Annotated in this window: 54 protein-coding genes and 5 pseudogenes (1 of these 59 only partly in view); 29 read left to right on the top strand and 30 right to left on the bottom strand. The window is 56.8% G+C overall.

Features of this window, described 5'->3' with window-relative positions; all coding sequences use genetic code 11:
- A protein-coding gene (locus tag ALO80_RS28060) for a glycine betaine ABC transporter substrate-binding protein (RefSeq protein ID WP_055011330.1) crosses the window boundary here: on the bottom strand, positions 1 to 462 show its 5' portion. 393 nt of this gene lie to the left of the window's left edge; only the first 462 of its 855 coding nucleotides appear in the window; it begins with the start codon at positions 460 to 462; its stop codon lies beyond the left edge, outside the window.
- Between the two features lie 1,177 nt (positions 463 to 1,639).
- Here ALO80_RS28060 and ALO80_RS28055 point away from each other — a divergent pair.
- From ALO80_RS28055 to ALO80_RS28045, 3 genes are all read left to right on the top strand, one after another.
- A complete protein-coding gene (locus ALO80_RS28055) occupies positions 1,640 to 2,938 on the top strand; it encodes an alpha/beta fold hydrolase family protein (RefSeq protein WP_054987643.1) in 1,299 nt (432 codons plus the stop codon).
- Entirely contained in the window at positions 2,931 to 3,743 is an 813-nt protein-coding gene (locus ALO80_RS28050) for an MlaA family lipoprotein (RefSeq protein ID WP_055011329.1), read from the top strand. The genes ALO80_RS28055 and ALO80_RS28050 overlap by 8 nt, the downstream gene beginning before the upstream one ends.
- A 133-nt stretch (positions 3,744 to 3,876) precedes the next feature.
- Positions 3,877 to 4,467 (top strand): DcrB/PsbP domain-containing protein, encoded by a 591-nt coding sequence (locus tag ALO80_RS28045; protein WP_055011328.1) that lies wholly within the window; start codon positions 3,877 to 3,879, stop codon positions 4,465 to 4,467.
- Between the two features lie 31 nt (positions 4,468 to 4,498).
- On the opposite strand, the gene ALO80_RS28040 is transcribed toward ALO80_RS28045, so the two are convergent.
- A complete protein-coding gene (locus ALO80_RS28040) occupies positions 4,499 to 5,407 on the bottom strand; it encodes a LysR family transcriptional regulator (protein WP_055011327.1) in 909 nt (302 codons plus the stop codon).
- A gap of 111 nt (positions 5,408 to 5,518) precedes the next feature.
- Between ALO80_RS28040 and ALO80_RS28035 the strand changes: the two genes are divergently transcribed.
- Together ALO80_RS28035 and ALO80_RS28030 are read left to right on the top strand one after the other, a co-directional pair.
- Positions 5,519 to 6,736 carry an MFS transporter gene (locus ALO80_RS28035; RefSeq protein WP_054987650.1) on the top strand — a complete coding sequence of 406 codons (1,218 nt, stop codon included), beginning with the start codon at positions 5,519 to 5,521 and terminating at the stop codon, positions 6,734 to 6,736.
- A gap of 284 nt (positions 6,737 to 7,020) precedes the next feature.
- Complete coding sequence (locus ALO80_RS28030; protein ID WP_055011326.1) at positions 7,021 to 8,097, top strand: diguanylate cyclase; 1,077 nt, start codon at positions 7,021 to 7,023, stop codon at positions 8,095 to 8,097.
- Positions 8,098 to 8,363: 266 nt separating this feature from the next.
- Here ALO80_RS28030 and ALO80_RS28025 read toward each other — a convergent pair whose 3' ends face one another.
- From ALO80_RS28025 to ALO80_RS28015, 4 genes are all read right to left on the bottom strand, one after another.
- Entirely contained in the window at positions 8,364 to 9,083 is a 720-nt protein-coding gene (locus tag ALO80_RS28025) for a hypothetical protein (RefSeq protein ID WP_055011325.1), read from the bottom strand.
- Between the two features lie 184 nt (positions 9,084 to 9,267).
- On the bottom strand, positions 9,268 to 9,537 hold the full coding sequence (locus tag ALO80_RS30250; protein ID WP_083493441.1) for a helix-turn-helix domain-containing protein: 270 nt from the start codon (positions 9,535 to 9,537) through the stop codon (positions 9,268 to 9,270).
- Between the two features lie 470 nt (positions 9,538 to 10,007).
- Entirely contained in the window at positions 10,008 to 11,324 is a 1,317-nt protein-coding gene (locus ALO80_RS28020; protein ID WP_055011324.1) for an MFS transporter, read from the bottom strand.
- 160 nt (positions 11,325 to 11,484) lie between these two features.
- Positions 11,485 to 13,659, bottom strand: a complete 2,175-nt coding sequence (locus ALO80_RS28015; RefSeq protein ID WP_055011323.1) for a TonB-dependent siderophore receptor — start codon at positions 13,657 to 13,659, stop codon at positions 11,485 to 11,487.
- Between the two features lie 298 nt (positions 13,660 to 13,957).
- On the opposite strand from ALO80_RS28015, the gene ALO80_RS28010 reads away from it, so the two are divergent.
- Positions 13,958 to 14,266 (top strand): PepSY domain-containing protein, encoded by a 309-nt coding sequence (locus tag ALO80_RS28010; protein ID WP_055011322.1) that lies wholly within the window; start codon positions 13,958 to 13,960, stop codon positions 14,264 to 14,266.
- A 91-nt stretch (positions 14,267 to 14,357) separates the two neighbouring features.
- Here the strand turns inward: ALO80_RS28010 and ALO80_RS28005 are convergent, their stop codons facing one another.
- From ALO80_RS28005 to ALO80_RS27970, 8 genes are all read right to left on the bottom strand, one after another.
- Positions 14,358 to 15,524: a PQQ-dependent sugar dehydrogenase gene (locus tag ALO80_RS28005; protein WP_055011321.1), complete on the bottom strand. Its 1,167-nt coding sequence runs from the start codon at positions 15,522 to 15,524 to the stop codon at positions 14,358 to 14,360.
- 61 nt (positions 15,525 to 15,585) lie between these two features.
- Positions 15,586 to 15,906 carry a hypothetical protein gene (locus tag ALO80_RS28000; protein WP_055011320.1) on the bottom strand — a complete coding sequence of 107 codons (321 nt, stop codon included), beginning with the start codon at positions 15,904 to 15,906 and terminating at the stop codon, positions 15,586 to 15,588.
- 255 nt (positions 15,907 to 16,161) lie between these two features.
- Positions 16,162 to 17,346, bottom strand: a complete 1,185-nt coding sequence (locus tag ALO80_RS27995; protein ID WP_055011319.1) for a GAF domain-containing sensor histidine kinase — start codon at positions 17,344 to 17,346, stop codon at positions 16,162 to 16,164.
- A 110-nt stretch (positions 17,347 to 17,456) separates the two neighbouring features.
- A complete protein-coding gene (locus tag ALO80_RS27990) occupies positions 17,457 to 18,632 on the bottom strand; it encodes a PAS domain-containing sensor histidine kinase (RefSeq protein WP_055011318.1) in 1,176 nt (391 codons plus the stop codon).
- Positions 18,622 to 19,443 (bottom strand): alpha/beta fold hydrolase, encoded by an 822-nt coding sequence (locus tag ALO80_RS27985; protein ID WP_055011317.1) that lies wholly within the window; start codon positions 19,441 to 19,443, stop codon positions 18,622 to 18,624. Before ALO80_RS27985 ends, ALO80_RS27990 begins: the two co-directional genes overlap by 11 nt.
- Before the next feature lie 271 nt (positions 19,444 to 19,714).
- Positions 19,715 to 20,152, bottom strand: a complete 438-nt coding sequence (locus ALO80_RS27980) for a nucleoside deaminase (RefSeq protein ID WP_055011316.1) — start codon at positions 20,150 to 20,152, stop codon at positions 19,715 to 19,717.
- A gap of 28 nt (positions 20,153 to 20,180) precedes the next feature.
- Positions 20,181 to 20,681 (bottom strand): hypothetical protein, encoded by a 501-nt coding sequence (locus ALO80_RS27975; RefSeq protein ID WP_055011315.1) that lies wholly within the window; start codon positions 20,679 to 20,681, stop codon positions 20,181 to 20,183.
- 134 nt (positions 20,682 to 20,815) lie between these two features.
- Positions 20,816 to 21,829: an ABC transporter substrate-binding protein gene (locus tag ALO80_RS27970; RefSeq protein WP_055011314.1), complete on the bottom strand. Its 1,014-nt coding sequence runs from the start codon at positions 21,827 to 21,829 to the stop codon at positions 20,816 to 20,818.
- Positions 21,830 to 21,949: 120 nt separating this feature from the next.
- Between ALO80_RS27970 and ALO80_RS27965 the strand changes: the two genes are divergently transcribed.
- Positions 21,950 to 22,360, top strand: coding sequence for a GNAT family N-acetyltransferase (locus tag ALO80_RS27965; protein WP_055011313.1), 411 nt, complete (start codon positions 21,950 to 21,952; stop codon positions 22,358 to 22,360).
- 23 nt (positions 22,361 to 22,383) lie between these two features.
- On the opposite strand, the gene def is transcribed toward ALO80_RS27965, so the two are convergent.
- The 3 genes from def to ALO80_RS27950 all read right to left on the bottom strand — a co-directional run bounded on the left by def (position 22,384) and on the right by ALO80_RS27950 (position 24,355).
- On the bottom strand, positions 22,384 to 22,923 hold the full coding sequence (def, locus tag ALO80_RS27960; RefSeq protein ID WP_055011312.1) for a peptide deformylase: 540 nt from the start codon (positions 22,921 to 22,923) through the stop codon (positions 22,384 to 22,386).
- 46 nt (positions 22,924 to 22,969) lie between these two features.
- Complete coding sequence (locus ALO80_RS27955) at positions 22,970 to 23,938, bottom strand: YihY/virulence factor BrkB family protein (RefSeq protein ID WP_055011311.1); 969 nt, start codon at positions 23,936 to 23,938, stop codon at positions 22,970 to 22,972.
- A gap of 225 nt (positions 23,939 to 24,163) precedes the next feature.
- Positions 24,164 to 24,355 (bottom strand): CsbD family protein, encoded by a 192-nt coding sequence (locus tag ALO80_RS27950; RefSeq protein WP_055005928.1) that lies wholly within the window; start codon positions 24,353 to 24,355, stop codon positions 24,164 to 24,166.
- Positions 24,356 to 24,596: 241 nt separating this feature from the next.
- Here ALO80_RS27950 and ALO80_RS27945 point away from each other — a divergent pair, with 241 nt between their 5' ends.
- Complete coding sequence (locus tag ALO80_RS27945; RefSeq protein ID WP_055011310.1) at positions 24,597 to 24,977, top strand: hypothetical protein; 381 nt, start codon at positions 24,597 to 24,599, stop codon at positions 24,975 to 24,977.
- 91 nt (positions 24,978 to 25,068) lie between these two features.
- Here the strand turns inward: ALO80_RS27945 and ALO80_RS27940 are convergent, their stop codons facing one another.
- A complete protein-coding gene (locus ALO80_RS27940) occupies positions 25,069 to 25,470 on the bottom strand; it encodes a DUF2177 family protein (RefSeq protein WP_055011309.1) in 402 nt (133 codons plus the stop codon).
- Between the two features lie 144 nt (positions 25,471 to 25,614).
- On the opposite strand from ALO80_RS27940, the gene ALO80_RS27935 reads away from it, so the two are divergent.
- Positions 25,615 to 26,247 (top strand): DsbA family protein, encoded by a 633-nt coding sequence (locus ALO80_RS27935; protein ID WP_055011308.1) that lies wholly within the window; start codon positions 25,615 to 25,617, stop codon positions 26,245 to 26,247.
- A gap of 45 nt (positions 26,248 to 26,292) precedes the next feature.
- Here the strand turns inward: ALO80_RS27935 and ALO80_RS27930 are convergent, their stop codons facing one another.
- Complete coding sequence (locus ALO80_RS27930) at positions 26,293 to 27,129, bottom strand: CvfB family protein (protein WP_055011307.1); 837 nt, start codon at positions 27,127 to 27,129, stop codon at positions 26,293 to 26,295.
- 305 nt (positions 27,130 to 27,434) lie between these two features.
- Here ALO80_RS27930 and ALO80_RS27925 point away from each other — a divergent pair, with 305 nt between their 5' ends.
- The 4 genes from ALO80_RS27925 (at position 27,435) to ALO80_RS27910 (ending at position 30,109) form a co-directional block, all read left to right on the top strand.
- Positions 27,435 to 27,623: a hypothetical protein gene (locus tag ALO80_RS27925; protein WP_002554403.1), complete on the top strand. Its 189-nt coding sequence runs from the start codon at positions 27,435 to 27,437 to the stop codon at positions 27,621 to 27,623.
- Positions 27,624 to 27,790: 167 nt separating this feature from the next.
- The gene (locus ALO80_RS27920; protein WP_055011306.1) at positions 27,791 to 28,303 is read left to right on the top strand and encodes a hypothetical protein; all 513 of its coding nucleotides are present in this window, start codon (positions 27,791 to 27,793) and stop codon (positions 28,301 to 28,303) included.
- Between the two features lie 144 nt (positions 28,304 to 28,447).
- Positions 28,448 to 29,176, top strand: a complete 729-nt coding sequence (locus ALO80_RS27915) for a TorF family putative porin (protein ID WP_054987617.1) — start codon at positions 28,448 to 28,450, stop codon at positions 29,174 to 29,176.
- Positions 29,177 to 29,245: 69 nt separating this feature from the next.
- Positions 29,246 to 30,109, top strand: a complete 864-nt coding sequence (locus tag ALO80_RS27910; protein WP_054987616.1) for a DUF6279 family lipoprotein — start codon at positions 29,246 to 29,248, stop codon at positions 30,107 to 30,109.
- 427 nt (positions 30,110 to 30,536) lie between these two features.
- Here the strand turns inward: ALO80_RS27910 and ALO80_RS27900 are convergent, their stop codons facing one another.
- The 4 genes and pseudogenes from ALO80_RS27900 to ALO80_RS27885 form a co-directional block, all read right to left on the bottom strand.
- The gene (locus ALO80_RS27900; protein ID WP_055011304.1) at positions 30,537 to 30,839 is read right to left on the bottom strand and encodes a hypothetical protein; all 303 of its coding nucleotides are present in this window, start codon (positions 30,837 to 30,839) and stop codon (positions 30,537 to 30,539) included.
- A gap of 209 nt (positions 30,840 to 31,048) precedes the next feature.
- Positions 31,049 to 32,386, bottom strand: coding sequence for a DEAD/DEAH box helicase (locus tag ALO80_RS27895; protein ID WP_054987649.1), 1,338 nt, complete (start codon positions 32,384 to 32,386; stop codon positions 31,049 to 31,051).
- 168 nt (positions 32,387 to 32,554) lie between these two features.
- Positions 32,555 to 33,790, bottom strand: coding sequence for a HAMP domain-containing sensor histidine kinase (locus ALO80_RS27890; protein WP_055011303.1), 1,236 nt, complete (start codon positions 33,788 to 33,790; stop codon positions 32,555 to 32,557).
- 11 nt (positions 33,791 to 33,801) lie between these two features.
- Positions 33,802 to 34,491: pseudogene (locus ALO80_RS27885) on the bottom strand (response regulator).
- 214 nt (positions 34,492 to 34,705) lie between these two features.
- Here ALO80_RS27885 and bamA point away from each other — a divergent pair.
- The 4 genes from bamA (at position 34,706) to ALO80_RS27865 (ending at position 39,332) form a co-directional block, all read left to right on the top strand.
- A complete protein-coding gene (bamA, locus tag ALO80_RS27880; protein ID WP_055011302.1) occupies positions 34,706 to 37,078 on the top strand; it encodes an outer membrane protein assembly factor BamA in 2,373 nt (790 codons plus the stop codon).
- Positions 37,079 to 37,191: 113 nt separating this feature from the next.
- Positions 37,192 to 37,605, top strand: coding sequence for a hypothetical protein (locus ALO80_RS27875; protein WP_055011301.1), 414 nt, complete (start codon positions 37,192 to 37,194; stop codon positions 37,603 to 37,605).
- An 87-nt stretch (positions 37,606 to 37,692) separates the two neighbouring features.
- Positions 37,693 to 38,625 (top strand): NAD(P)-dependent alcohol dehydrogenase, encoded by a 933-nt coding sequence (locus ALO80_RS27870; protein ID WP_055011300.1) that lies wholly within the window; start codon positions 37,693 to 37,695, stop codon positions 38,623 to 38,625.
- A 2-nt stretch (positions 38,626 to 38,627) separates the two neighbouring features.
- Positions 38,628 to 39,332 carry a helix-turn-helix transcriptional regulator gene (locus ALO80_RS27865; RefSeq protein ID WP_055011299.1) on the top strand — a complete coding sequence of 235 codons (705 nt, stop codon included), beginning with the start codon at positions 38,628 to 38,630 and terminating at the stop codon, positions 39,330 to 39,332.
- 104 nt (positions 39,333 to 39,436) lie between these two features.
- Here ALO80_RS27865 and ALO80_RS27860 read toward each other — a convergent pair whose 3' ends face one another.
- From ALO80_RS27860 to ALO80_RS27840, 5 genes are all read right to left on the bottom strand, one after another.
- Positions 39,437 to 40,198 (bottom strand): SDR family oxidoreductase, encoded by a 762-nt coding sequence (locus ALO80_RS27860; RefSeq protein WP_055011298.1) that lies wholly within the window; start codon positions 40,196 to 40,198, stop codon positions 39,437 to 39,439.
- Between the two features lie 162 nt (positions 40,199 to 40,360).
- Positions 40,361 to 41,266 (bottom strand): NADP-dependent oxidoreductase, encoded by a 906-nt coding sequence (locus tag ALO80_RS27855; protein WP_055011297.1) that lies wholly within the window; start codon positions 41,264 to 41,266, stop codon positions 40,361 to 40,363.
- A 50-nt stretch (positions 41,267 to 41,316) separates the two neighbouring features.
- Positions 41,317 to 41,685: an antibiotic biosynthesis monooxygenase family protein gene (locus tag ALO80_RS27850; protein WP_055011296.1), complete on the bottom strand. Its 369-nt coding sequence runs from the start codon at positions 41,683 to 41,685 to the stop codon at positions 41,317 to 41,319.
- Positions 41,686 to 41,911: 226 nt separating this feature from the next.
- Positions 41,912 to 42,940 (bottom strand): alpha/beta hydrolase, encoded by a 1,029-nt coding sequence (locus ALO80_RS27845; protein ID WP_055011295.1) that lies wholly within the window; start codon positions 42,938 to 42,940, stop codon positions 41,912 to 41,914.
- Positions 42,941 to 42,997: 57 nt separating this feature from the next.
- Positions 42,998 to 44,197, bottom strand: coding sequence for an MFS transporter (locus ALO80_RS27840; protein WP_055011294.1), 1,200 nt, complete (start codon positions 44,195 to 44,197; stop codon positions 42,998 to 43,000).
- A gap of 105 nt (positions 44,198 to 44,302) precedes the next feature.
- Between ALO80_RS27840 and ALO80_RS27835 the strand changes: the two genes are divergently transcribed.
- The gene (locus tag ALO80_RS27835; RefSeq protein ID WP_055011293.1) at positions 44,303 to 45,196 is read left to right on the top strand and encodes a LysR family transcriptional regulator; all 894 of its coding nucleotides are present in this window, start codon (positions 44,303 to 44,305) and stop codon (positions 45,194 to 45,196) included.
- A 74-nt stretch (positions 45,197 to 45,270) separates the two neighbouring features.
- Here ALO80_RS27835 and ALO80_RS31150 read toward each other — a convergent pair whose 3' ends face one another.
- Positions 45,271 to 46,209, bottom strand: coding sequence for a hypothetical protein (locus ALO80_RS31150; protein WP_144434259.1), 939 nt, complete (start codon positions 46,207 to 46,209; stop codon positions 45,271 to 45,273).
- 253 nt (positions 46,210 to 46,462) lie between these two features.
- On the opposite strand from ALO80_RS31150, the gene ALO80_RS27825 reads away from it, so the two are divergent.
- Complete coding sequence (locus tag ALO80_RS27825; protein ID WP_055011291.1) at positions 46,463 to 47,755, top strand: mechanosensitive ion channel family protein; 1,293 nt, start codon at positions 46,463 to 46,465, stop codon at positions 47,753 to 47,755.
- Positions 47,756 to 48,098: 343 nt separating this feature from the next.
- A complete protein-coding gene (xopAF, locus tag ALO80_RS32155) occupies positions 48,099 to 48,953 on the top strand; it encodes a XopAF/AvrXv3 family type III secretion system effector (RefSeq protein WP_083493436.1) in 855 nt (284 codons plus the stop codon).
- Positions 48,954 to 49,082: 129 nt separating this feature from the next.
- Here the strand turns inward: xopAF and ALO80_RS27815 are convergent.
- Positions 49,083 to 49,346: pseudogene (locus ALO80_RS27815) on the bottom strand (transposase); the annotation flags it as partial.
- Between the two features lie 64 nt (positions 49,347 to 49,410).
- Here ALO80_RS27815 and ALO80_RS30230 point away from each other — a divergent pair.
- The 9 genes and pseudogenes from ALO80_RS30230 to ALO80_RS32750 form a co-directional block, all read left to right on the top strand.
- Positions 49,411 to 49,533, top strand: a pseudogene (locus ALO80_RS30230) (transposase domain-containing protein); the annotation flags it as partial.
- A 219-nt stretch (positions 49,534 to 49,752) separates the two neighbouring features.
- Positions 49,753 to 50,262, top strand: a complete 510-nt coding sequence (locus ALO80_RS27810; protein WP_055011290.1) for a GNAT family N-acetyltransferase — start codon at positions 49,753 to 49,755, stop codon at positions 50,260 to 50,262.
- Between the two features lie 186 nt (positions 50,263 to 50,448).
- A complete protein-coding gene (locus ALO80_RS27805; protein WP_055011359.1) occupies positions 50,449 to 52,569 on the top strand; it encodes an alpha/beta hydrolase domain-containing protein in 2,121 nt (706 codons plus the stop codon).
- A 165-nt stretch (positions 52,570 to 52,734) separates the two neighbouring features.
- On the top strand, positions 52,735 to 52,926 hold the full coding sequence (locus ALO80_RS30225) for a DUF4062 domain-containing protein (RefSeq protein WP_223813491.1): 192 nt from the start codon (positions 52,735 to 52,737) through the stop codon (positions 52,924 to 52,926).
- A gap of 49 nt (positions 52,927 to 52,975) precedes the next feature.
- Entirely contained in the window at positions 52,976 to 53,590 is a 615-nt protein-coding gene (locus tag ALO80_RS27795; RefSeq protein ID WP_055011358.1) for a hypothetical protein, read from the top strand.
- A 124-nt stretch (positions 53,591 to 53,714) separates the two neighbouring features.
- Entirely contained in the window at positions 53,715 to 54,368 is a 654-nt protein-coding gene (locus ALO80_RS27790; protein ID WP_055011288.1) for an HNH endonuclease, read from the top strand.
- 181 nt (positions 54,369 to 54,549) lie between these two features.
- Positions 54,550 to 54,819, top strand: a pseudogene (locus ALO80_RS32150) (hypothetical protein); the annotation flags it as partial.
- A gap of 380 nt (positions 54,820 to 55,199) precedes the next feature.
- The gene (locus tag ALO80_RS27775) at positions 55,200 to 55,637 is read left to right on the top strand and encodes a DUF3757 domain-containing protein (protein ID WP_055011285.1); all 438 of its coding nucleotides are present in this window, start codon (positions 55,200 to 55,202) and stop codon (positions 55,635 to 55,637) included.
- Between the two features lie 533 nt (positions 55,638 to 56,170).
- Positions 56,171 to 56,304 (top strand): annotated as a pseudogene (locus ALO80_RS32750) (DUF3757 domain-containing protein); the annotation flags it as partial.

Raw genomic sequence — 56,304 nt, 5'->3', positions numbered from 1 at the left:
CTGATCAGTCTTGATCATTACACCCGAGCCAGCATCGATCCCGGTGATCTTCTTATTGAAGGAGTCATCGGTCTTGAGGTCTTCAATGGTCTTGGCTTTCACGTACTCAGGCACGATCAGGCCGATCTTGGCGTCCTTGAAGTTGGGGCCGTAGTTGACGACCTGATCCTTGTACTTGGCGTAGTACTCGCCGTGCGTGCCTGGAAGCCAGGCAGACAACATCAGGTCCAGCTTGTCGGTGGCCACGGCCTGCCACATGATCCCCGCTGCAACGGACTGCAACTTGACGTCGTATCCGAGCTTCTGCTTGATCACTTCGGAGGCCACGAAGGTGGTGGCGACACTGTCGGACCAGCCTTCCACATAGCCGATGGTCAGGGTTTTGGTTTCAGCAATCGCCAGCGTGGAGCTGACAGCAAGTACCAGAGCGGCACCCGCCCCCAGTATTTTTCGCATCATCATTGTCGCTTCCCCGGAAGTCTGCACAGACGGTTGTCAGCGCATCGTTAACGTTGTTTTCAAGACCGCACCCACGCCCGGCTTTGGGGCACGCTGCGCCCTGCACGCTTTGATCGCAGCCACGCGCAGTGACACACGCACTGCACGCCACCTTGATCATCGACTTGCTGCGCGGACAGGCATGCTCTGTCTGCGACACCGGGACAACGGGAAACGACAACAACGATCCATCCACGACACTGCTTAACGAAACACGCCTGAATGCAGCCACCCCCCTACGCAACAGAACCGTGTAACCGTCGGTTGAAAGCGGAACCGATACGATCGTCGTATAGACGCCGAACATCTGCAGCGCACCACTCTGGGTCATTCTGCAAAGGAAACAGGATGTGTTACCGCGACCTGTTGAGCAACGCCCCGAACGGGTAACACGGAAACGTTTTTTGCGTCGTTACGCCCGCACGACACCTGCCAATAACCGTAACCTTATGATTTATATGATTTTTAAAAAGATGGCATGGGACCTGCTATATCTCCTGTACAACAAAAACAAAAAATGAAGCGGTAAACCAATAAAAACAAGACGTAACGGCTCTGACACAACAAGAACAAAACGGACAGAGGCGCAGCTAACAGATTTTTTTGGAGTGGATCAGCTTTACAGGGACCTTTCGATGAAAGGCCTCGCGACCGGACAGAGAACAATAAAACTACCTTCAGGTAGCTCCCGAACCGGTGGGATCACGATGTTGTGCAGACAGGTGATTAAAGCGAGTCAGCGCTCAAAAAAATACGTTTGCTCTTGATCCCGACTGGGGGTCGCCCAACAACGCTGTAAAGGGACTGGCCGCCAACAACAATAACAGGCCGCCCTAGAACAATAAAAAGAGCAGGTAAAACACATTGGAGGAGAGCTTAGGCTCTCCTTTGTGTTTTGCGCCGCTCAAGAATCCGCCCCCTCGGCGGATATAGTCGTACTCAGCGCCGCGCCTGCGTGATCGAAGCGGTCAATCCAAGCCGCGCGCAAAAAATAAACCGTATATCTGCATTGCAAAATCCAAAGAACGTGTATTGTTCCGTCATAATTTACACGGTTAACCGGTGGATGCGGCACTTTGGCACTACACCTTGGTCATAGCCTGCGTATCTCATCAGCACTTCTTTCCCAAGGGATTTAGTCATGCTCCGTTTTCTGCGCTTCGCTACCGTTATAGGTGGCTTGTGTTTAAGTGCGTCCGCTCTGGCGACCAACGTCGACTCCGCCACCTATGGCTATCCGCTGACTAATCCGTTCGAAGCGACCATTGCGACCACCCCTCCCGATTTACGCCCCGATCTGCCTGACGATGAAGATATCGATCAGGACGTCTACACCCTGAACCTGCACCCGGAGCGTGAGTTCACCCTGCCCGACAACTTCTGGGCCGTGAAAAAACTGCACTATCGCCTGGCCAAGCAGGACCACGCGGCACCGCTGATCTTCCTGATTGCGGGCACCGGCGCGCCTTATAACAGCACCATCAATGAATTCCTGAAGAAGCTCTACTACGGCGCGGGCTATCACGTCGTGCAGCTGTCATCGCCGACCAGCTACGACTTCATGAGTTCGGCCTCGCGTTTTGCGACCCCGGGGATCTCCTCGGACGACGCGGAGGATATCTACCGGGTCATGCAAGCCATTCGTGCCCAGCAGGCGCAGTTGCCGGTGACCGACTATTACCTGACCGGTTACAGCCTTGGGGCCTTGAATGCTGCCTTCGTCAGCCAGCTGGACGAAAAGCGCCGCAGCTTCAACTTCAAGAAAGTGTTGCTGCTCAACCCGCCGGTCAACCTTTACACCTCGATCAGCAACCTCGACAAACTGGTGCAGACCAACGTCAAGGGCATCAACAACACCACCACGTTCTATGAACTGGTGCTGGCCAAGCTGACCCGTTACTTCCGCCAAAAGGGTTACATCGACCTTAACGATGCACTGCTGTTCGATTTCCAGCAGTCCAAGCAGCACCTGACCAATGAACAGATGGCAATGCTGATCGGCACCTCGTTCCGCTTCTCGTCGGCCGACATCGCGTTCACTTCCGACCTGATCAACCGCCGCGGCCTGATCACCCCGCCGAAATTCCCGATCACCGAAGGCACCAGCCTGACGCCGTTTCTCAAGCGCGCCCTGCAATGCGACTTCGATTGCTACCTGACCGAACAGGTCATCCCGATGTGGCGCGCACGCACGGACGGCGGTAGCCTGCTGCAGTTGGTCGACCAGGTCAGCCTTTACGCACTCAAGGATTACCTGCACAACAGCCCCAAAATTTCCGTCATGCACAACGCCGACGATGTGATTCTGGGCTCGGGTGATCTGGGTTTCCTGCGCAAGACCTTCGGCGATCGTCTGACCGTTTATCCTTACGGCGGGCATTGCGGCAACCTTAATTACCGCGTCAACACCGACGCCATGCTGGAGTTTTTCCGTGGCTAAACGTCTTTTACTTCTTGCCGCTCTGCTCTGTGCCGGCACAGTCCAGGCCGCTGACGCGGATACCAGCAACAAGGCTCAGCACCCTGCCACCGTGGCCCGTCAGACCGATGCCGACGGTTTCACTCAGCCGCTGAAGTCGCTGCAATTCAACCCGGGGCTGGATCAACGCGAGTTCGAACGCGCCTCCATCAATGCGCTGGAAGTCTACGACCCGCTGGAGTCCTGGAACCGCCGGGTGTACCACTTCAATTACCGTTTCGACGAATGGGTGTTCCTGCCGGTCGTGGACGGCTATCGCTACATTACGCCGGGCTTCGTACGCAGCGGCGTGAGCAACTTTTTCAGCAACCTGGGCGACGTTTCCAATCTGCTGAACAGTCTGTTGCAGTTCAAGGGTGAGCGCTCGCTGGACACCACCGGTCGTCTGCTGCTCAACACTACCATTGGCATCGCCGGTCTCTGGGATCCGGCGTCCATGATGGGGCTGCCGCGCCAGAGTGAAGACTTCGGCCAGACGCTGGGCTTCTACGGCGTGCCTGCCGGACCTTATCTGGTGTTGCCATTGTTCGGCCCATCCAACCTGCGTGACACGGGCGGCATGCTGTTCGACTACACCGCTGAAAACCAGATCAACTTCCTGAACGTTGCGGAAGTCAGCAGCGACCATCCGGAAATCACCGTGTTGCGTGCCATCGACCGTCGTTACGTCACCAGCTTCCGGTACGGCCAATTGAACTCACCCTTCGAGTACGAGAAAGTGCGTTACGTCTACACCGAGTCGCGCAAACTGCAGATCGCCGAATAAGCCTGACGCAGCAACAGAACGGCCAGCCGGAGTGATCTTGCTGGCCGTTTTTTATGGGCACTTTTACCTGCCCGGCCACTCGTATCCCTCGGGCACAAACGACTCGATCCACTCACAGACAAAAGGAATTTTCATGCGGTCTTTCGGTTTCAAGGCAATTGTTTTGGGCATCGCACTGGCAGCTTGCCAGAGCGTGGTCAGCGTTCAGGCGGCCACCAAGGCACAGGCCGCCGCGCCCGCCTCTGCTGCGCTACAAAAGGCCTCGCTGCTGGGCGGCAAACTGGCGTTTACCATCCCGGCAGGCTACGTGAAGGGCGAGATGCCCGAAATCGACGAGAAGGCCAAGGCGCAGGGAGTAACCGGGGCGCTGTACACCAATGCGGCTGAAAAGCGCGTGCTGATCGTTACCGAAACGCCGATGCCAATGGGCGTCCAGGCCAGCGATAACGACGGTGCAGTACTGGATGGGCTGGTCACCGGGATACTTGCCCAGCAGAGTGCTGGCTACAAGGATTTCAAAAAGCTCGGCGACAAGAAGATCGTCAAGAACAATGGCCTGGGTGTACGTCAGCTGGATACCTCGGCGACCATGAGCGACGCTCAGGTGTTGAGCACATCGATCATTGCCGCGTCGGGTGCCCGCGCAGCCGTGCTGAACGTAGTCTCCAACGCCAAAAGCCCGAAAGAACACGCCGCGCTGGTAAAGGCTGTCATAGGCCAGTGAACCGAGAATCGGGTGGCTGGATCAGATTGGCTCAGTCCACCCGCAACGCCGCCGACAACCGCTCCACCAGCGCCTGCACCTTGGGTAGCGATTCGCGATTGCGCGGCCAGGCCAGATGCAAGGCCAGGCCGTCGGTGGCCAACTGTGGCAGGATTTCCACCAGCTCGCCGCGCTGCAACTGTTCCTTGATCAGCCAGGTCGCCAACTGGGCAATGCCCCACGCCGATGTCACCGCGGCCACCTGCGCTTCGCCATTGCCGATAACCAGCCGCGCTTCGACAGCGCGCGCCTCCTGCTGCCCCTGATCGTCGACAAATAGCCAGGGGCTGGTGCTGCCATCGCCACGGCCAAACAGAATGCAGGCATGACTGGCCAGGTCTTCGAATGTTTCCGGCCTACCGTGGCGCTGCAGATAAGCCGGTGCCGCGCAGAAGATCACCCGTTCGGTGCCCAGATACCGGTGCGCCACACCCGCTGGCCAGACAGGCGGACCGCCAATGCGCACGGCCAGGTCGATCCCCTCCTCGATGATATCGACGAAGCGATCGGTAAAGGTTATCCGCGGGCGCAGCTTGTGATGCTCTCCGGTAAAAGCCAGGATTAACGGCAGCGCATGCAAGCGGCCAAAGGTCGCAGGCAGATCGATGCGTAATTGCCCGGCCGGCTCTGTGCGTTGTGCAGCAAGCGCGGTCTCGGCAGCCTCGAGGTCGGCAAGCATTCGTGTGCATACGACGTGATAGGCCGCGCCTTCTTCCGTTAGCGCCAGACTTCGGGTGGTCCGCTCGAACAAGCGCAGGCCCAGGCGATTCTCCAGGCGTGCAACGCTTTTGCTGACCGCAGAGTTGGTCAGGTTCAAGCGTTCGGCAGCTGCCGTAAAACTCCCTGCATTGGCAACGGCGACGAAGGTTTCGATGCCCTTGAGACGGTCGGTGGACAGCACACTAACTCCCGATTGAAGAAATTAATTCCATAATGCGCGGAATATATACCAAAGATAGGAATGCTTTTCTGCAATAAGCTGGCGAACTTATTTTTCTATGGGTTTTGTACCATGCCTTCTCTGGAAACTGCCGCTTCCGGCACCACGAGCAAAAGCTCGACAGGTGCCGGCTTATCTATCGCGATTCTGGCACTGGCCGGCTTCGTGATCGTCACCACCGAATTTCTCATCATCGGACTGCTGCCTTCACTGGCCCGCGATCTGGGAATATCCATCTCGACTGCCGGTCTGCTGGTGACGCTTTTTGCGTTCACGGTAATGCTGTTTGGCCCGCCGCTGACGGCCATGCTTTCACACCTGGACCGCAAGCGTACGTTCATCGTCATCCTGCTGATCTTCGCGGCCTCCAACGCTCTGGCTGCGGTATCCAGCAATATCTGGGTGCTGGCGCTGGCGCGCTTCATTCCGGCTCTGGCCTTGCCCGTGTTCTGGGGCACTGCGAGTGAAACCGCAAGCTTGCTGGCCGGGCCGAAACGCGCTGGCAAGGCTGTGGCGCAGGTGTACCTCGGTATCTCCGCCGCCATGCTGTTTGGCATCCCGCTGGGTACCGTATTTGCAGACGCCGTGGGCTGGCGTGGCGCGTTCTGGGCACTGACGCTGTTGTCTGCGCTGATGGCGGTGCTACTGGCGCTGTCCATGCCACGCCTTGAACCTACTGCAAAGGTGGGCCTCGCCGAGCAGGCAAAAATTCTGCGTGATCCGCTGTTCCTCGCCAACTTGCTGCTGTCCATCTTGCTGTTCACGGCCATGTTCGGTGCCTATACCTACCTGGCGGACACGCTGGAACGCATCGCAGGCATCGAATCGGCTCAAGTGGGCTGGTGGTTGATGGGCTTCGGCGCGGTCGGCCTGATCGGCAATGCGCTGGGTGGCCGTTATGTGGACCGCAGCCCGCTCGGCTCGACCATGGCGTTTGCGCTACTGCTGGCATTGGGTATGACGGCAAGCGTACCCGCCGCAGGCTCCATGCCGCTGCTGGCTGTGGTACTGGTGATCTGGGGCATTGCTCACACAGCGCTGTTTCCGATATGCCAGATCAGGGTCATGAAAGCTGCGCCTCAGGCGCAGGCACTGGCAGGCACCCTGAATGTTTCGGCTGCCAACGCCGGTATCGGCCTGGGATCGATCATTGGAGGCTTGACCATTGAACACTTGGGTCTGAATGCAGTGGGGTATGTGGCAGCCGTTGTTGCAGTGCTGGCCATCGCCGTTGCATGGATGACCGGGATTCAGAAAAACAAGGCAGGGGCGCAACCCGACCTGAGCTGATTTACAGAAGTCACCGGGCAGTGCCCCTGCAAGGATGCAACTACACTGCCCGGCTATTTCAACCTGCAGATGCCTGCCTGTTTCGTCATATTTTTGAACCTGTTTTAACCCTGTACTTGTCAGTTAATTGACTCCATGACAGGCATCCTGCCCCAATGTGCAGCAAATTGACACATCACAGCAAAATGCTCTTCCCATGGCTCCGGCGAACGCTCAAACTCCAGCCTTTCGGTCCAGGGTAATTGTTTCTGACCGATTCAAGAAGTTATGTTCGGTAAGGACCTATGAGCTCATATCACCGCAAGGGACTGGCATTCGCCAAGCGGATCTACGCGCCGAGAGCACTCGGTGTCAGCGTTGGCTTTATCACTGTCGCTGTGTCTTTGTATTACGTGAATGCTGCACACTGGCTTTGGTCGTTAGCCCTGCTCAATGCATTGATCTGGCCACATGTCGCTTACCGAATTGCGAAAAAATCGCACGAGCCCTATCAGGCTGAATGGCGCAATCTGCTTTTCGATTCGCTCATGGGTGGGTTCTGGATCGGTGCGATGGGCTTCAGTGCCGTCCCCAGCGTCACGGTCATCGCAATGATGGCCATGCATAACATGGCCGCCGCCGGCCCGCGTCTGATGCTGCAAGGCTTGTGCGCTCAGGCACTGGGTGTGCTGATCTCGCTGGCCATGCTCAACCCCGCCGTCAATCTGCATGGCAACATGGCGCAGATCTACGCCTGCCTCCCGGTTCTGGTCATCTACCCTATCTTCATCGGCTGGCTGAGCCATCAGGTCACACTGAAGCTCTGGGAGCATCGCAACATCCTGCGCAAAATAAGCCGCACCGACAGCCTGACAGGTCTGCTGAATCATGGCGCGTGGAAGGACCTGCTTGATCTGGAGTACGCAAAGAGTCGCAAGCAGAGCCAGGAAGGCGTCATCGCATTGATCGACATTGATCACTTCAAGGTTATCAACGATACCTACGGCCACCTCATGGGCGACACGGTGCTGCAGAGCATCAGTGACGCACTGATAGAAAACCTGCGTGATTCCGATCTTATCGGACGTTGTGGCGGCGATGAGTTCTGCGTCATTCTGCCCGACACCAGCCTGTCTCAAGCGAGGGAAATCCTTGAGCGTATGCGCCTGGCGATAGATGAAATGACCTACTCTCTGCAGCGCGATCTCAAGGTCAGCCTCAGTATTGGCATCGCCGCTTACACTCCAGAACTGCCCGATGCATCGTCATGGCTGCACGAGGCTGACAAGGCGCTGTACCTCGCCAAAAGCACCGGTCGCAACCGCGTGGCCAGCGCTCAGGATGCACCGCCAGAGCTTCAGCCGCTGATTGCCGATGCCTGACCGGTCAACGCCTGTCCTTGAACAGTACGTCGAACGGGGATGAGAAGTTCTTGATGCCCATCGCCTTCATGAACGAGTTGCGCATGTTTTCTCGCAGGCTTTCCAGAGTAAGTTCTTTTTAGTGCTGTACTTTTTTGCCCCTGGGCGTCCTGACGTTAACGCCTGATAAATCGGGAGAACAGCCCTTGATTAACCATTTTAAATTTTCGCAACCTGCGTCAAGTGCGAATACCTGACCGACCTTTCTACCGCCTCTGAATACGCGCTCAGTCAATAGAAAACTCAAAAGAGGACAGATTTTCCAACAGCCACTCAGGCGTATGTACTTCAAGCAGCGCGGCGACAGGCTGCTCCATGATCAACTTGCCGTAGAGGGTTTCTTCCTGCTCCAGATGAGCAAGCTGGACGGCGCGGTAATTGAGCGGATAGATGCTCTTTTCGATCGGCAGCAACCGGTCGAAGTGTTCGAGCAAGCCGTGGAAGACGATTCGCCGCTCGACAGTGTTGCGTGTCGTGGCAATGAGTTTGACGAAGTACTCGCTGTCCTGACGCCGCAGCGCTTCGCCAGCAGCGTAACGCTCGACCAGTGTGTGCAGCGATGCATCATCGAACACGATGCAGCACAGGTTTTCGCGCAACAGGCCTTTGAACGGGTTTTCGACCGCTGGCCTGCGGCCGTGCAAGCCCAGTATGAACTGCACAGCCCGCTCGGCCAGCCACTTGCGTTTGCGCCCTTCGAGCCGCTCGACATCTTCGAGCAACGGTGCCTGACGTGCATGCGAGCGAACCTGTCGGCAGAGTTTGGCAAACAGGCCAACGGGCCCGGACAGTTTTTTCTGCTGCTCGGCAAGTTGCGCCACTGACAGTGCCGACTGACGGCTTGCCAGACGATGGAAGTCCGTTGTGAGATTCAAACCGGGCCGATGCGGATCCAGCCGCAATGACTGATCGGACTCAGACCGGCCCCGAACAAAACAAACAGTCATGATTGCTCCTTTTTTATTCTTTACGGTTTGTCGCAAGGACGAACGTTGGAAGTCCCCTGTTCCGGACAGCCAGATAGCCGACCACCGGAAAGCAACCGTAGTGCACTGTTGAGGTTATTGAACTTGGGGCACTATCCCGATAATGCTGATCGCCCTGATGAGATATAGGCTGTGACAAGACACATTATGGATGTACTGACTCGTTGCGCAATCCGACAGATGTAGGGGGTCGGTTACACTTCCCCGGAAGCAATAAAGAAACACAACGCGCCATGAGCTCGGCACGTGTCTTTACGCGGTTTTTTCTGAGTAACGAAGACACGTGATCGCGAACCGTATAGTCACTGATACGGAGCTGCCTGGCGATTTCCTTGTTCGTATAGCCCTGCAGCAACAGGCCAAGAACCTCTTGCTCTCTCATTGTCACCCCCATGCCACTTCCCCTTGCCATCATCTTGCCCTAAAGCAAATTTGTAGGATGTTTCTTACATTCGTCTTCCATGACCTAAAAAGTAAATCGGCACAGAAACCATTTTATTTAGTCTGGCTTTTCACTAAAACCGAATAGCAACCCATGCTTTACCAAAAGCAAGCCTGTAAGAAGAATCATCGACTATTAAAATACCGAAGAAATATCCTACATCAAACACAGAACAATTACGCTTATCAACTTATCGAAAGCATACTTGATCCGCCAGCCGAAACACCTCTGAATCGGGGCAGGCAAGAGCAAACCAGATCAACAAACAAAGTAATAAAGAGGGACGCAAGATAGACTTGAGCAAACAGAATTACAATCACTTGTTACAATTGATAGCGCCTGACCGGAGGAACTTTCTTGATATGTTTCATTTTCGCAAACCGCCCACACAGGTAAGCGGCTGGTTGCGAGAACGACGTGCGCCAGCAGAAACAGGCTTGATGCTATCCGCTTCGACCGGTTGCAAGGTCATCCACCACCACACCCCGGCGCAGGCCGAATACCGCAGCGGTCGTCAGCCCCACGCCCCCCATGATCAGGCTGTACAGCACGCAAACCCAGATATTCCAAGGCATCAACGCGATCAGCAACAATGGCGTGGTACTCGCCCAAAAGGCGTAGGCGATGTTGTAAGTGAACGAGATGCCTGACACGCGAATGTTCGCCGGGAACAGTCCGACCATCACCGAAGGCACCACGCCGACAATCCCGCACGCCAGCCCGGCCATGGCATAGGCGAAGCCCAATGGCATCCACTGCAGGATCAGGCTGGCGTAAAGCACGCCTATACCCAGCGGCAGCAGCAGGCTGTAGATCATGACACCGCGCCAGGCACCGATGCGGTCAACCAGCATGCCTGCCAGCACGCAACCGATATTGAGAAAGACGATACCGACAGCACTCAAGGCGAAAGTAGTGCTGGCGCTGATCCCGAAGCGCTGCTGCATGACGGTCGGGGTAATGACCACCAGCACGACCACGGCAGAGGTCAGCACGAACGTCAGCAGCGCAGCAGGCAGCAGGGATTGGCGGTGATCGCGCAGGACCTGACCAAGCGGCAACGTCGGCAGGTTTTCGCGCTGGGCGTGCATGGCAATGAACACAGGCGTTTCATTCAGCCAGCGACGCAGCCATACACCCACTACGCCGAATGCACCGCCCAGCAGAAAAGGAATGCGCCATGCCCAGTCGAGGATTTCACCGGGGCTGAAGACCCTGGCCAGCCAGGTTGCGGTCAGCGCCCCGAGCAGGTATCCAAACGTCAGGCCCGCCTGCAGTACCCCCAGTGCATAGCCCCGATGCCCCTTGGGCGCGTGCTCTGCCACAAATACCCAGGCGCTCGGCACTTCACCGCCGACCGCAGCGCCCTGCAGAATGCGCAGCGCCAGCAATACCAGCGGTGCCCAGTAACCGATCTGTGCGTAGGTGGGCATGACGCCGATGAGCAGACAAGGCAGGGCCATCATCAGAATACTCAGGCTGAAGACTCGCTTGCGCCCCAGCCGGTCGGCGAAGTGCGCCATCAGAATCCCGCCCAGCGGACGCGCCAGATAGCCTGTCACGAAGATCCCGAAGCTTTGCAGCAGACGCAGCCACTCGGGCATGTCGGGCGGAAAAAACAGCTGGCTCAGCGTCAGGGCAAAGAATACGAAGATGATGAAATCGTAGATTTCCAGCGCGCCACCCAGCGCTGCAAGGCTCAGAGTCTTGTAGTCGGCACGGGTGAAAGGTTGGGGAGTGGATTTAACGATGGCCGTCATGAAGCCCCCGATACATGGCTGAAAAAAGCGCCTGGCGCGCACAGGGCGCGAAGAATAGCAAAGCTTGCAGGCGCATGTATCGCCAGGTCCTGCCTGGGTTATCGGCCTGCTGCCTTGCTGCGGTAACCGGCATGCTCAGGCTTCTGAAGCGGTAAATGCCTCAAAAATTGACCGATGCCGACAATCTCGCCGTTCTGGGAGCGCCCATGAATAGGTAATCGTCACCCAGGTACTCGCCAGCATCGCGCCAGTAGCGTTTGTCGAAGAGGTTATCCACGGTCAGACGCAGGACAGTGTCGTAACCACCTATTTTTTGGCTGTAGCGACTGCCGATGTTGAACAACGCGTAGTCGTTGACCTGTACCGAGCCTTCACGGTCAGCGTATTTGCTGGCGCTGTATTGAACGCCCCCGAGCAGCGCAAGCCCGGGAATCGGCAAGCTGTAGTCGGCCTGCAGGGTGCCACGGTAGCGCGGCACGTTGAGCGCCTGGTGATCGTCATAGGCCTCGGTGCCGCTGCCCTCGACCCGTGCCCGAATGGCCGCTGCACTGGCGGACACCTGCAGTCGATCAGTCAACCAGCCGCTTGCACCCAGCTCCAGCCCGGTATTTTTCTGCTCGCCCTGCTGAACGTAAGTAAATGTCCCGTCGTCGTTGGGCCTGGAATACTGGTAGGCCTGACGGGCCTGAAACACTGCGGCGGTAAGGCTCATGCGCTGCCAGTCATACTTGATGCCCGCTTCCAGTTGCCGGGATACGGTCGGTGCCAGAATTTCGCTGGCATTGGTGGTGAACCAGGCCGCCGTACCACCCAGCGACAAGCCCTTGCTGTAGCTGGTGTAGAGCGAAAGATTGTCCACCGGCTTGTAGATCAATGCCGCCTGGGGCAGAAACACGTATCGCTCGGTGTGCCGTGCATCGCTGCCGTCCTCGGCGAAGGCCTGCTCGTCGAGCCGCACCTGACGCCCGCCCAGTACGGTTTGCCATTGCTCGCTGAATCGGATCCGGTCGATGACGAACAGCCCGTACTGGCGGCTGTCCAGACGACGCTCGGTATGTGGCAGCGCCAAAGTCGAGGGTATCACCTGCTCGGGCGACTCATTGATGTTGCCTGACCCGACAAATTCGTTGAAGGTCCCGCGCGTGTCGACGGTGCGACGGTAGGCGCTGGTGCCGAAGGTAAGCTCATGTTCCAGTGATCCGGTGTTGAAGGTACCGGACATGGCTGCTTCGACCTCATCGTTACGACGCGTGTCGTCCGGGCTACGGAAGTCATAGATGTCATAACCACCCTCGGCACTGAAATGATTGGGCACCGCTTCAGCGGCGCAACTGGCCGAGCCATAACAGCCCCACGCAAAGGCGCTGTAGTCATCGATGACCACGCGGCTGCGCGACGCACTCAAGCTGCCCTTCCAGCTGTCGCTGAACCGGTATTCGAAACGCCCGTTCATATTCAGCGAGTCGATACCCACCGGGTTGGACCAGCGTTGATAGCCGAGCAATTGACGTGGTGAAGCGTCGTGAGGCAGCGCTGTGCCGCCGAGCAGTTGATAGCCGGGTACAGAGCGCTGTTCTTTGCTCTGGTATTCAACGTCCAGCTGCAGCAAGGCGCGCTCGCTGATGTTCCAGTCGAATGCCAGCGAGGCGAAATCGCGCTGGCCGTCGGCGTGCTCGACGTATGAGCGAATGTCTTCATGGGCGAGGTTGGCGCGCAGGCCGAACTGCTGTTCGCTGCCGAACCAGCCGCCGACATCGGTCGCGAGGTAGCGCTCGCCATGTTCATTGGTAGAGACCGTGACCGACCGGACGTCCTGTGCACGCTTGGTCTGATAGTTGATGACCCCGCCCGGCTCTGAAACGCCGCTCTGCAGCCCGGACAGGCCCTTGAGCAGCTCGACCTGCTGCTTGTTCTCCAGCGCCACGTTCTGTTCACCGGCTATGCTGCGGCCGTTGATGCGATAGCTGTTGGCCGCGTTCAGCGAGAAGCCGCGCACCACAAAGTTTTCGTAATAGCCCACCGGTGCATAACCGTCGCCGACCGAAGCATCGTTGCGCAGCACGTCGCTGAGAAGTTTTGCCTGACGATCCTTGATCAGCGCCTCGCTGAACACTGAAACCGAGGCAGGCGTGTCCAGCAGCGAAGCCTGATCGAACCCGTAAATCGACGCTTGACCCGCTTTATAGTCGCCGGCGCTTTCCTGCTCGCTGAACCCGGTCACATTGACGGCATCCAGTTTGAGCGGCTCAGCGGCCAGCAACGGCGACGCGACCGCCATGCCCAACGGCAACAATCGCCAGGCGTGACGCATGACAGGTCGGTAGGGCGTACTCATCGATCGGACTCCGCAAGGACAGGTGCCTGGACAGACGCAGTGCACCTTCCGGCAGGGGGCAACCTTTTACGTTCACCGCCGGTTTTTTTCAACCTTTACGTGACGGTCTTTCTGAAAACGAATTGCACTGGAAAACTTTACTTACGCATCGGGCGATAAAGCCGCACGTAAAAACGCTGGGCAGCAAGATAATTAAGCGTGAATTAAGTAAGCGTGGCTAATCTGAATTCAACAAAACCGCTGAACCCTTCGGCGTGTCATGTATCTATTAAAACAGATCAATCAAAAGGAATACCCCATGAAACTCATGCCTGCCCTCTTCGCTGCTGTTGCCCTCACCGCTGCTGCCGGCGTAGCCCACGCCGACATCGGTCCCGACGAAGTAGTACGCCTGCACAAAGCCGGCACCGTAGGTGATTTCGAACAGTTCAATAAACAGGCCCTGGCCGCACACCCTGGCTTCACGATCCACGATACCGAGCTGGACAAGACTGTGACCGGCCAACTCGTTTATCAGATTGAACTCAAGGGCCCCAATCGCGTTGAATGGAACTACGACGTCGATGCCAAGACAGGCAAAGTGGTGCGTGACGCGGAAGACCATTGATTCGCTAGCCTGATGCCGATATTGAATCTGCACCACGCATAAGAAAATTCCCACGTAATTGTGGGAATTTTCGTTTCAAGTTCTTAACACTTCACTGATTGGCCAGCCCGACTTTCAACACACTTCCCTTGTCTTCGTCCGTCAACACATACACGTAACCATCCGGCCCCTGACGCACATCGCGGATACGCTGTTTCATGTCTTTCAACAACCGTTCTTCATGAACGATCTTGTCACCGTCGAATTGCAGCCTGATCAATTCTTCCGTGGCCAGCGCGCCGATAAACAGGCTGTGATCCCAGGCCTTGAACAGGTTGTGGTCATAAAAGGCCATACCGCTGAGGCCGGGTGACACTTCCCAGACTTGAAACGGTACTTTGGTGCCTTCGACAAACTTGCCCTTTGCTTCCGGAATCGGTTCGCCCGAATAGTTGATACCGTGGGTTGCAATCGGCCAGCCGTAATTCTGACCGCGCTCGATGATGTTCAATTCATCACCACCCTTGGGGCCGTGCTCATTGGTCCACAATGTGCCGGTCCAGGGGTTGAGCGCTGCGCCCTGCTGGTTGCGATGGCCATAGGACCAGATCTCGGACCGCACGTTTTTCTGCCCGACGAAGGGGTTGTCTTTCGGCACGCTACCGTCCGGGTAGAGTCGTACGATCTTGCCTTGCAGCTTGTCCAGATCCTGTGCGGTGGGGCGATCGTTGTTCTCGCCCAGCGCGATAAACAGGTAACCGTCGCGATCAAAGACCATCCGCGCACCGAAGTGATTGCCCACCGACAGTTTCGGTTGCTGGCGGAAGATGACTTCGAAGTCTTCCAGACGGGTCATGTCTCTAGACAGACGACCACGCCCCGCTGCAGTACCGGCGGTGTCTCCTTCGGCGGCGGTCTTGCCGCTGCCCTCGGAGTACGTCAGGTAGACCATGCGGTCCTTGGCGAAGTCCGGCGAAAGTACCACGTCGAGCAGTCCTCCCTGCTTTCTTGCCCAGACCTGCGGCACACCGGAAAGCGGCGCGGACAGTTTGCCATCCGCCGACACAATACGCAGGTTACCGGAACGCTCCGTCACCAGAATGCCCTGCTTGTCAGGCAGAAATGCCAATGCCCAGGGATGATCCAGTCCTTCGGCAACCGGGGTGACCGTCACTGTGCCCAGTTCGCTTTTGTAGGTTTGCGCAGCGGCACCTGCCGTCAGTGGCAGGCTCAGGATGGCAGCAGTGCAGCATGTGGCGATCAGGGTTTTTCTAAGCATGAGCGTTTCCTTATGCATTGAATCGACATCCCGTTGTAACCGGGTTCGCGTGGTTAAAGATTCAGTGGGAGCGTTTGGGGTCGGTTGTCGGTGTAGAGGGACGCGGGGCAGTCTGGCGTGTGGGATACCCGTTGCCGATACCGCCGTTCTCCAGAGAAGGTTTGCGCACAGGCGGCGCAATATTGGGACCGGGAGCACGCGGCGTGATTGATTCGGTGCCCTGACGGCTGTTGGGATTGGAGCGCTTGATCGGGCTGTTGTAGGGGTTGCTGCTGGCGCTGTTGTCGAGGGTGCTGCCTGGCAGCGTTTGCGCCTGCGCAGCACCGATGCCACATGCAGCAACAAGTACGCCCCCTGCAAGACTTCGCAAAAAACTGTTCATCACTACCTCTTGGTAAAGGTGAAAACGCCGAAGGGAACCGTGAAGACTCAGGCCTTTGATGGCAACCGAGGCCTCAGGTTCGACCCGGCGGTGTCGATGAGCAAGCGAAGCGGTGTGAGAGTTTGTAACAAGGATGGTCAGAGCCCACGGCCAGCGGAAGGCAAGCAGTCACAGGCTCGAGGTATTCGGGAAGCAGAAGTGCTACGCCGGCAGGCTATGCACCATCACAGGCATCTGGTTGGCAAAGAAAGACCGTTACGCTGCCTTCACCGGCATGCTGAAGGTAAATACAGTACCGCGCTCTCGCGTCGAGCACACATCAAGCGCACCGCCATGCGCCACGGCTATCTCGCTGGCGATATAAAGGCCCAGCCCAAGCCCGGCTTGCGGTTCGTCAGTGATGGGCCGCGAATACGGCAGGAACAGCTGCGAACGAACCGACTCGGGGATCGGCTCACCCTGATTGGTAACGCTGAGCAGAAACAGATTGCCGTGCACGCCCGCCGCTACCTCGACCGGGCTTTCCGGATCACCGTGACTGATGGCGTTGGACACCAGATTGGACAGCAGTTGCGCGATCCGCTCGTGGTCGCAACGAATACGTTCCAGCGTCTTGATATCCGAACGAATCAGCCGGGACGGGTGAACACGCCGTATCTCCGACACCACATGCTCGAGCGTATCGTCCAGGCCGTGCGCCTCATGCATGCTGAGCGGAATGCCATGGCCCATACGGCCACGGGCAAAATCGAGCACGTCATCGACCAGTTGCGAAGCGCGCTTGCCAGACGTCAGGATGTGTTGCACGACCTGCAAAGACTTTTCATCCAGCGGACGGCGCAGCAGCAGTTCGGCACCGGCATTGATGGCAAACAGCGGATTGCGCAGGTCGTGTCCCAGCACGGCGATAAACTGTTCCCGCAGCTCTGCTACCTCACGCTCGGCCAGGAGGTCATCACGCACCTGCTGCAGATTTTCTTCTGCCTCGATCTGCAGGGCCAAGAGACGCGCGAACGATGTCATCATCGATTCGATGGGCGTGCCTGTCAGTCTGGCGGGTTTGGGGTCCAGCGCGCAAATGGTGCCGAAGAAGGTGCCATCGGAGAGAAAGATGGGCACCGAAATATAGCTCTGAAAGTTGTACAGACGCGGCGTATGGTGCGCGCAGAACAACGGATCCTCAGCGACATGATCAATCACCACGGCCTTGTGGGAGCTGCGAATCTCATGACAGATCGTACTGTGCAGTTCCAGCTCTGCGCCGGGTTTCAATCCGAAATCCAGTTTGTCCAGAACCGCACACGCCGTCCAGGAGCTTTCGGTGACACGCGCCACGGCGGCAAAACCCAGACCGGTGGATTCGGTAATCACTTGCAGAATGGCAGGTACCGCGCTGATCCGGCTGATCGTGGTCACATCATTTGAAATGGATTGCCGCATGGTGAACCTGTTTTGGCCTCAGAGTGATAACGCAGCGTTCAGTTTAGGTCTGTAACGAATTTCGTGCACCTGCAAATAGGCCTCGTTGCCCAACGAGGCCTGGCCTTTCCTCAGGTGGCAGGACGCGGGAAGGAGACCGTGAACGTTGTGCCTTCTTCAGCCGAAGAGCGAACCGTAACTTCCCCCAGATGGGCTCGAACGATCTCGCGGACGATGAACAGACCCAGCCCGACGGTTCGGGTTTCGTCGCTGTCGCTGACCACGCGTACGACGGGCTCGTACAGGTCGTCTACTTTTTCCATCGGTATCGGTTCGCCAAAATTATGCACCGACAGCTTGACCAGCCAGGTATCGAAGGATGACGTGATCAACACCTCGCTACCCTCCGTACCATAGTTAATGGCATTGCTCACCAGATTGCCAAGCATTTGCAGCAGACGATCCGGATCAGCCGAACAGGCACCCTGCCCTTCGCTACGATGCGTCAGCACTCGGTGCGGGAAAGCCTGACGCAGCTCTTCGACGCCCCGGGCCACAACTGCATGCAGATCGATAGGCTGAGGGACGACGGCAATACCACTGCCGACGCGGGCATGAGTGAAATCCAGCAGATCCACAATCATGCGTTCGGCACGGTCAGTGGAATGATGGATGTGGCCGAGAATCCGCTCCTGCCGCGACTCAAGCTGCGTGCGCTCAAGCAGCCCGGCAGCCATCTTGATCGCCGCCAGCGGATTACGCAGGTCGTGACTGACGATACCAATCATCTGTTCGGCAAAAATGGCTCGTATTTCCGCCTCGGCATGGGCCAGACGCAGGCGATTGCGCGCCGAGGTAAGCTCGGTCTGGACGGTCATCTGTTGCTGCAGCAACTCTTCGGCGATCTTGCGCGAAGCAAGCAGTTCGCGTTCGTACTTGTTACGCTCTTCGGCCATGAACACGGCCACTTCATGCAGCGCCCCCGACGAGTGCTCACGGCGTACCGCATTGAGCATCATGGGAATGGCACGACCATCGGCATGGATCAACTCGACCTTGACCTCGGCGATTGAACCCTGAGTCTGTAACAGCGGTGCCCAGTGGGTCTGCAGAAAGACTTTGCCAGCCACCGTCAGCAGATCCTGAAAGCGGCGTCCTGCAACAGCATCTGGCTCCAGGCCCAGCCAACGGCAGAACGTCAGGTTGGCCCGCTCGATGGTGCCATTGGGCAGGGTGACCAACAGACCGCAGGCCGCATGTTCGTACAGGTCTTCTGTCACTGGCAGACTCACCTGTTCAACCGTCATGGGCAGCAACTTGGTAAGGCGCCAGAAACTGATTCATGGCGGTGATACATTCCTGTGGCGCGCTCATATGCGGGTAATGCCCTACGTTATCGATCATGTGCAATGTGCTGTCGGCAATGACGCGGTGCAGATACTCGCCAACCTGAACCGGCACGACCAGATCGTCGCTGCTTTGCAGAATGAGCGTCTTGCTGTTGAATCGCGCGACATCGGCACGATGGTCGGAGAGGAAGGTCACGCGGGCAAACTGCCTAGCGATCTCGGCGTTGGTGCGGCAAAAGCTCTCGGCGAGTTCTTCACCCAGCTCAGGCCGGTCCGAAGCCCCCATGAGCGTCGGAGCCATAGTGCTGGACCAGCCCAGGTAGTTGCTTTCCAGGGTTTCAAGCAACGAGTCGATATCGGCGCGAGTGAATCCCCCCAGGTAATCACCGTCGTTGAGGTAATGGGGAGAGGGACCGACCATGATGTGACCTTCGAAGCGGCCGGGCGACTGAAGCTCGGCAAGCACCGCGATCATGCAACTGACCGAGTGGCCGACATGCACAACCGGCCCGTCTCCGGCGAACTCGTCGACCAGTTCCAGCAAGTCGCTTGCATAGCCCTTGAGCGATGCATATTTGTGCGGATACCAGGCCGACACGTCCGAATCTCCGCTGCCTACCAGGTCGAACAGCACGACCTTGAAGCGTTCTGCGAAGTGCGGTGCCATGAACCGCCACATGTGCTGATCGCAGCCGAATCCGTGAGCAAAAATCAGAGTGGCCGGTCCGTCGCCCACGATGTTGACATTATTGCGCTGTTGGACCGACATATCAGGCTCCAGAAATGGCCAGGTAACCGGCTTGGTGTGCTTACCATAATGATGAGAGGAGATTATCACCGTTAAAGGCACACTAGTGGCACAAACAGCATTTTAAGGCTGGAGCCAGAGAAGTTCGACGATGGGCAAAAACCTGATGCGAACGTGAATCGCATCAGGGAACGCGAAGGATGACACATTGCGTCACCCTTGTTCAGTCTGGCGGGACAGTCACTCAAGCCTGTCCGGGGGCGAGAATCCAATGATGATCAGCGTTCAACCGTTACTCGCCGATGTCTTCGTTCCATACCTCGGGCTTGCTGGCGATAAAGCTCTGCATCATGTGCTTGCACGCTTCGTTATCCAGCACATCGATCTGCACCCCGCGTGAGCGCAACAATTCTTCCTCGCCCATAAAAGACTGGTTTTCGCCGACGATCACCTTGCGAATACCGTAAAGCAGAATCGCGCCACTGCACATCGCACAAGGAGACAGTGTGGTGTAGAGCACCGCTTCCCGGTAAACACTGGCCGGTTGGCGACCGGCGTTTTCCAGCGCATCCATTTCGCCGTGTTTCGTTGCACTGCCCTCTTGCACGCGGCGATTGTGGCCCCGGCCAATGATCTTGCCTTCGTGGACGATGACCGAGCAGATGGGGATTCCTCCTTCCTTCAGCCCGAGTTGCGCCTCATCGATTGCAGCCTGCATGAATGCGTCCATGGTTTTGCCTCATATCGTCAAATAGCGGTCAGCGTTGCAGTGCTGCCTGGGCATTGCCCAATGCACGACTTACAAATTGTCCCAGCAGCTCCGAGGACCGCGCTTTCATGTCGGCACTGACCTGGGTGTTTCTGGCTCTGAATCTGCTCACCAGAGAAGGCGAATCCTCGCCCTGATTGAGCGAGCGCAATTCCTCTGCGGTAAAGGAATGAGCGTAAGCAGCGGCAAGGTTGCGGTCCCACTGAGCCTGGTACTCCGGCTGGAGGCGCTGCAGTTCTTTTTGCACCAGTTCCTGAGCTTCTGTCTTGCCAATCGCCTGCACGATACCGGCAAACGTCGCCGTGCGCGAGGCGACCTGATAGCCCAGCCAGGCGAGACCCTCACCCAGCTTGCGTTGCTCCACCAGTGCCAGCGCGGTGTCATCGGTCTCTTCGGCGTTGACCGGGTGCGTCACGTCCAGGCACAGACAGGCCATGAGTGCCAGACAGGTCTGCCACGCACCGCGCGAGACCTGGATAGGATCAGCCATGGCTCCTCCTGAGCATGAGTTGACCGAGTCCTGAACTTAACAGCTCGACGACGCTTTACCACCCGACACGTCGCATAAAGGCCATTGATGACGTTATCAGCTATGCCCTTTCCAGCACCGCCGGTGCGCAACAGTCAAAGACTGCTGCTGACTTTTGCGGCCACATCGGCCGGCAACCACGCCTTCCAGACCTCGGGATGTTGCTTGAGGAACCTGGCGGCGGCCACGCTGGCGTCCTCGTGCTTTTCACTCATTTCACCCAATGTCCGGTTAAGCAGATCAATCGGAAAATCGACCTGTTCGAAGACACTTACCAGCTCAGGGTATTGCTTGCTGAATTCAGCAGAGACACCGATAGACAGCGTGGCCGCCAGCGAGGACGTGCCACGCGGGTCTGGATTGCCGGGGTCGGTCAGGGTTTTCCAGGCTTCGGCATCAAAGGCGGGTTCATCCAGCTTTATCAGCTTGTACTTGCCCAGCAGGGGTGTCGGTGACCAGTAGTAGAACAGCACGGGTTTACCGCGCCGGATGGACGATGCAACCTCTGCATCCAGCGCTGCACCGGACCCGGTGCGAAAGTTGACGAAGCTGTCTGCCAGGCCATACGCCTTGAGCTTCTGAGTATTGACGATCTCAGAGGTCCAGCCGCTCGGACTGTTCAGAAAACGGCCCTTGCCGGGCGCTTCGGGGTCCTTGAATACATCTTTGTAACGCGCCAGGTCGGCAACAGACTTCAGGTCGGGAGCTGCGGGCTTGATTCCCTTGGCCGCATCCCCCTTGATCACGTACTCAGGCACCCACCAGCCTTCGGTTGCACCTTTGACAATGTTGCCCAGGCCAAGCACTTTGCCGTCAGCCTCGGCTTTGACCCACACCGGGCTGCGTCCGGTCCACTCTTCGGCGATCACCTGAATGTCATTTTTCGCCAGTGCGGTTTCCAGGCTGACGGTGCTGCCGGGCAAGGTATCCGTCGGGTAGCCATAGCCCTTTTCGACAAGGGTGCGCAGCACCTCGGTGATCAGGCTGCCACTTTCCCAGGTCAGCGCACCAAACTGGATAGGCGTGTTTTTTTCAGCGGCCACTGCCGTCTGCCCAAGCAGCCCCAGCGCCACAAGCGAACAACCCAACAGTCGTGTTATTGATTTCATGCTCACCTCGAATGGCGCGGGAAAAACCGGTCTGAAACTATCGACATCAGCCTGCGGTAATTAGTTGTGACGGCTTCGGCCTCTGTATGATGCGAGGCCCATGTTTCGAGCCTGCCAGCGATGTCCGAAATCCGCTTCTGCCCATTGCCCGATGAGTGTCGTCCGCTACTGGGCAAGTTCTATCGCGAACACCAGTCGTCAATGCGTGCGGCCAGCAAGGGTCAGGCGTGGGTGGCCAGGCAGGCAGAAATCGTCGGGGCCTTGTGCCTGACGCCAGTAGCGGAGGGTCATTGGCTGACGGGGCTGTTCGTTGCGCCTGCGATGCGCGGAAAGGCGGTGGCTCGAGGTTTGATCGATGCCGCACTGCAGCCACAGACCGGGCCGGTCTGGCTGTTCTGCCATCCTGATCTGCTTGGGTTTTACCAGCTCGCCGGGTTTGCGACAGCTCAGCGTCTGCCACAAACCCTGGGCGAGCGGTTCATGCGCTACAGTCGCAGCAAACCTCTGATTGCCTTGTGTCGCCAGGCTTAGTGGCTTTAGCGGGCAGATGACGATCATTCATCGGCATTCGGATCCATGTCCGGGAACATCACGTCCATAAAGCCGAACTTGCTGAAATCGGTGATGCGCGACGGGTAGAGACGCCCGATCAAATGATCGCATTCATGCTGAACGACCCGCGCGTGAAAACCGTGGGCAACCCGCTCGATCGGCTGGCCGTTCGGGTCGAACCCTTCGTAGCGAATGCTCTGATAACGGTCCACCATGCCCCGCAACCCTGGCACCGACAGGCACCCTTCCCAGCCCTCTTCAAGCGTCGGGCTCAACGGGGTGATCAGCGGGTTGAGCAGAATTGTCTGAGGGACCGCTTCAGCCTGGGGATAACGTTCGCTGCGCTCGAAGCCGAAAATGACCAGTTGCAGATCAATGCCGATCTGCGGTGCTGCCAGGCCCACACCGCCCACGCTGTGCATGGTTTCGAACATGTCGGCAATCAGCGTATCGAGTTCGCTGCTGCCGAACATGTCTGCCGGCACCGGAGGGGCGATGCGCAACAAGCGCTCATCGCCCATCTTCAGGATGTTACGGATCATGACTGCCTGTCCCTTGCCTAAAAGGCAATCTTGCCACAGAACGCGATCAGGTTTCGTCAGCCTTCTGCAGCGGGACCGAGTGATCGCGGCCCAGGCCGGAAACGTGCTGCTTGCCTGTTTCGCTGCTTTCCTCTCCAAGACCATCGCCTGCTTCTTTCTCGCCTGCATCCTTGCCCTCGGCGGACATGTGCTCGATCACGGTATTCATTTCCGCCCCCAGCAACAACACGGCAGCTGAAATATAGAAGTACAGCAACAGGACAATGATCGCGCCGATACTGCCGTACATGGCGTTGTAGTCGGCAAAGGTCTTGACGTAAAAACCGAACGCCAGTGAAGCGACGATCCATACCACCACGGCCAGCACCGAGCCAGGGGTGATAAAGCGAAACTCCTGTTTGACGTCAGGCATCACGTAATAGATCAGCGCCACAGCGACCATCAGCAGAATGATGATGGCTGGCCAGCGCAGGATGGTCCACAGCGTCACGATGAAGTCTTCCATGCCGATCTGTGCGGCTATCCAGTTCATCACCTGCGGCCCCAGCACCATAAAGGCTGCCGCCGCCAGTAACATGCCGGCAATGCCTACGGTGTAGAGAATCGACAGCGGCAGTCGCTTCCAGATGGGACGCCCTTCCACTACGTCGTACGCAGCGTTCATGGCGCTCATCATCAGGCGCACACCCGCCGAGGCGGTCCACAGCGCGATCACGATACCGATGGATAGCAAGCCACCCTTGGACTGTTGCAATTGGTCAATGACGGGGTTGACCTGCTCAAGGGCCTGAGGCGGCAAGAGGAATTCCGATTGCAGGCGCAACCAGGAGAAAAAGTCAGGCAAATGCAGAAAACCGATCAAGGCGATCAGAAACAGCAGGAACGGGAACAGAGAAAACAGCATTTGATACGCCAGTGCCGAGGCATAGGTGGACATCTCGTCGTCGAGAAATTCGTTGACGGTTCTCACCAGCACTTTGCTGACTTTCAATTTACGTAAATGGGGGAAAATCATGGCGCTTCCTCTCGCTCCCTTACCGGATAACCTTACATCCTGAAAACCGGTATTTTGCATACAGTGTCTCGCTCACTTTAGCCAAGACGTGAATACCGATGGCACATTGACTGAACAGGTCGTGAAAGGTTTCAGTCCCGCGAAGCAGAAAGCATAACGGCCATCCATGGATGACCGTTATCGGTATTGCCTGCTCCCGGCCGGAAAACGCCGGGATCAATCGACTCAGGCCTTGTCGACGCCCTTCTTGATCGCGTCCTTGGCATTGCCTTTGGCCTGCTGGCCTTCGCCTTTCAGCTCTTGCGCCTTGCCTTCAGCCCGCAGTTTGGTGTTATCGGTGGCCTTGCCAACAGCCTGCTTGACGTTACCAACTGCTTCGTTGGCCATACCTTTGGCTTTATCGCTGGTGCTGCTCATCGGAAATCTACTGGGTCTGAAGACCGCGCTGGAATCGGATGTCGTACTCGACAAAAGGTTGACCTGTCGCCGCTGCGAAGAGTTTCAACTATTTTCGAGCCGCTCCGTGCCGCTCGTCTGCCACCTCACAGGTGCGCATTCAGCCCACTGATGGCGAGTTTGCACCGAGGTTTGTGCGAGAATGCGCGCCATTGTTGTCTGGCAGGGCCGACACGCTGACAAACCGATTCACAGGAACGTTATGAAACTCGATAAAAAGCTGGCCATTGCACGCAGAAACCAGGATCTGGGCGGCGCAGTGCTCGGCGTCAACAACACGCACTTCGCCGTACTGGACCCTAAAAGAAACATCTGGTGGTTTGACCTGCCGGTGCCGCGCCTGCAAGTAGGTCAGTACGAATGGCTGCACCTGTTGCTGCACACCCCTGAGACCGACCGGTTACTGCACCTGAAAGTGACCACCGTGTTCATGCGCGACCACATGGAAGGCCTTGAGGTACGCAATGCGGACAAGCGCAAACCGACCGTCAGCCTGGAACTGAGCGCCGACAAGGACTCGTTTCTCAAGGACATGCGCCCCAAGGGCAGCAACCTGAGCTTTGCCGGCTTCCTGCAAAAGTAACGGCGAGCACAGTGACTGCAACTGCGGCCATGCTTGTGCACGCGTACCGCAAGAAAGTTGCCAGCCAGCAACTTTCTTTCGGCGCATGGCTTTAGGCAAACCGGCGCACCGCCAGATACCCTGCCGTACCCGCCAGCGCCGACACCAGCGTGCCCCACGCAAGGTCGACCAACGCCAGCCGGGCAGGCCAGCCCTGCAAGGTGGCCCAGTTGGTCAGGTCATAAGTGCCATAGGCAATCAGCCCCAACAGGCCGCTGAACAAGGTCGCGTGGCTCAGTCGCTGCTCTCTGACCGCCGGCAGCACGCCAAAAAACACCACGCCCGCCCCGTAGAGCAGATAGAACGCTATTGCAGGCCCTGCCACGGGTGTCGCAAGCATCAGCGGTCCGAGCCATTCACGGTAGGTCGGCCCCATGAGCACGCCCAGCCATAATCCGTCGAGGATCAGAAACGCCAGCAATGTGCCGACGTAAGCGATCAGTAGTTTTTTCATGGCGCGTCCTTGATGAAATTCCGGGTCTGGGAAAGCCCGCCTCAGGGTATGACCGACCAAAGGTAGACAACGATCCGTCCAACGTCAGGACTTTTAAAAGGCCAAGGGAGTCAGTGTTAGTTAGCGTTATGGAGTTTTAACCAAATGAACACTGTTGGACCCTTGAAAATCGATGTCTGGAGCGACTATGTCTGTCCGTTCTGCTACCTGCAACTGACGGTCCTGGAACAGCTTCAGCGTACCTATGGTGAACAGCTCGAATTCAGCTGGCACGCCTTTGAACTGCGCCCCGATCCGTTGGCGCTGCTTGATCCGAATGCCGATTATCTGCGGGAAACCTGGTCACGATCAGTGCTGCCGATGGCCGACAGACGCCAGGTCATGATGAAGATGCCAGCCGTGCAGCCGCGCAGCCGCAAGGTTCTGGAAGCGGCCGCGTTTGCCAGAAACGCAGGAAGTTTTGACAGATTCCACAAGGAGGCTTTCAAGGCGTTTTTTGAAAAAGGCCTGGATATAGGCGAGACACTTACGTTGCTGGACCTGGCTGCAACCACCGGACTGGACCGGCAAGCCATGGAGCGGGCACTCAACGCCAGCGAGTATGAAAGCACCGTGCTGGAAGATCAGCAATTGGCGCAGAAGCTAGGCCTCAGAGCGGTGCCGGTCCTGCTGCTGCGACGCAATGACGAAGCACTGGAGCAGGCCCGGGTATTCAACGGCACTTTGCCGTTCGACCGCCTGAGTCGGGAAATAGACGCGCTTTCAGCCTGGTCCTGAGGCGCACCGGCTGCGCACTCAGGTATCCAGGCCACAATGCTCGGTTCAGACCAGCTCGATACGATCGGCGTGAATCACGATCTGACCCTGCTTATACAAGGCACCAATAGCTTTCTTGAAGTTGCCCTTGCTGACGCCGAACAGGTTGCTGATGACCTGTGGATCGCTTTTATCACTGACGGGCAGCGTGCCGTTGTTCTCGCGCAGCCTGGCGAGAATCTTGGAGTTCAGACTGCTTGCTGCCTCTGCGCCTACTGGCTGCAGACTCAGGCTGATGTTGCCGTCGGCACGGACTTCCTTGATGTAGCCTTTTTCCTGCTTGCCGGCGCGCATGAACTTGAACACTTCGTTCTTGTGAATCAGGCCCCAGTGCTTGTTGTTGATGATCGCCTTGAAGCCCATGTCGGTCGCTTCAGCCACCAGCAGATCAACCTCCTGCCCTACGCTGTAGCTGGCTGGAGTCTTGTCCAGATAGCGATCAAGACGCGCAGTGGCGGTGATGCGCCGCGTGTGTTTGTCGAGATAAACGTGGACCACGCAGTAGTCACCGGCCTGCAGGGTGCGCTTCTCTTCGGAGTACGGCAGCAACAGATCCTTGGGCAGCCCCCAATCGAGGAACACGCCGATGCTGTTGACTTCAACCACCTTGAGGCTGGCGAACTCACCGACCTGCACTTTGGGTTTTTCAGTGGTGGCGATCAGCTTGTCTTCGCTGTCCAGATAGATGAACACATTGAGCCAGTCTTCATCTTCGGTAGGAACGTCCTTGGGGATATACCGGTTGGGCAGAAGGATTTCACCATCCTGCGCACCGTCCAGATACAGACCGAAGTTCGTGTGCTTGACGATTTGCAAGCTGTTGTAGCGCCCGATTAAAGCCATTTCCAGATACCCTCATTACGTGGGCGGCATTCTACCCGACTTTGTGGCCGGGTTCGCGCTGCATGGCAGAAGGTGCCGGTGCAGCTTCCACTCGTCAGTTTCCCGGCTTGAAACGTTTTGCCTCATCTGCGCGGCGCAACGCTTCACAAGGAAAAACTTTCCTTTGAAAACATGGCGTTAGATTTTATTGCGTAAAACCGACGCCACTCGGCGCACAGGCTGACCTCGGGCGAATGCCATATTTGCCAAGCAATAATCAAGCGTTTCCTGTACTCTGGCTGGCCGTATTACGTTTATGAAGGTAAATGGCAGCCATGCGTATCAAAGCATCCCACTCGAAAGCCAAACCCGCCCCAGCCGTTGAAACGAGCGACTCGATCAACGCGCAGATTGCAGCTTTCCTGAAGTCCGGCGGTGAAATCCAGCAAATTGCCAAAGGCGTGAGTGGCCAGACCTTCGCACCGTCCAAGCAGATCAATCTCGGTAAAAAGTAAAACCGCGCCCTGCCTGTCGATCTCTATGCGCCTTGACGCTCAAGGCGCTAGATTGACCATCCTTCGCTGGATATTCCTCCGGTCACGCTGCTACTCTCTCCTCTGATATCACTATGACCACGAGCTGGATCACGCTCTGGACGTTATCTCCTTTGTGGAATGCTCGAATGAAGAACTGGATGCTTTTCGGCGCACTTGTCTACCTTGGCGGCTGCGCATCGCAGCACTGCGAAAACGGCCCAAACGACAGTCAGCTCACCGACAGCCCTTGCCGGGCAGAGCATCTGCTCTATCAAAACGACATGCTTCAGGCCAAGTTGCTGATCAGCGAAGACAACCGCGAAAACTACGAACTGGCTGAAGCCATGCTGCGCCGTGCCGCGCTTGACGACGCGTCGGGCGAAGCCGAGTTCTATCAGGCTGTATTGCTGATTCGCCAGCAGGCCGATCACAAACAGATCATCGACTTGTTGCAAACTGCTGCAAAACACAAACATCCGTTGGCCATCGCTCTGCTTTCCCAGCAATTGAGCGTCAGTGATCCCAAACTTGCCGAGCGCTATCAAGCCGAATACGCGCAACTGGACGTCGCCAGGAGCGGCTACCCTTCGTTTCAGCAGGCGCTGGTAGTGATTCGCGGGTTGATCATCCCGTCCGCACGCACCACTGCGGCTAACTGACACACAACGGATCGACGAACGGTGCGCCCGCAGCACATTTCAACGGTATGCTTGCGAGGCTCTAGCTCGCGGCTTGTGTCGGCTCCTGAGCCATTTTCGATACGCCATCCCTGACCACACTCCTCGCAGATCAAGGAGTGAGCCATGCTCAGTCATCGCTTACATGTGCTGTCTTTCAGCGCCATGATTGTCTGTCAGTCCGTCTCTGCCCAGGTTATGGAGCGGGATCTGGGCGACTTCGACCTGAAACTTGCCACTACGCCTACACGCAGTATGGCGCAAGGCCTGGTGACGCCCAGCGGCGGCTCGGGTTCCTTTCATGGCGGGCTGGACCTGACCCACGAGAGCGGCTTCTACTTCGGACAATGGGCACCCAACATGGGCTTCGCCTCCGATACAGGAATGGAGCTTGATTCCTACATGGGCTTCAAGAAGCCTTTCGATAATACCCTGGGCTACGAGCTGGGGATGATTCGTTACAGCTATCCCGACACCAGCCAGATCGACAGCCACGAGTTCTACGCCGGGCTGCGGATGCAAAACAGCAGGATCGGTGCCGCATTCAGTAACGATGTCGGCACGCGTGACAGCACAGTATTTGTCGATCTGGGTGCCATCGAGCAATTGGGGGTGGGCGTACGCATGCAATATGCCAATCATCAGTTCGACACCCCGCAGTCTTCCGCCGACGGTGGGCTGATCAACGGATTCAACGACTGGTCGCTGAACCTGTCACGCCCCTGGCTGGGCATCGACATGAACCTCATCTACAGCGGCTCAAGCCTGAGCGGCGGCGATTGCAGCGTCTATAGCGGTCACAATGCCCGCTGCGAAGGGACGTTCACGCTCAAAGCGGTACGGTCCTTCTTCTAAAGCTCGAAACCGGTTGAACTGCCAGACGCTACACTCCTCTACTGCACGTCAGTACGCCAAGGAGTTGTCATGCAGTCTTTATTCAAAGCCCTCATCACGCTGATGATGACCGTGTCACTGCTTGCAGGATGCAACCAGGTCGGACTGGCGTATCGCAATCTCGACGTGATCATTCCCTGGACGCTCAGCGATTACCTGGATATGAACTCGGAGCAGAAAAGCTGGCTGGATGTACGCCTCAAGCAGCACTTGAGCTGGCATTGCAGTACCCAGTTGCCGGAGTACCTGACCTGGCTGGACAAGCTTGAGGACATGGTCAAGAACGACCAGGTAACCTACGAGGGGCTGGAGGCTCGCACTCGCGAAGCCAAAGAAGCGATCGCGAAAATATCGAAGGAAATCACCCCGTCTGCGGTAGAACTGCTTTCGCGCTTTGACGACAAGCAGGTGCAGGAGATGCAGGAGTCGTTCGCCAAGGATCAGCGCAAACGTGAAAACAAATACCTCGAGCAGCCACTGGAACGCCAGGTCGCGGAGCGTGCCGATCGCATGCAAAAACGCCTGACGCCGTGGATCGGCAAACTCAATCAGGCGCAGAAAGACCGCATTCAGACCTGGTCCGCTTCCCTCGGCGAGCAGAACAAGGCCTGGATCGAAAACCGTACGCGCTGGCAGAACCTGTTCCTCGCCACTGTCCAGCAGCGTCAGGCCAGCGACTTCCCGCAACGTATCGCGGCACTGCTGCAGGACCGTGAGACATTCTGGACGCCTGAGTATCGAAAAGCCTACGACCAGACAGAGAAGGCAGCGATATCCTTGATTGTCGACATCACGGCCATGAGCACCCCGGAACAACGCTCCCGACTGCTGAGCCGGATCGCCGACATGCGCAAGGACTTTACCGATCTGGATTGCCTGAAGTCGCAGAAGTGACCCGATAGCCCTCTCACCACAACTATCGTGCCCATGCTCCGCGTGGTATGCCGTTACGGGCGCTCTGCGTTCTGCCTTGAGCACGCGGCGCGGCGCAAAATCGTGACGCGGAGCGTCACCCAAGGCATTCCCACGCGGAGCGTGAGGAACGATAGCTCTCTGACTACGATAGCTCTCTGACTATCGTGCCCATGCTCCGCGTGGGCACGCCGTTCCGGACGCTCTGCGTCCTGCCTTGAGCGCGGCGCGGCGCGGCGCAAAATCGTGACGCGGAGCGTCACCCAAGGCATTCCCACGCGGAGCGCGAGGAACGATAGCTCTCTGACTAACGATAGCTCTCTGACTATCGTGCCCATGCTCCGCGTGGGCACGCCGTTCCGGACGCTCTGCGTCCTGCCTTGAACTGGCATGCGGGGTGTCAGCGGTTTCAGGCGATCTGTGGCTTTTTAGCGATGGTGTCGAAGAGCACGGGGTCAAGCGGGTCGCCTGCCTGCTCATTGAGCACCTGGCGCGGATGATCATTGCCCGGAATGCTGCTGTCGATCAAAGCCAGCAAGCTTGCGCCACGCTTTGTAAGGATATAAGTCGAGCCATCTCCGCCTTCCTCGCGAGGGCGCGGTTCGATATAGCTGCGATTCAAAAGCGTTTCGAATTCGGTGGATGTCGGATGGGTGCCGTTGTTCTGCACCTCGTGCAACAAACGCTCGATAAGGTCCCAGTTGTAAGTCATTTTTCTAAACCTCCGTCCAGCATGGAATGATCACCCATGACTTCCAGCCACAGGCATGCGACTCAGAGTTTGTGACCTGCGGGGTTTGTGGCGGTTCACCGGAGTTGCCGGACGGCGTGAACAGGCGTTGCCTGCACAAAGCCAGGCTGTACTAAAAAGCCTGCTGTAGAAGATCATCGCTCCCGCCTGCGCGGGAGCGATCAAGTCAGTTACTCCGCGGCCGGGGCCGGGGTGCTGCGTTTTTTCAGCGGTGCCATGCCATCCTGGCTCACCAGATCGGACTTGGGACGGTTGACCGTCTTGCGCTTGGTCGGCCCTTTGGCCGCTGCCTTCTTCTTGTCGCCCTTGGCGTCGGTCTTTTTCTTCTTCACACCTACCGCCTTGCCGGAAGCCTTGACCTTCTTCGGCCCGCCGTAAGTGCCTTTGACCTCTTTAATGACACGACGCTCGAAGCTCTGCTTGAGGTAGCGTTCGACGCTCGACATCAGGTTCCAGTCGCCATGACAGATCAGCGAGATTGCCAGACCGTCGCTGCCCGCACGGCCGGTACGACCAACGCGGTGGACGTAGTCGTCACCGCTGCGTGGCATGTCGAAGTTGATCACCATGTCCAGGCCTTCGACATCAAGGCCACGGGCCGCTACATCGGTCGCGACCATGATCTTGGCGCCGCCTTGCTTCAGACGGTCAATGGCCGCCTTGCGGTCTTTCTGGTCCTTGTCGCCATGCAGCACGAATGCCTTGTACTCCAAGGCCACCAGACGGCCGTACAAACGGTCGGCCATCGCCTTGGTATTGGTGAAGATAATGGCCTTCTGGTAAGTCTCGTTGGCCAGCAGCCAGTTCAGAACCTGTTCCTTGTGCACGTTGTGATCAGCGGTGATGATCTGGTGGCGTGTGCCGGAAGCCAGTTCGCTGACACTGTTCACCTGCAGATGCTGCGGGTCCTTGAGCACCTTGCCGATCATTTCGCGCAGGCCGGCACCGCCGGTGGTTGCGGAGAACAGCATGGTCTGCTCGCGGCCGGCACATTCACCCGCCAGGCGCTCGACGTCTTCGGAGAAACCCATGTCCAGCATACGGTCGGCTTCGTCGAGCACCAGCACTTCAACATGCTTGAGGTCGAGGTTGCCCGCGTTCAACTGCTCCAGCAGACGACCCGGTGTGCCGATCAGAATGTCCGGAACCTTGCGCAGCATGGCCGCCTGTACCTTGAAGTCCTCACCACCGGTGATCAGGCCGGCCTTGACGAAGGTGAACTGCGAGAAGCGCTCGACTTCCTTCAGGGTCTGCTGAGCCAGCTCGCGCGTTGGCAACAGGATCACGGCGCGGATGTCGACACGAACCTTGGCCGGGCCGATCAGGCGGTTGAGGATCGGCAGCACAAACGCGGCGGTCTTGCCGCTACCGGTTTGCGCAGTCACCCGCAGGTCGCGCCCTTGCAGTGCAAGCGGAATGGCGGCCGCCTGCACAGGCGTAGGCTCGACAAATTTAAGCTCGGCCACAGCTTTAAGCAGGCGTTCGTGCAGGGCGAATTCGGAAAACACGGGTGCTACCTCGACGAAAAACAAAAATACAGCTGCATAGCGTAACGGTTTCGAGCGCCGGGGCCGAGTTTCTTTACTACCAAAGGTCGATTTTGTTTATGGATCAGCCCGTACGACACCTCCAGAAGCCGCACAATTGAACCGCTGACGATGAACAACACTTACGTCTCAGCTCACCGGCAGTACGATATCCACTGCCAGCCCACCGCCCGGGCGATTGCGCGCGGCGATCTGGCCACCATGCATTTCAACGGCACGAAGCGCGATGGCCAGGCCCAGGCCGAAACCTTGCGCAGCATTGTCCGGGCCACGTTCGAAAGGCTGAAAGATACGTTGCAGGCACTGTTCATCCACGCCCGGCCCCTGATCGATGACATTGACCGTCAAGCCCGGTGGATATGCCTGAACGTTGGCGATCACCAGCACGTCAGTGCCAACCGTGGTGTGGCGAACCGCATTGCGAATCACGTTTTCGAAGGCCCGGTAAAGCAGCTCGCTGTCGACCTGCGCCACAAAAGGTCCGGGGGCCTGCAGCCTGACCCGACACTGTTTCAGGCCAGCCTCGAACTCGGCATCCTCGACGATGGCCGCCAGCAGGCTGATGACGTCCACCGTTTCTCGCTCCAGGCTTCCGACATCACGCTGCATGCGCGCGAGGGTCAGCAGCTCTTCGATCAGTGCATCCATGCGCTCCGACTCGCGCTCGACCCGCTCGAGCATGTCCAGTTGAGTCGGCTCCTGGCGCAGCAGACCGATAGCGGCACTCATGCGGGTCAGCGGTGAGCGCAACTCATGGGAAATGTCGTGCAGCAGTTGCTGCTGGGAATCGGCCATGACCTTGAGCTGATTGGCCATCCGGTCGCAATCTTCAGCCAGATCGACGATTTCATCGCGTCGCCGCCCCATATCGGGTTTCACCCGCGTATCGAAACGGCCTCTGGCAACCTTGCCCATTGCCTCACGCAATTTGATCAGCGGTGCCACCAGATAGCTGCTGAGGAACCAACTGAACAGTGCGCTCATGAACGTGCCGGTGATCAGCGGATTGAAATGCGAGGGCCGGTCTTCATGGTTGGGGCGCTGGGTGGACCTGATGTGTACGACCGCGCCCTCGCGGGTGTGCACGGCCAGTTCGAAAACTGGATCCTCTACCGGCTTGCCCGCCAACAGCAGGCCGCGGCTGTCGTACAGCCCGACCCGACCTTGCGCGTCAGGCTGCCAGGCATCGAGCAACGCCTGCCCTGCGGCAATGCCGGACTGTTGAAGAATGCGTACTTCGTTGTCGAACACAGTGCTGAACGAAGGATCGCCCGGCCCTGAACGCGACAGCATGAACAAACCGGCACCGACCATGAACGTCATGCTGGTTGCCAGCCAGAACGCCAGAAACAGTTTCCAGAACAACCGGCTCGGTCTCATGGCGTAATCAACATATAGCCCAGATTGCGTACGCTCTGTATCCAGCTCCGGCTATCGTTGCGCGGCCCCAGTTTGTGACGAATGCTGCTGATGTGCACGTCGATGCTGCGGTCATAGCGCGCCAGCGGCCGGCCCAGTGCGTTCATCGACAGGTTCTGCTTGCTGACCAGTTGCCCGGCGTGACGCGCCAGCTCTTCGAGCAGGCAGAACTCGTTGCCAGTCAGTTCAAGCGTGACGCCCTGCCAGTGTGCTTCGCGTTTGCCCGGCCAGAGCGTCAGTTCACCGGCCTGTACCACATCCCTTCCCGTCTAGACCATTGGTACCGCCCGTACCCTGCGCATGATCGCCCGCAGACGCGCCACCAGTTCGCCCGGTGAGCTGGGCTTGGGCACGTAATCGTCAGCCCCCAGTTCCAGACCGGAAATACGGTCGATGTTGTCGCCACGGGCCGTCAGCAGAATCACCGGTACCTGGCTTTGCGCGCGGATACGCCGGAGCACTTCGATCCCGGACATGCGCGGCATCATGATGTCGAGCACAACAATGTCGTGACGACCCGACAACGCCTCGATTTCCCCTTCTTCAGCACTGTTGGTGCAGGTCACCGTGAAGTGTTCACGGGTCAGGTACTGACTGAGCATTTCTGTCAGTTCCCGATCATCGTCGACAAGCAATACGCACGTCATGGCAGGCCCTTATTAGTAGTTGCCGATTATCCCGGCGCTGCCACGGCGTGTCAGCCAGGCTGGATGATCTTTACCTAACCTTACACTGCGTTAACCGTCCCCAACCTGCCCGCCCCCTATGCTGCGCAGCCAACAGCGCCCGCCGGGGCCCTTTCTGGCGTCTCACCGGCAGCGTTCAAGCGCCTGAGTTCGCAGCTTTTCTGGAAAGGGTTTGATGATTTATTCGCGTCTGCTTCTATCGCTCTGCCTGTTATTCAGCGTCCCGCTGGTGCACGCCGACACTTTTTCCATCTCGGACATCCGCGTCAACGGCCTGCAACGCGTGTCAGCCGGCAGCGTCTTCGCTGCACTGCCGCTCAATGTCGGTGATAAGGCCGATGAACAGCGTCTGGCCGACGCTGCGCGCTCATTGTTCAAGACCGGCTTTTTTCAGGACATTGACGTTGCGCGCGACGGCAATGTGCTGGTAATCAATGTCGTCGAACGCCCCTCCATCGCCAGCATCGAGATTGTCGGCAACAAGGCAATCAGCACCGACGACCTGATGAAGGGCCTGAAGCAGTCGGGGCTCAGCGAGGGCGAGATTTTCCAGCGCGCCACCCTTGAGGGCGTGCGCAATGAGCTACAACGCCAATACGTCTCCCAAGGCCGTTACAGCGCCTCGGTCGATGCTCAGGCGCTGCCTGCGCCACGTAACCGCATCGCCCTGAAAATAACTATCGACGAGGGGACGGTGGCGTCGATCCAGCACATCAATGTGGTCGGCAACACGGTGTTCCCCGATGAACAGCTCGCCGACCAGTTTCAACTGAAAACCAGCAACTGGCTGTCATTTTTCAAGAACGATGACAAGTACGCTCGCGAAAAGCTGTCCGGCGACCTGGAGCGCCTGCGTTCCTGGTACCTGGATCGTGGCTACATCAACATGGACATAAACTCGACCCAGGTGTCGCTGACGCCCGACAAGAAGAGTGTGTTCATTACCGTGAATATCACCGAGGGCGACCGGTATACGGTGGCCAGCGTCAAACTCGGCGGCGACCTGAAGGTGCCGCAGGATCAGCTTGAGCAACTGATTCTGGTCAAACCGGGACAGGTGTTTTCGCGCAAGGTCATGACCGATACCACCAACCTGATCACACGCCGCCTGGGCAATGACGGTTACACCTTCGCCAACGTCAACGGCGTGCCGAAAGCCAATGAGGCCGATCACACGGTAGACATCAGCTTCGTGGTCGATCCGGGCAAACGTGCTTATGCCAATCGCATCAACTTTCGCGGCAATACCAAGACCGCCGATGAAGTGCTACGCCGCGAAATGCGCCAAATGGAGGGCGGCTGGGCGTCGACTTACCTGATCGACCAGTCGAAAGTGCGCCTGGAGCGTCTGGGCTTTTTCAAGGAGGTGAACGTCGAAACACCGGCGGTCCCAGGAACCGACGACCAGGTGGACATCAACTACGCGGTCGAAGAGCAAGCCTCGGGCAACATCACCGCCAGCGTGGGCTTCTCGCAGAGCGCAGGATTGATACTGGGGGGGTCCATCTCGCAGAACAACATCCTCGGCACCGGTAACTTCGCCAGCCTCGGCATGACCCGCTCCGAGTACCAGACCAAGTACAACTTCGCCTTCACCAACCCGTACTTCACACCGGACGGTGTGAGCCTGGGCTACAACGTTTTCTACAACACAACCGACTACAGCAAGTATTACGACGATGACGACGAGGTCTCCTATTACTCGCTCGACAGCGTGGGCGCGGGGGTCAACCTCGGTTATCCGATCAGCGAAACATCGCGCCTGACCTACGGTCTGTCGATCCAGCACGACACCCTCGACCCCGGCAGCTACAGCGCCGACGAGATTTACGACTTCATCGAGCGTGAGGGCTCGTCATTCACCAACCTGAAAGCCAGCGTCGGCTGGTCGGAATCGACCCTCAACAAAGGCGTGCTGGCCACGCGCGGCCATTCACAAAGCCTGACCCTGACCAGCACCGTGCCGGGCAGTGACCTGCAGTTTTACAAGCTCGACTACAACGGCCAGACGTTCGTGCCACTCAGCGACGCAACCTCGTTACGCCTGCACACCAAACTCGGCTACGGCAACGGTTATGGCGATACCGACGGCCTGCCGTTCTATGAAAACTATACGGCGGGCGGCCAGGCCACGGTCCGCGGCTTCAAGGACGGCACTCTGGGACCGCGCAATACCCCGGCCACCGGGGCCTACGCCAGCCAGGGTCAGATTTATTACTCGGACCGCGACACGGAAGCACTGGGCGGCAACGTCCTGATCACCGGCGGCATGGAATACCTGTTCCCGATGCCCTTCGTCAAAGACCAGAAATCCCTGCGCACCTCGCTGTTCTGGGACTTCGGCACCGTCTACGCCGACAAGTGCTACCTGAGCACCACGCAGAACTGCGGCAACATCAATATCGACCAGATGGCCAGCTCGGTCGGCGTCGGCGTGACCTGGTACTCGCCGCTCGGCCCATTGAGCTTCGACCTCGCCGTACCGATCAAGAAACCCGAAGACGCCGAGACCCAAGTGTTCCAGTTCTCGCTGGGCCAGACTTTTTGAAACCTGGCCTTTTACAGCGTGAACCTTTACCCAGCATTACCCGGCCCGGACCGCGCTTTACGTCCGGGCATTGAATACTGCCTGGTATCACCCACCTGGTCAGGAGCCGCCCCATGAGCCGCGAAGTCAGACAAATTACCCCCGATGTGCAGGAAATCATCCAGCAGGCATTGCGCTCGCTGCTGGGCAAAGGTTTCGTTATCGCGTTATTCGGCAGCGAAGACACAACCGGGGCGATGCACTACCACCTGCGCATCGACCACGACGCAACAGGTCTGGGCATCGAGCATCACGACAATGTCGAAGACGGCTTCATCGACGACATTTTCATGCTGGCAACGCGCATGAAGACCATGCTCAAGCAACGCGAAACCCTGAGTCGCATGCACGGCGGCAGCCAGGCGAGGGGTCAGGTCCGGCTGCTGACCTGGATCAACGACGACAGCAGCCAGACGGTGCTGCAAACGGCCGGGGATGCAGGACGTGAATGCTTGAGCGCGTTGCGAGGGCGGCGAATGGCAGGGTGATGCGGGCTGCTCCGACTAATCATGGTGACAAAAACTGTCCCTGTCTCTGTGTACTGTGATCTTCACACTCAACGGAGAAAATGACTGATGAAGCGCATTCAATACAGCAAATACGGCGGCCCGGAGCTGATGCGGCTTGAGGATTTCGAGTTGTCCGCGCCCGGAAAAGGCGAGGTGGCTGTGCAGGTCCGGTTTGCCGCTATTAACCCGATCGACTGGAAACTGCGTAACGGGATGATGAAGATCGTCACCGGCAAAGCGTTCCCCCGGGCAATGGGCATGGACTTTTCGGGCGCTGTCACCGCGGTCGGCGCGGACGTCACTCGGCTCAAGGTAGGCGACGCGGTGCTGGGGCTTGCACGTTTCAAGGAAAGCGGCGCATTTGGTCAGGCTGTCGTGACCAGAGAAACGTTTCTGGCCAAAAAACCCGCGTCGCTTTCTTTCGAAGATGCAGCCTGCATCGGCACGCCGGGCATCACCGCCTGGAATGGGCTGATCGACAAAGCGAAGCTGCAGGCAGGCCAGCATGTGTTCATCAACGGCTGCTCGGGAGCGGTCGGTGAAGCGGCGGTGCAGATCGCGCTTTACCTCGGTGCTACGGTCTCCGGCAGCTGCAGTGCCAGGGATTTCGAGCGGGCAAAGGCGCTGGGTGTACAGAATGTCTACGACTATAGAACCACCCACGTATCGGCTATTCCCGCACGTTTCGACGTGGTGTACGACACCGCCGCAACGCTGACGGTATCGGAAGGCGTTGAAATGTTAAAACCGGGCGGGGTGTTTCTGGACCTGAACCCTGGCCCCGGCAAGTTCATACGCGCCCTCTTCGATCGCAGGCTCAAGCCCATCATAGGTTCGCCACGCGTCGAGATTCTGGATAAGCTGGCCGAAGCTGCCAGCAGGGGCACCTTCAAGATCCCGGTGGGTGAAGTCGTTCCCTTGAGCAGCGCAATCAAACTGATCCACGAACTTGAGAAAGGTCGCAAGCTCGGTGGCAAAGGTGTTATCGCGATGGAGTAGGCATGGCCAGAAGTCATCGTTTGTTTGAGTTGATGCAAGCGCTCCGACGACATCGCAGGACGGTATCGGGCGCGTCTCTTGCGCAGGAACTGGGCGTTTCACTGCGCACCATCCGCCGCGATGTTGCGACCCTGCAAGGCATGGGTGCCGATATCGACGGCGAGCCGGGTCTGGGGTATATCCTCAAGCCCGGTTTTCTGTTGCCCCCATTGTCGTTCACGGAAGAGGAAGTGCAGGCGCTGATGATCGGCGCGCAGTGGGTCAGTCGCCAGACGGACGATAAGTTCGCCTTCGCCGTAAAAAATGCCCTGGCCAAAATCAGCGCCGTTTTGCCTGTGGAGATGCGTCCGACACTGGAAGACGAAACGTTCTACATCAGCAAACCGCTCAGCGCTGCAACGACCATCGACCTGAGCGAAATTCGCCGCGCGCTTCGCGACCAGCACAAGCTGAGCATCACGCTTTCGATAGAGCATGCGCCCAAGGACCCGCAGATCATCTGGCCGATCATGCTCGGCTTCATCGAGTCCAGGCGACATCTGGCGGCCTGGTGTGAGGGCGACAGCCGATACCGGGTGATCGACATGGATGACATCGCGCAGGCGCAAGTTCTGGCTGAACGCTACACGGGCAACCGCCGCCAACTTATCAAGGAGTGGCGTGCACTGGAGATTTTGCCTTGCAACGTCCGGGGCGAGACCTGCTGATACGAGCAACCGCCCTCGCAATCTTCGCCCTGCCCTGAATGCCATGAACAAAACAGCTGGGCCTTTTCATCGACCCGTTTTTCAGTACCGCCCAATCCTGGCGCTCAGTATCCCGACGCCTTGGCCAATTGCCGTAATCCGAACTCCGGCGCGATGCGACTCAGCAAATACAGCATCTGGCTCAAGCCTGGGCGAATCTCGGCCTTTCCTGCTGCGATACCTGCCATCGCCTGATCCGCCAGCTTGGCGAGGGGCATAGGTGCCGGGCCTTTTGACGCGTGCCCGCTCACCAGGTTGTTGAACAACGCAGTATCGGTACTCGGCGGAGCAATTTCGATCACTTTGAGCGAGGTCTTTTTGAGTTGCACACGCAATGCGCGGGTGTAAGCATGTAACCCGGCTTTAGCAGCGCTGTAGATCGGGGACACAGGAAAGGGGACGAACGCTAGCCCTGAAGTGATGTTGACGATCATTGCCTGGGGTCGGCCGAGAAGGTGCGGGAGAAACTGCTGCACCATTCGAATGGGGCCATTCAGATCAACGTCGACTTCAAGCGCTACATCATCAAGCGAGCGGAGCGCGGAAAGTTCGATGTTGCGCATGATGCCTGCATTATTCACCAGAATGTCGAGCGTCGGAAACTCCTGCATCAGTTGCTCATGTAACCTCACGATGTCTTCGGGTCGGCCGACGTCACTGCGTATTGCCTTTACACCCGGCAACTCACGCTGGACTGCCTGTAATCCTGCCTCATCACGCCCTGTAACGATGACCACGTTTCCCATGGCCAAAAAGCGACGGGCGAGTTCAAGGCCTATACCGCGTGTACCGCCAGTGATCAGTACCGTCTTGGCGCTCAGGTTCATTGCTGCAACTCCCCTACTGACGTTGCGCTCATAAAGTTGCTCTCGTAAAAAGATCATGATTACTTTGAATACTGCGACTGTGAGCAGCGCAGCCTGGAGCGCACCTTTAAAGCTTCAAACCTGTCACGGCCTGCAGACGCAGGCCGCGACCCGGTGTTTTGATCAAGCCATTGTAATGACGAGCTTGCCGGTCACGCGCCCGGCGGCGCTGATCGCTTGAGCAGTGGCGATTTGCCCGATCGAAAAGGTCTGCTCGATACGCAGATCAAGCGCTCCCATCTCATACAAGCGCGCCGCTTCTTCAAACGCCCGCTCGGGATGGTCGAGCGATTTCGCAGAGAAAACCACGCCATGCTGCGGAGCCGTCACATCAGAAATGGACACGACCCGGCTGGCATCGCCGACAATGGCAACCAGTTCAGGCACGGTGCCCGCCCCGGCCAGGTCTAGCGCGGCATTTACGCCGTTGGGTGCCAAGGCCTGCACTCTCGCGGCCAGGCCGGGTTCGTAGGTGGTCGGCACAGCGCCCAGGCTGCGAATGTACTCATGCTTGAGAGCACTCGCCGTACCGATCACGATGGCGCCGCGATGCAGTGCCATCTGGATGGCGGCAGATCCGACACCCCCGGCCGCGCCCGTTATCAAGAGCGTTTCGCCAGCCTTGATATTGACGTGATCGAGGATACGGGTAGCGGTTTCAACAATGACAGGCAAACCACCTGCCACCTCGATGGGCATGTTGCGCGGCACAAACGCCCAACTTCTCAGGACTGCCTGTTCCGCCAATGTGTTTCGTCCGTAGCCAAAAACGACGTCACCGACTGCAAACCCTGAAACACCCTCGCCGACCTCATCAATAATGCCTGCCGCCTCTGAGCCGACACCGGCGGGGAAGCTAACGGGCATGAAGTCATGAACATACCCCGCGCGTATTTTCCAGTCGATGGGATTGACACCGACCGCCTGCACTTTAATGCGCACCTCACCCGGCCCCGCGTACGGAGGGTCTATGTCGACGATCTTCAATACATCGGTGCCACCATATTCGTTGAACTGAACGGCTTTCATAAGTAGTCCTCTTACTGCGTCAATAACTGTCGGGAGTGGAATTCCCATCGTTAGGCTGTGCATAAATTCGCTACAGCGACTTTTTGAAACAGATGCGGGCGAAATACCGCCGATGGCGGATGTGCCTTGGCGATCTCGCGGAAGTCGGGGTGTTTGAAAGCGGTGCGCCAGGACTGCGCAGACTCGAACACTGCGTAGTTGAGATACGTTGGGCTGTCTCCCAAGGCGCGATGCAGCTGCGTCGAGATGAAACCAGGTTGTTTTTTCATGAACGCAGCGTCTGCTGCCCACGCGACGAGGAAGGCTGCTTCGTCCTCAGCTGACATAGTGCAGACGTTGATTAACACGATGGGGGCAGCATCGATTCCCATCTGTTGGCTTAATGGAAACGACGGATCAAGCGGCTCAACACTGGACATGGTGATTTTCCTCAATCAGCTACTGATTCAATTGCCAAGGCAACAACAGTCTCCGCTGCGTCAAGTGCTCATCAAGGGCTTTGCCTTGTCCGTGCCATGGTAAGTGGGGAGGGGGACAGTTTCTGTCACCAGGGTGCAGTGGCGGTCGGATTTGGAGTCGCAAAAGGCTGACGACGAAAAAGGCCCTGCTGTTGCAGGGCCTTTTGAAGTATTCAGGACGGGCTGATTACTTCAGGTTTTTCTTGAAGAACTCACCCAGCTTGTCGAACGGGATGAGATCGACCCGATCATAAAGGTCCACATGCCCCGCGCCCGGTACGATAATCAGTTGCTTGGGCTGACCGGCCAGTTTGTAGGCCTCCTCGCTGAACTCCAGAGAGTGCGCAGCCGAACCGGCAATGAACAGCATCGGGCGTGGCGATATCGTCTCGATGTCGTTGAACGGATAGAAGTTCATGAACTTGACGTTGCTGGTCAGCGTCGGGTGAGTGGTCAGTTCGGGGGACTGGCCTTCGGGCGTGAACTCGCCCCGTGGCGTGCGATAGAAATCATAGAACTCACGTTCGATCGGGCCGGATTTGTCAGTCAGTTTGTGTACGGTGCCGCTGGTGTAGGCCGTATCGCCACCGCTGTATTCCACGTCGCGTTGCAGTGCCGCTTGCTCAATGATCTTCTTGCGCTGAGCCAGGGTTTGCGAATGTTTCAGACCATTGCGATTGGCGGCACCCATGTCGTACATGCTGACGGTGGCGATAGCTTTCATGCGCGGGTCGATCTTCGCGGCACTGATGACAAAGCTGCCACTGCCGCAGATGCCCAGAACCCCGATGCGATTCTTGTCCACAAAGGTCTGGGTGCCGAGAAAGTCCACTGCGGCGCTGAAGTCTTCGGCATAGATATCCGGCGAAACAGCGTTACGCGGCAGGCCTTCACTGTCGCCCCAGAATGACAGGTCCAGCGATAGCGTGACGAAGCCCTGCTCGGCCAGTTTCTGCGCATAAAGATTGGCGCTTTGCTCCTTCACGGCACCCATGGGATGGCCGACGATGATTGCCGGAGCTTTAACATTCGGGTTCGAACCTTTGGGGATGAACAGGCTGCCGCCGACTTTCATCTTGTACTGATTAGTGAACAGCACTTTTTGCGCAGTGACTTTATCGCTTGTGTAGAAATTATCAGCACCGTGAGACATGTCTGCTCCTGTCGCAGCGTATGAGCTTATTAAAAGCCCCAACATCAAAAGAAACTTTTTCATGGCGTGTTCCCTTGTTAAGTGATTGACCCGCGTTCTTTTCAGCACTTGTTTGTGACGTTATTGATCAATACGAGCATCGCGTCGCGCCGCCGCAGCAAGTGCGGCCGAACCCGCCAGCACCAAGCCTCCAAACGCGAACGGGCTCCACCAGCCGAGGTTGTCGAACAGTGCGCCGCCGATGCCTGCTCCGGCGGTGATCGCCAATTGAATGGTTGCCACCATCAACCCGCCACCGGCCTCGGCGTCGTCGGGCAGCGTTCTACTCAGCCAAAGGCCCCAGGCAACAGGCGCAGGCGTGGCGATCAGCCCCCAGGCGGCAAGCACGATGGCGACGGCCTGTGGCGAATGGCCGAGACCGGTGAGCAACCCGGCCAGCACCGCCATCAGCAGCGGAATGCCGATCAGGCAGGCATACAGGCCTTTGTGCAGCAGCCTGCCGATCAGGTAGGTGCCGGCCAGCCCGCTGGCCCCCAGCGCCAAAAGCATCAGGGACAGGGAGTTGACGCTGACCCCGGTGATCTCTTCCAGAAACGGGCGCAAATAGGTGAAGACGGCGAACTGGCCCATGAACAGCAACAGGATGGCGGCCATGCCGATGGCCACTTGCGGGTTACCCAGCAGGCGAAACGGATTGCGCGCCCGCTTGCCCGGCTGGCTGTTCATTGCCGGAAGGCTTAGCCACTGCCAGGCAAACGCCAGAGCAGCGAGCGGAATAACCAGAAAAAACGCGCCACGCCAACCGATGTATTGGCCCATGAAGCTGCCCAACGGCGCTGCTACTGTGGCCGCCAGCGCATTACCGCCGTTGATCAGTGCAAGGCCCTTGGAAACAGACTCTTCGGGCACCAGCTTCATTACGGTCGCCGTCGACATCGACCAGAAACCGCCAATGGCAATCCCGAGCAACGCACGGCCCGCCATGAACAACCAGCCGTTGGACGCCAGCGTGACGATCACCCCGGATACCAGCAACAGCAGGCTGAAGCCCAGCAGCACCGGTTTGCGGTCAAGATGCCCGGTCAGCGGTGTGTTCAGCAGGCTGGTCAATACTGCAAAAAAACCCGAGATCGATATTGCCTGCCCTGCCTGACCCTGGCTGATGCCGAGGTCCTGCGCGATCGGCGTCAGCAGGCTGACCGGCATGAACTCCGAGGCAATCAGCACCACCACACACAGCGCCATCGAAAATACAGCGCACCATGCAGGGGGATGTGCGGTTCTGGAGGGCTGCTGCAGAGTTGAATCAAATGCTTGCATGCGTCCTGACCTGGCGACGTTAAAAATAGTCGGCACAGGTTAGGGCAAAGGGATTAGGATTATTAGACGCCATAATTTCCACGCGCTTGTGAGAGATACTCAGCAATGAGCACACCGAAACTCAATGACCTGCAAGCCTTCCTGCTGGTGGCCCGAGATCAGAGCTTTACCAAGGCCGCGACCAAACTGGGCGTCACTCCCTCGGCCCTGAGCCACAGCATGAGAGGGCTTGAGGAGCGCATGGGCCTGCGCCTGCTGACAAGAACCACGCGTAACGTGGCACCGACCGAAGCCGGCGAAAGGCTGATGCGTTCGATCGGGCCGCTGCTGGATCAGATTGCCGTGGAAGTCGAAGTATTGGCCGAACTGCGCGACAAGCCCGCTGGCACCATTCGCATTACCTGCTCCGATGACGCCGCCGAAGGCATCATCCGCCCGATGCTTGCAGGGTTTCTCGCGCAGTACCCGGATATCCAGATCGAGGTCTGCATCGACTACGGCTTCACCAATATTGTCAGCGAACGTTTCGATGCAGGCATCCGCCTGGGTGAATCCATCAGCAAGGACATGATCGCCGTGCGTCTCGGGCCTGACTGGCGCTTGTCAGTGGTCGGGTCGCCCGCCTACTTCGAGCGACACCCCGTTCCCCTTCAACCGCAGGACCTGACCCAGCACACCTGCATCAACATCCGTCATTCGCCAAACGGCAGCTGCTACGCCTGGGAATTCGAGAAGGACAGCCGCAAGCTCAACCTACGAGTCAACGGGCAATTCACGTCGAACAGCATGATTCATGTGCTCAACGCCGCACTGGACGGCGTGGGCCTGGCCTACGTGCCGGACTCCATGGCCGAGCCGCACATTGCCAGTGGCCGCCTGAAAGAAGTGCTGGTCGACTGGAGCCCGTATTTCGAAGGCTTTCACTTGTATTACCCGAACCGGCGACAGGCGTCGCCGGCGTTCAGTGCGTTTGTCGAGGCGGTGAGGTATCGGGAGTAACCAGGAGGCGACATTCAGATCCACCCATTGCGTTTGCAACCGACGTCAGCGGCGCATCAAAAGATGAGGTTTCTTCACAATGCGGGTAAATCAATATAAATAAAATGCGGGTGCTTCACCACCAATTCGGACTGACTGGCACCAGCGTTATATTTAAAAGAGCCATAACAAAACAGATAGACTTTTTGGGCCAAGTCAAACGTATTCAGCTGGTTCAGCAATGCGCGCCCGGCTGCTCCCACCTCAAAGACTTCTGACTTTAGCACGACAACCTTCGGAGCTTGCCCAAGGGCTTTCTCTTGTAGACCTAAATAAAAATCTCCCCCGACCTTATCTACGGAAATAACTGGAGCAGTAAATATCTTGGTGCCCACTTTCCCAAGAAATTTGGTGCTATTGAGCTCAAACGAGTAAAAAGCAGAATCATAGGTGCCTTCAGGGTTCCATGGTGCTTTCAAGGGATTGCTTTTTCTGGACTGCACCGTCATTTTCAGCCATGCCCTCGCAAACTTTCCCACCCCCCCAGAATGACCTTCGCTGGTACCAAAACCCTCTCTGGAGCGCCCGCCAACCCCGGATCCTGACCGCAATTCACCGTTGTTCGCAGGCTCAAGCAGACGTCCAGATGAGTTCACTGCTGCAGTGAGTGGATCTATCCATACCTGTGGAAACTCTTTTTTCACCGGGTTCGCTTTGAGCTGCGAGGATGCGCTGGTAGTTGTTGTAGATGAGGTTTGGGGCTTTCTATCACACCCCTCAGGGTGATGCCCCCGGAAGTGAGCAGAGGGTGAAGTTTTTCTGCCTGCTTTTTCCTTGTCTGGTATGACGATGCTTACCTTGACGCCACATGAGGAATTAGCACATTTCACTTTGACAGCATTATTGGCTGATACCGATGTCTTGTATAACTCTTCGATTTGGTCTATTCCGACTAACGCACCGGCATTTCCAAGACTTGGATGATCTTCTGTCAACAACGCTTGTTCATGCATATTTGAAATCCCTATAGACATTTACTATATCTTCCATGATAGCCAGCATGGAATTCAACCCTTAGCGATATTGGAACAGGCCTCTCTGCCTGTTCCCTTTTTGAATTTGAATTCTAACGTATCGGCGGAGCACGAGACAGAATGGCGGGATCAAAGAGTTCGACCGACCATCATGACAGCGATTATTGTGTGTCCTGTCATAAGGGGCTCGCTCCTTCTGATCCGTAAGTGCTTTAATCACGCCCCCTCTTCGCTCAACGGGCCCGATGCTTTTATGGACATTCACTCGCTTTGGCTCAAGACCCAGGAACTCTGGGACATGCTCGACCAGCACCCGTGGGTACGCACCGGGCTGGCACTGGTCCTGTTGCTGACCGCCGCGCTGGTACTTGGCCGTGTGGCGCGCTTTGTGGTCCTGTACGCGGTGAAGATGCTCGGCCGTCAGCCGTCCCTGCATTGGGTTAACGACTTCCGTCACAACAAGGTCTTCCATCGTCTCGCGCAGATGGTACCGTCGCTGGTCATCCAGTTCGGACTGACCCTGGTCCCGGGCCTGAGTGCGGCAGGCAAAAACGTCATCGGCAATATAGCCATGGCCTTCACCATCCTGTTCATGACCCTGGCCATCGGTGCCCTGCTCAACGCTCTGCTGGACATCTACGCGCGCACCGAACACGCCCGCACGCGCTCGATCAAAGGCTACGTGCAACTGTCGAAGATGATCCTCTACGTCTTCGCCGCGATCATCATCGTCGCCACCCTGATCGACCGTTCGCCCCTGCTACTGCTGTCCGGCCTTGGCGCCATGTCGGCGGTCATCCTGTTGGTCTACAAGGACACCCTGCTCTCCTTCGTCGCCAGTGTGCAGCTGACCAGCAACGACATGCTGCGCGTTGGCGACTGGATCGAAATGCCGCAAGTGGGCGCGGATGGCGACGTGGTGGACATCACCCTGCACACCGTCAAAGTGCAGAACTTCGACAAAACCATCGTCTCCATCCCCACCTGGCGCCTGATGTCCGAATCGTTCCGCAACTGGCGCGGCATGCAGCAATCCGGCGGACGGCGCATCAAACGCAGCCTGTTCATCGACGCCAGCGGCGTGCGCTTCGTGCGTGACGATGAAGAGCAACAACTGATGCAAATCCACCTGCTCACCGACTACATCGGCCGCAAACAGGCCGAACTGCTGGCCTGGAACCAGGCACAAGGCAACGTCGCACAAATGTCCGCCAACCGCCGACGCATGACCAACATCGGCACCTTCCGCGCCTACGCCCTGGCGTACCTGAAGAGCCACGTCGATATCAATTCAGGCATGACCTGCATGGTTCGTCAGCTGGAGCCTACGTCGCAGGGCATTCCGCTGGAAATCTACTGCTTCACGCGCACGACGGTGTGGGTTGAGTACGAGCGGATACAGGGGGATATTTTCGATTATCTGATTACGGTAATGCCGGAGTTCGGGTTGGGGTTGTATCAGCAGCCTAGTGGGGCGGATATGCGGGTGGGGTTGAGGGGGGAGACTATGAGTCAAGTCACAGCTGACTGGACGAGAGAGTGTTGAGGTTGGGATTTGAAGGTTTTTGGAATGGGGTAGTGATTCCATCGCTCCCCGCTATCGTGATTTGGGGATATGGAACCGCTGAAGAGTTTTAGCCACTCAGTAGCTTTCTTTTGAGCTACACGCATGCGCGTATCCAACTGTTCAGCACATACCATTCAAACGTGTGCCGCCCGCTCGATATTGAGCAGTATCGCAATCGAAATCCAAACATCACATAACCAACAGAAAGCAAACTAGCGAATCCTATACATTTGCCATGTGGGGCGTGGCAACGATCACACTAAGCTTTCGGTTATGTCGCTGCGCGCCTATCGCTTAATCCTACATCGAAGAGAGAACCGTCATGGGACTATGTATTTCAAAACATTCTGGCAGCAGCTACAGCTACAGTGATAGCGACCGCTGGGAAGTGCCTGTAAACCCTTCAAATGCTAGGTCTGCATCTAGTCATCAAACGGCATCTGCGAGCTATAGAGCCTCAGACGAGGAGGATGAACGTCCTGCAACATTTTCTCATTTTCAACTCGCGCGGTGCGGCGGAGATTATACCCTTAGCATGGTTTCTTTAGCGGCTTATCAAGCAGAAAGGCGGCATCGCGGTAATTTAATAAAGGACCGTAGTCAATCCATACTTCCATGGGTGCAGGTATATCACTCTGAAACAGGCCTGGATTACAGTTTCCAGATTGACAGAACCACGACTGTCAAAGTGGCCGGATTCAACTGCAATGTTCCCAATGATGGAGGGACTCGGCATTTATACAGTGCCGGCACGAGCCAGGTAAATATGCCTGTCATCGCAGACAACATGAGTGCGTGCATTGCTGTCGCGTGTGCGGCGGAAAACGTAGATGCCGGCACGGGTGAACGTAGGCCGGGGGCGAAAGTTCGCGTATTCCATCTACTCCCTTTTCGCCGCGAAGACCTTATGCCAGAACAAGTTTTAGCCTCTGTGCGCGATTATCTGCGGGATATTAAGGAACAGGGGCTAACAATGCGCGTAGCCCTGCATGGAGGAAATAGAGAGGGTGATTTCTCAGTCAGCACTGCGGAGGCATTGAAAAGCCTGTTTGCTGATGAAGGAATCCCGATTGAATTCGACGAAACTTGTGCAAACCGAACATCTGAAACACTGCTTGGCGCCGTTATTCTTAATGACAACTCGACTCAATTCATAAAGCATTTGGTCGCTTTATGACACGATGCTGCGGCTGTCGGCAGCGCTTCGATTTTGCCTGAACAGTTCGCAGACGAACCGGTTTTTTTTTTGGGGGGGGGTGGAGCCCGACGTCGCAAGCAATTCTCGTAGTAGCAAGAGTGAGGTGTCCTTTTTTAAAACGGATTTCTCCCGCTCAAGACGGGCAATCCGGGCTTCCAGTTCCTGGATTTTCTGCTGCTCTGGCGTCAGGGCTTTGCTCTGCGGGGTTACGCCATTGCGCTCCTGCTAGAGCTGGCTCACCCCGCCACGCGGCGCAGACTCGACAACTCCCAGCGAACGTGAGGCCTCGATGTGGCTGTAGCCTTGATCAAGCACGAGGCCTGCTGCCTCGCGCTTGAATTCAGTGGAAAAGTTACGGCGTTGTTTGGTCATCAGACACCTCTATCTGGCGATATTCTCGCCTAAATGAGTGTCCGGAGTCATTAGACCACTACACATGAATGGGCATGATCCGTATGCCTATCTCAACGATGTGCTGATGCGACTGCCGACGCATCGGGCGAGTGAAATTACAGAGTTTCTGCCACACCGCTGGACGCCTGCTCGACAGCCTGCATAGGTTTATAGGCGCCAATATTGACAGTTGAGAGAAATCCCCAGACTATAAATTCATGACTATTACCTACCGGTTGAACATGATGCGCACCTTGATGACCGCCTTGGGCGGGCCATAGGGTGATGCGCGCGTAGGCACTAGGCGCATTGACTAAAGCCCCGTCAGAAATGGACGGGGCTTTCTCATTCTCCGTTCAGGATGGCCAATCTCAGGAGTGTGAAGATGTTGCAGATTCGTCGAGCTGAGCGTTGTGATGCTGAGGCAGCATTCGATATCCGCTTTCAGGCAATTCAGAACCAATGCAGCACCGTTTACACGAATGCTCAAGTGATGGCTTGGATTTGCGTTCCACTCACGGATAAATACAGATCATGGGTGGAAAACGATTATCACTTGGCGTGCGTCAATGGACTTCCTGTGGCTACAGGGCTGATAAATCTTCAGAGCGGGGAGCTGGAGGCAATCTTCGTGTTACCCAAGTTCATGGGCCAAGGCATAGGCAAAAAGATGGTCACTCATCTTGAGCATCTAGCCCGAAACGCGGGGCTTGCTGAGATCCACCTTGAAGCCACGCTGAATGCTGAAAGTTTTTATCAGCGCTGTGGCTTCACCGCAAGCGCGCAAGCTGTTTACAACTCCCCCTCCGGGCTCCAATTGGCCTGCGTGCCTATGCGCAAGCAGTTGGTAGATCTGACCGACCTCAAGTATCTTGAGTGTCGTGCGATTCGCTAGTTGTACCTGCGAAAAATCGGTCCCTTGGCGATTGGTAGTCCAGTCGCCCTCGGTCGACAGATGGCACATTTATTTAGCCAGGCTCTCATGCCTGCTGCCCAGGCGTTGGTGAGGTGACTTCGCTAGACGTTTACTGATCAGAGCATCAAAAGCCACCTATAAAAAATGACAAATCGGGGGTTAAAGATGAATCGCCTGTTTCATGCTGCAGCGTTTGCAAGCTTCATGATGATCGTTGCAGCACCCGCCCAAGCCCGTATTACACAATTGGAAATCCTGCGAACCGAACCCGCGTTCGGAGGCGAAAGCTTTGGGAATACAGGGGCTTACGAGCGCGTCTTTGCGCGCGCTCATGGTGAGTTAGACCCAAGAGCGTCTGAAAACAAGATTATTCAAGACATCGAACTTGCGCCCCGTAACGGTCGTGGGATGGTTGAATACACCACTGATGTTGCAATCCTGCGTCCCGCTGACGTGGCTAAATCGACTGACATTCTTCTATTTGATGTGCCAAATCGAGGCTCTAAGCGCGCGATGTTATTGTTCAACGCTGATATGCGGGGTAGTCCAGCAGCGTTCAACAACTTCGAAGTCGCCGGGGACGGTTTTCTACAGCGCCAGGGTACGACGCTGATCGCGTTTGCCTGGCAGGGGGACGTTGCCCCGGGCGACAACCGCATGATGGTGCAATTACCGACGGCCATAAATACTGATGGGGCGCCGGTAACAGGTGTGGTGCGCAGTGAGTTGACCACGCTCTCGCCGACCGTCAGCCTTAATCTGTCCGCAGGTTGGTTCACCTCCACGCCGCCTCATACGAGCTACAAATCGGTTGAAACCGACAATACCAAAGTGCTCGCGGATGGCTTTCGTCCGACATTGACGGTGCGATCGCGAGCAAATGCGCCCAGACAGGAAATTCCAGTGAATGACTGGAAGTTTGGCGATTGCAATACGCCGAACGAAATCCAGATATGCCTACCCGCTGGTTTTCAGCCCGGTAAGCTTTACGAGCTGATTTACCGGGCCAAGGAGCCGGCGGTAATGGGTATTGGTTTTGCTATCGCACGGGATGTTGGTGCGTTTTTCCAGCAGTCTGAGCATGACGATACCGGTGTGCCCAACCCTGTAGTGCATGGGCCTAAGGTCAAGTCGATTATCACTGGCTCGTCACAGGCCGGGCGATTCATTCGCAGCATGATCGCGCTGGGTTTCAACCGCAGCGAGGAAGGTCAGCGGGTCTATGATGGTGCGATGCCGCATATCGGTGGCGGCCTGATGCCGCTCAACATTCGATTTGCTCAACCTGGCCGGGCGTGGGGCCAGCAGGTAGATCATGACTACCCTGCTTACGATTTTCCGTTTACCTATGGCCGGGAAACCGATCCTGTTACCGGACGCTCGCAGGGTTTGCTGGATCGCTGCAACGATAACAATACTTGCCCTCTGATATTCCACATGGCAACGGCACTTGAACTTTGGGAGGGACGCCAGTCGCTTGGCCTTACCGATCCACTTGGCTTGCGCGATACACCTGAACCGGAAAACGTCCGCACCTTTATTATGGCAAGTACGCAGCATGCACCGCCGTCTTTGCCACTCCCGGTTAACCCACCCTTTGGGCTTTGTCAGGTTCAATCAAATCCAAATCCACACACCTGGACAATGCGCGCAGCGTTCATCAATCTCGTTGGCTGGGTTCGTGATGAGACGACACCGCCAGCGTCGATAAAGCCTTCTGTGGCTGACGGCACCCTCGTGCCGGCGGACAGGGTCAGTTTCCCACTCATCCCCGCGACCAATTATGGTGGCGTTACGCGACCCGCGCTCCCCTACACCGGTGCCGTCAATAGCCTGCAAGTGCTTGATTTTGGACCTGACTTTCGCCCCGAAGACAGCTCTGGCATTCTCACAAACGAACCGCCGAAATCGGGGGTTGGCAGTTACGGCCTTCTGGTGCCTCAAGTGGATGCAGACGGAATTGATGTCGGTGGCGTTCGGGATGTGTATCTGGGTGCTCCCATCGGGACTTACACGGGTTGGAACACCTTCCGTCCCGAGTTTTTTGATGGTGGCTTTTGTAACTTCCAAGGCAGCTTTCTCCCCTTTGCCGTGACGAAGAAAGAGCGAATCGCGGCCGGAGATCCTCGCCTTTCCCTCGAGGAACGCTACCCCACGAAGGAGGCTTATGTGTCTGCCGTGAGTAAAGCTGCAGATTCGCTGATTGAAGCCCGGATGCTGCTTCCTGCAGACCGTGAGCGGCTGGTAAAGGAAGCTCAGGAGAAAGGTGTTCGTGCAGGGCCTTGAGCAGAGCTGAGCGCCCCGATAACAAATGGTACGGCGTCCGATCTGAATGTAGAGGCGTTTGATCATATGGTCGTTTATCCGCCCTTCAATACCAAGATTAGCTGCAACAATCCCACCGGGCAGCAGTCCAGATCTGCACATGAGGCAGCGTCAGAGGATGTACTGATGAAGGTGTTCATAAGCTCCGTGGTAAAAGGATTCGAGCATTTCAGGGCCGCAGTCAAAGACGCCGTGGAAACATTGGATATGAAGCCGATCATGAGCGAGCACTTCGGGGCGCGCACATATTCTGAGGAGGGAAGGTTTTGGGCAAAGCCACAGATGATTGGCCGCGGAAGCGTTGAGGTTGCGATTTGAAAGTGTTTGGAAGGGGGTATCGCGGTCAATGAAACCGGGGAAATTCAGCATGTATGACATTTATGAGCACCGGCACAGTTTAGCTGTTTGGGGGGCAGGTAGAGCCTACTCCCGACAAGGGCCTGGCCATACCATTGCTATGGCAAAACATCTGATTGAGAAGTCTGGTTTGGGAGCAATCAACACAGCCGACCATTTGCCTCCCTCCGAAAAAATGAACGACTTTATTCACGAGCGGATTCAAGCGGTCATTGATGCTTCCCAAGGTGTCTATTACCCCAAGCGCACAAAAGGCGAGCCTGACGCACGCGAGGCGCTCGTATGCACCTACGGTCGCGCGCAGAAGCTTGTGAACATGTACCTGAAGATCAAGATCGTCTGCGCCGGATACCACGACCATCCGCACGTGAAGAACTTGCATCCACCGCTCGACGCGGTGCTTCTGAAAGCCTTGAATTCATCCATTGAAATTGATCATAAAAGCGATCTCAAGGTCTTTCGGAGCAAGCTTGCTATTGCGAAGGCACTGGGCAAGGCATGGACGAAGTTTGATAGATCAACATACGATGCCTACATTGCAGCTATACGAATTTTTCAAGGCGGTCAGCCATTATGGGCGGTTGAGCGGCTATGGAGCCCAGAGCGCGAAGCGCTTCCGGCTTGACACCATCGACAAACGCAATCACCAGCGCTTTTGAACTCACTCGTGTCGACGGGCATGGAGTGACGCGTAGGCGTTTCATAGCCGTACCTGCGCCGCAACAACCGCCAAAATTTCAGGGAAAGTTATGCTGAAGCAAAAAGTGATCGAGCGCTTCTCCACGGAGTTCGGGGACCCTGTTCGCGAACGCGTCAAGGTAAAGGCATTCCGGATTTTAGACATTGGAGTGGTGGTTGAGGTAGATCAACCCAAAAGGCAGGACGCTTGTAACGTTTGGCTGCCCTACCCCCCAGATAATCAGGAAATTCCAAAGATGGCGCTGGAATATCCTGGTGAAGCAGGTCGCCATAGCGGCACCTACGCTTCTGAGGGGCTCAAGAAAGGCCTACCCGCGCTCAAGTTTATCCTCACGACTGATAGAGAACTCAACGACTTGGTTGAGTACATACGAGCGTTAACGGCAGGAAACGAGCTTGCTTCCGCAAGTGCAGATACCAGTAAGCTTGAGCAACCTTCTCACGACGCTAAGCGCGAGCCGATTCGTGTCGATGTCTCCAGTATGCCCGCCCCGAAACCGCCCGCACCAAGGCGAGAAGCGATCCCCCGATCAGTGCAGCGAGAGGTCTGGCAGCGCGACGCAGGCATGTGTGTCGAATGTGGTACTCGCCAGCTGTTGTGCTTTGATCATATCGTTCCGTTTTCACGTGGAGGGAGCAATACCGTTCGAAATCTGCAGCTCCTCTGTGAGCCCTGCAATCTGTCTAAAGGCAACAGAATTTAATGCCAAACATCTTTGGCATCACGCAACACATATTGGCTGACCAAGCTCACGAGCGAGCCGGAAACTCGCGCCTGCTGGTTGCGACAGAAATGATAGGCACAGGATCTTTGAGCGTTCTGTTCAACGGCGAAACGTCAGAATCGATCTATCGACTATCGAAAGACACGCCACTCACGACTGACGCCAGCTGAGCCGCACCACGCGGGACATCCCGACGGATATCTAACGTTTCACCCGCAACACGGTGTGGATTGAATACAAGCGGATACAGAGAGATATTTTCGATTGTCTGATTACCGTGATGCCGGAGTTCGGGCTGAGTTTGTATCAGCAGCCTAGTGGGGCGGATATGCGGGTGGGGTTGAGGGGGGAGTCGGTTAGCGGCACCACAGCCGACAAACTGTTTACTGGCTCATCGAATCCGACCAGGCCTTTGGCGGGAGACCTCTAAGTCGCCTGGCCCATGGTTCACGGACCACCTGCTGGTAACGGTGTATGACCCGATGATCAACGTGATCCTGCAAGGAGGTAGAAGAACGTGTAACGAAAACAGGTGTTTATCGATGAAAAGCCTGTCGAAATAAAGTTGTGGTACAGCATGGCGAGCACACATTGAAAAAGCGTCGCTGGATACTCTGATAAAGCCCAGCCTGCAGCAAGCATTGCTACTGAGTGGATAGAACAGTGCAATCAGTTGGCCTGCTTGCTTTTTAAGTGCCAAATATTGTATTCGGAGTGCCTTGACAAACAACAACGGCAACGCATACTCACAAAACGGTTATCTGTATCGATCGTGCCCAATAACTATTAAACATAAATAAAGGACTATTTATGATGAACAGATTATTCAGCGCCATGACTGGGTCATGCCTGCTGTTAATTGCGGCGGCCGCCCAGGCGAGCGAAAACTGCCCAGTGCTCTCTAAAATTCAGCAGGATAATGCAAGCGGCTACACCGCAAGCGGGGAAAATGGACAATGGAGAGGGACGTCCTCAACAGAGATAGAAAAAAACCTCAAGGTGCTTTCCTTTAAACTTGCAACTGTCACTCAGGAGAGTGACAGCGCACCGCAACGATTACAATATTGTGAGTACACTATAGAAAAAGACAACAAGTTAAACATGCGCTTCATCGGAAAAGACGGAAAAGACGTCATCGTAAAAACCGAAGGAAATTACTGGAAAAAAGAAGATGGTTACTTTGGCATGATCAATCACGTGTGTGAAGAAATCGATCCAGAGAAATGCACCTTCACGCTCGTTAAATAGACCACTGTCCGTCGGAAAACAACACCGTCCAAACATGCAATGACAGAACGACAAGGGGGAACCTGACAGGTTTCCCCTTCCACGAGACGCCGAATAGCCGAGCGTCACCGCCTGGTTCGATTACGAACGGATAAGAGGGATATTTTCCATTTTCTTATTGCAGTGATGGCGGCCTTCAGGTTGATTTTTATCAGATCTAGCGTGACGGATATACGGCCAGGGTTCCAAAAACTCCCCCCCACCATCCCCACACGAACTAACGTCATTTCCTACACACAATTAAGGCCTGAAGGCGCAGACAGTAAATAGTCTAGCGCCTAAGATAACCCATGTACATTGAATACGGTCAAATCAGCAATAAAGCATAGATGCCTTTATAACGAGACAACAGACAACAAACTTGCCGTTACGCACCGTATAGAAAATATGCAACCAACTGGCAGACCCAAAAAGCTTCCATCCTCTCACCACGCCAAAAATCCGCACGTAAGCCTACACACATCAAGAATTGAATTTTCAAACAAAGGAATATCATGAACAAAATATTAGTCAGCGCTGCAATTGCTACCTCCCTGCTGGGTATATCCATGACCTCTCAAGCGGCGGAAAACTGCCCAGCTATCGCGAAGATCGAACAGGTATCGCCCGGTGTATACCGGGCGAACGG

Source organism: Pseudomonas caricapapayae (assembly GCF_001400735.1).
In the GTDB taxonomy this organism is placed as follows: domain Bacteria; phylum Pseudomonadota; class Gammaproteobacteria; order Pseudomonadales; family Pseudomonadaceae; genus Aquipseudomonas; species Aquipseudomonas caricapapayae.
Note: the sequence above shows the minus strand (reverse complement) of the source record. Positions and strands in the feature narration are given on the sequence as shown.

Excerpts from the sequence above, each read along its gene's own strand:
- ALO80_RS28055 (WP_054987643.1), top strand. The coding sequence starts at position 1,640 with ATGCTCCGTTTTCTGCGCTTCGCTACCGTTATAGGTGGCTTGTGTTTA.
- ALO80_RS28045 (WP_055011328.1), top strand. The coding sequence starts at position 3,877 with ATGCGGTCTTTCGGTTTCAAGGCAATTGTTTTGGGCATCGCACTGGCA.
- ALO80_RS28035 (WP_054987650.1), top strand. The coding sequence starts at position 5,519 with ATGCCTTCTCTGGAAACTGCCGCTTCCGGCACCACGAGCAAAAGCTCG.
- ALO80_RS28030 (WP_055011326.1), top strand. The coding sequence starts at position 7,021 with ATGAGCTCATATCACCGCAAGGGACTGGCATTCGCCAAGCGGATCTAC.
- ALO80_RS28025 (WP_055011325.1), bottom strand. The coding sequence starts at position 9,083 with ATGACTGTTTGTTTTGTTCGGGGCCGGTCTGAGTCCGATCAGTCATTG.
- ALO80_RS30250 (WP_083493441.1), bottom strand. The coding sequence starts at position 9,537 with ATGATGGCAAGGGGAAGTGGCATGGGGGTGACAATGAGAGAGCAAGAG.
- ALO80_RS28020 (WP_055011324.1), bottom strand. The coding sequence starts at position 11,324 with ATGACGGCCATCGTTAAATCCACTCCCCAACCTTTCACCCGTGCCGAC.
- ALO80_RS28015 (WP_055011323.1), bottom strand. The coding sequence starts at position 13,659 with ATGAGTACGCCCTACCGACCTGTCATGCGTCACGCCTGGCGATTGTTG.
- ALO80_RS28010 (WP_055011322.1), top strand. The coding sequence starts at position 13,958 with ATGAAACTCATGCCTGCCCTCTTCGCTGCTGTTGCCCTCACCGCTGCT.
- ALO80_RS28005 (WP_055011321.1), bottom strand. The coding sequence starts at position 15,524 with ATGCTTAGAAAAACCCTGATCGCCACATGCTGCACTGCTGCCATCCTG.
- ALO80_RS28000 (WP_055011320.1), bottom strand. The coding sequence starts at position 15,906 with ATGAACAGTTTTTTGCGAAGTCTTGCAGGGGGCGTACTTGTTGCTGCA.
- ALO80_RS27995 (WP_055011319.1), bottom strand. The coding sequence starts at position 17,346 with ATGCGGCAATCCATTTCAAATGATGTGACCACGATCAGCCGGATCAGC.
- ALO80_RS27990 (WP_055011318.1), bottom strand. The coding sequence starts at position 18,632 with ATGACGGTTGAACAGGTGAGTCTGCCAGTGACAGAAGACCTGTACGAA.
- ALO80_RS27985 (WP_055011317.1), bottom strand. The coding sequence starts at position 19,443 with ATGTCGGTCCAACAGCGCAATAATGTCAACATCGTGGGCGACGGACCG.
- ALO80_RS27980 (WP_055011316.1), bottom strand. The coding sequence starts at position 20,152 with ATGGACGCATTCATGCAGGCTGCAATCGATGAGGCGCAACTCGGGCTG.
- ALO80_RS27975 (WP_055011315.1), bottom strand. The coding sequence starts at position 20,681 with ATGGCTGATCCTATCCAGGTCTCGCGCGGTGCGTGGCAGACCTGTCTG.
- ALO80_RS27970 (WP_055011314.1), bottom strand. The coding sequence starts at position 21,829 with ATGAAATCAATAACACGACTGTTGGGTTGTTCGCTTGTGGCGCTGGGG.
- ALO80_RS27965 (WP_055011313.1), top strand. The coding sequence starts at position 21,950 with ATGTCCGAAATCCGCTTCTGCCCATTGCCCGATGAGTGTCGTCCGCTA.
- def (WP_055011312.1), bottom strand. The coding sequence starts at position 22,923 with ATGATCCGTAACATCCTGAAGATGGGCGATGAGCGCTTGTTGCGCATC.
- ALO80_RS27955 (WP_055011311.1), bottom strand. The coding sequence starts at position 23,938 with ATGATTTTCCCCCATTTACGTAAATTGAAAGTCAGCAAAGTGCTGGTG.
- ALO80_RS27950 (WP_055005928.1), bottom strand. The coding sequence starts at position 24,355 with ATGAGCAGCACCAGCGATAAAGCCAAAGGTATGGCCAACGAAGCAGTT.
- ALO80_RS27945 (WP_055011310.1), top strand. The coding sequence starts at position 24,597 with ATGAAACTCGATAAAAAGCTGGCCATTGCACGCAGAAACCAGGATCTG.
- ALO80_RS27940 (WP_055011309.1), bottom strand. The coding sequence starts at position 25,470 with ATGAAAAAACTACTGATCGCTTACGTCGGCACATTGCTGGCGTTTCTG.
- ALO80_RS27935 (WP_055011308.1), top strand. The coding sequence starts at position 25,615 with ATGAACACTGTTGGACCCTTGAAAATCGATGTCTGGAGCGACTATGTC.
- ALO80_RS27930 (WP_055011307.1), bottom strand. The coding sequence starts at position 27,129 with ATGGCTTTAATCGGGCGCTACAACAGCTTGCAAATCGTCAAGCACACG.
- ALO80_RS27925 (WP_002554403.1), top strand. The coding sequence starts at position 27,435 with ATGGCAGCCATGCGTATCAAAGCATCCCACTCGAAAGCCAAACCCGCC.
- ALO80_RS27920 (WP_055011306.1), top strand. The coding sequence starts at position 27,791 with ATGAAGAACTGGATGCTTTTCGGCGCACTTGTCTACCTTGGCGGCTGC.
- ALO80_RS27915 (WP_054987617.1), top strand. The coding sequence starts at position 28,448 with ATGCTCAGTCATCGCTTACATGTGCTGTCTTTCAGCGCCATGATTGTC.
- ALO80_RS27910 (WP_054987616.1), top strand. The coding sequence starts at position 29,246 with ATGCAGTCTTTATTCAAAGCCCTCATCACGCTGATGATGACCGTGTCA.
- ALO80_RS27900 (WP_055011304.1), bottom strand. The coding sequence starts at position 30,839 with ATGACTTACAACTGGGACCTTATCGAGCGTTTGTTGCACGAGGTGCAG.
- bamA (WP_055011302.1), top strand. The coding sequence starts at position 34,706 with ATGATTTATTCGCGTCTGCTTCTATCGCTCTGCCTGTTATTCAGCGTC.
- ALO80_RS27875 (WP_055011301.1), top strand. The coding sequence starts at position 37,192 with ATGAGCCGCGAAGTCAGACAAATTACCCCCGATGTGCAGGAAATCATC.
- ALO80_RS27870 (WP_055011300.1), top strand. The coding sequence starts at position 37,693 with ATGAAGCGCATTCAATACAGCAAATACGGCGGCCCGGAGCTGATGCGG.
- ALO80_RS27865 (WP_055011299.1), top strand. The coding sequence starts at position 38,628 with ATGGCCAGAAGTCATCGTTTGTTTGAGTTGATGCAAGCGCTCCGACGA.
- ALO80_RS27860 (WP_055011298.1), bottom strand. The coding sequence starts at position 40,198 with ATGAACCTGAGCGCCAAGACGGTACTGATCACTGGCGGTACACGCGGT.
- ALO80_RS27855 (WP_055011297.1), bottom strand. The coding sequence starts at position 41,266 with ATGAAAGCCGTTCAGTTCAACGAATATGGTGGCACCGATGTATTGAAG.
- ALO80_RS27850 (WP_055011296.1), bottom strand. The coding sequence starts at position 41,685 with ATGTCCAGTGTTGAGCCGCTTGATCCGTCGTTTCCATTAAGCCAACAG.
- ALO80_RS27845 (WP_055011295.1), bottom strand. The coding sequence starts at position 42,940 with ATGAAAAAGTTTCTTTTGATGTTGGGGCTTTTAATAAGCTCATACGCT.
- ALO80_RS27840 (WP_055011294.1), bottom strand. The coding sequence starts at position 44,197 with ATGCAAGCATTTGATTCAACTCTGCAGCAGCCCTCCAGAACCGCACAT.
- ALO80_RS27835 (WP_055011293.1), top strand. The coding sequence starts at position 44,303 with ATGAGCACACCGAAACTCAATGACCTGCAAGCCTTCCTGCTGGTGGCC.
- ALO80_RS31150 (WP_144434259.1), bottom strand. The coding sequence starts at position 46,209 with ATGTCTATAGGGATTTCAAATATGCATGAACAAGCGTTGTTGACAGAA.
- ALO80_RS27825 (WP_055011291.1), top strand. The coding sequence starts at position 46,463 with ATGGACATTCACTCGCTTTGGCTCAAGACCCAGGAACTCTGGGACATG.
- xopAF (WP_083493436.1), top strand. The coding sequence starts at position 48,099 with ATGGGACTATGTATTTCAAAACATTCTGGCAGCAGCTACAGCTACAGT.
- ALO80_RS27810 (WP_055011290.1), top strand. The coding sequence starts at position 49,753 with ATGTTGCAGATTCGTCGAGCTGAGCGTTGTGATGCTGAGGCAGCATTC.
- ALO80_RS27805 (WP_055011359.1), top strand. The coding sequence starts at position 50,449 with ATGAATCGCCTGTTTCATGCTGCAGCGTTTGCAAGCTTCATGATGATC.
- ALO80_RS30225 (WP_223813491.1), top strand. The coding sequence starts at position 52,735 with ATGAAGGTGTTCATAAGCTCCGTGGTAAAAGGATTCGAGCATTTCAGG.
- ALO80_RS27795 (WP_055011358.1), top strand. The coding sequence starts at position 52,976 with ATGTATGACATTTATGAGCACCGGCACAGTTTAGCTGTTTGGGGGGCA.
- ALO80_RS27790 (WP_055011288.1), top strand. The coding sequence starts at position 53,715 with ATGCTGAAGCAAAAAGTGATCGAGCGCTTCTCCACGGAGTTCGGGGAC.
- ALO80_RS27775 (WP_055011285.1), top strand. The coding sequence starts at position 55,200 with ATGATGAACAGATTATTCAGCGCCATGACTGGGTCATGCCTGCTGTTA.